Consider the following 55451-nt stretch of genomic DNA (forward strand, 5'->3'; position numbering starts at 1 on the left):
ATCCTGCTCGTGCGCGACCCGCTCGACGCCGATCCGCTGAACGTCGAGACCATCCGCAGCGGGCTGGTCAACGCCGGCTTCACCGAAATCCAGATCGTCGACGCCGACCTGCGGCTGCCCGACGTGATCACCGCCAGCCAGCCCGACATGCTGATCATCGCGTCCGAGTCCGCCGCGCGCGACACCATCGAGCACGTGTGCGTCTCGACCCAGCACGCACCGCGCCCTATCGTGCTGTTCACCGACAACGACGACAGCCAGCGCATCAAGGCCGCCCTGAGCGCGGGCATTACCGCCTATATCGTCGACGGGCTGCGCGCCGAGCGCGTCAAGACCGTGCTCGACGTCGCCTATGCGCGCTTCGAGCTGGACCAGCAGCTGCGCGCCGAACTCGACGCCACGCGGCTGAAGCTGGCCGAGCGCAAGGTGGTGGAGCGCGCCAAGGGCCTGCTGATGCAGGCGCGCGGGCTGAGCGAGGAAGACGCCTACAAGCGCCTGCGCAGCATGGCGATGGAACGCGGACTGAAGCTGGTCGATGCCGCGCAGCGCGTGATCGACGTGATGGGCTGAGCGCCCCGGGCTTGCCGCCGCGGTGCAACGCCGCACGCGGCTGGTGCGCTGCACGCTCGTGGCGCTTTCCCCGTATCCCCTGCATCCCCCGCCGCGCCGATCCCATTACCGCAGGACTGCGGCGATCGTGTCCGGACTGCGCCACCTGCGCACCGACCTCGCCCATTTCGCCCCGTTCCGGCACAACGTTCCCCGAAATGCTGCACCGCACGATGCTGGCATACGCCTTGCGTCATGCAGGCATCGGCCAACGGCGGCCGATGACAACTCAGGCGGACATGGCCATCGCGGGCCGCGTCACGCTACGGACAACGGCGTCCCCGCAGCGCACCGGTCTTCTGGCGAAGCCGGCCGCGCCAGGGGACGTTTTTTCTTGGAGCCATGCAATGCCCTCTCGCCTCAGCCATGCCAGGCCGCTGCACGCAGCCGTCCAGATCCCCGGCGCCGCTGCCGACGCGGTACCGGCCAGCAGCGGCCGGCGCCGTGCGCTGGCCACCATCGCCGGTGCCAGCGTGATGACGCTGGTCGATCCGCTGGTGCGCGCCGGCGCCTGGGCGGCGGGCTCCGACGCGCCGGAGAAGACCGAGGTGCGCATCGGCTTTATCCCGCTGACCGACTGCGCCTCGGTGGTCATGGCATCCACGCTCGGGCTCGACAAGAAGTACGGCATCAAGATCACGCCGACCAAGGAAGCCTCATGGGCCGGCGTGCGCGACAAGCTGGTCAACGGCGAACTGGACGCGGCCCACGTGCTTTACGGGCTGGTCTATGGCGTGCAGCTCGGCATCGGCGGGCCGAAGAAGGACATGGCCGTGCTGATGAGCCTGAACCACAACGGCCAGGCCATCACGCTGTCGTCCAAGCTGGCCGACAAGGGCGTCCGCGACGGCGCCAGCCTGAAAGCGCTGATGACGAAGGAAAAGCGCGACTACACCTTCGCCCAGACCTTCCCGACCGGCACGCACGCGATGTGGCTGTACTACTGGCTGGCGGCCAACGGCATCGATCCGATGCAGGACGCCAAGGCCATCACGGTGCCGCCGCCGCAGATGGTGGCCAACATGCGCGTGGGCAATATGGATGGCTTCTGCGTGGGCGAGCCGTGGGGCGCGCGCGCGATCGCCGACAAGATCGGCTTCACCGCCGAGACCACGCAGGCAATCTGGAAGAACCATCCGGAAAAGACGCTGGGCACCACCGCCGAGTTCGTGCAGAAGCATCCGAACACGGCGCGCGCGATGGTGGCGGCGGTGCTGGAGGCGTCGAAGTTCATCGACGCATCGGCCTCCAACCGCCGCAAGACCGCGGAAACCATCGCCGCCAAGTCCTATGTCAACACCGACATGGACATCATCCTCGACCGCATGCTGGGCCGCTACACCAACGGGCTTGGCAAGACCTGGGACGACCCCGACGCGATGAAGTTCTACCAGGATGGCAACGCGAACTTCCCGTTCCTGTCCGACGGCATGTGGTTCCTGACGCAGCACAAGCGCTGGGGCCTGCTCAAGGCCCACCCGGATTACCTCGCCGTGGCCAGGCAGGTCAATCGCATCGACATCTACAAGCAGGCCGCCACCGCCGCGCAGGTGCCGCTGCCCAAGAGCGACATGCGCAGCTCGAAGCTCATCGACGGCGTGGTCTGGGACGGCAAGGACCCGAAAGCCTACGCCGACGGTTTCAAGATCAAGGCGGCAAGCACGCCGTCCGCCTGATCCGCAGTGCCCCTGACGAAAGGAGCCCGACGTGAATGCCATTGCCCCCACCACGCCCGATGCCGCAGCCGATCCCGACACCAAGGAGCGGGCGCGCCGGCGCGAGCAGGAAATCGCCGCGCAGGCCCGGCGCGCGGCACGCCGCGAGGCCGCCGCCGCGCTGGTGCTCAAGGCCGTGCCGCCGCTGCTGGGCTTCGCCCTGTTCGTGCTGGCCTGGCACGGCATCGCCACCATGATCCCGGCCATCCCCACACCGGGCGCGACCTGGAACGCCGCGGTGCCGCTGTTCGCCGACCCGTTCTACCGCAACGGGCCCAATGACCAGGGCATCGGCTGGAACGTGCTGGCGTCGCTGACGCGCGTGGCGGCGGGCTTCGGCCTGGCCGCGCTGGTCGGCATCCCGGCCGGCTTCGTGATCGGGCGCTTCGCCTTCCTGAACGCGATGGCCGCGCCGGTGATCAGCCTGCTGCGGCCGGTCTCGCCGCTGGCATGGCTGCCGATCGGGCTGCTGCTGTTCAAGGCGGCCAATCCCGCCGCGATCTGGGCGATCTTCATCTGCTCGATCTGGCCGATGGTGATCAACACCGCGGTGGGTGTCACGCGCGTGCCGCAGGACTACCTGAACGTGGCGCGCGTGCTCGACCTGTCCGAGTGGAAGGTGTTCACGCGCGTGCTGTTGCCCGCGGTGCTGCCCTACATGCTGACCGGCGTGCGGCTGTCGATCGGCACGGCCTGGCTGGTGATCGTCGCGGCCGAGATGCTGACCGGCGGCACCGGCATCGGCTTCTGGCTGTGGGACGAGTGGAACAACCTGAAGGTCGAGCACATCGTGATCGCGATCTTCGTGATCGGCCTGATCGGCCTGCTGCTGGAGCATGCGCTGCTGGCGCTGGCCCGGCGCTTCAGCTACGGCACGCATTGACTGCGCGGGAGAAACGCCATGGACAAGTTCGTCAGCATTGAAAGCGTCGGCCAGACCTTCAAGACCCGCAAGGGCCCGTTCGTCGCGCTGCGCGACATCCACCTGCACATCGCCGAGGGCGAGTTCATCACGCTGATCGGCCACTCCGGCTGCGGCAAGTCCACGCTGCTGAACCTGCTGGCGGGACTGGCCACGCCCACCGCCGGCGCGCTGATCTGCGCCGGGCGCGAAATCGACGGCCCCGGCCCGGAGCGCGCGGTGGTGTTCCAGAACCATTCGCTGCTGCCGTGGCTGACCTGTTTCGAGAACGTCTACCTGGGCGTGGAAGGGGTCTTTGCAGCCAGCGAGGACAAGGCGCAGCTCCGGGCGCGCACGCACGACACGCTGGCGCTGGTGGGCCTGAGCCACGCCGAGGGCAAATATCCGCACGAGATCTCCGGCGGCATGAAGCAGCGCGTGGGCATTGCCCGCGCGCTGGCGATGGCGCCCAAGGTGCTGCTGATGGACGAGCCCTTCGGCGCGCTGGATGCGCTCACGCGGGCGCACCTGCAGGACGAGCTGATCAAGATCGTCGCGCGCACGCGCAGCACGGTGGTGATGGTGACGCACGATGTCGACGAGGCGGTGCTGCTGGCGGACCGCATCGTGATGATGACCAACGGCCCGGCGGCCACCATCGGCGACATCCTCAAGGTCGACCTGCCGCGCCCGCGCGACCGCGTGGCGCTGGCGGACGACCCGTCCTACCATCGCTGCCGCACCGCGGTGCTGGACTTCCTCTATCGCAAGCAGCGCAACCCCGCTCTGCAGCAAGCGGCCTAGCCGCATGGCGGGAGCGCCGGGCGGCCATGGGCGAGGCCGCCGCGCTCCGCTATCATGAACCCAGCACACACTCCCCCACGCCGCCATGACCACCACCGCAGCCCCATTTCCCGCCGCCCGCTATATCAAGGAGATCGGCCGCGGCGTCAACGGCGCGCGCGCGCTGCCGCGCGAGGACGCGCAGGCGTTGTTCGACGCCATGCTGGCGGGCCGCGTGTCCGACCTGGAGCTGGGCGCCATCCTGATGGCCTATCGCATCAAGGGCGAGGCCCCGCACGAGCTGGCCGGCATGCTGGAGGCCGCGCATGCGCACTGCGAGCCGCTGCCGGCGCCGCCGGACCGGCAGGTGGTGGTGATTCCCAGCTACAACGGCGCACGCAAGCAGCCCAACCTGGTGCCGCTGCTGGCACTGCTGCTGGCGCGCGAAGGCATCCCCGTGCTGGTGCATGGCACGCGCGTGTTCGAGGGGCGCGTGACCAGCATGGCGCTGTTCGAGGCGCTGGGCGTGCCCTTGTGCGCGAGCACCGCCGAAGCCTCGGCAAGGCTGCGCGATGGCCATGGCGACGCCAATGGCCCGCTGGCGGTGTTGCCGGTGGACGTGCTGTCGCCCGGGCTGTCACGGCTGCTGGAGCGGCGCACCGTGATCGGCCTGCGCAATTCGTCGCATACGGTGGCCAAGATGCTGCAGCCGGTGGGCGAGCATTCGCCCGCCGAAGGCCTGCGGCTGTACAGCTACACCCACCCCGAATACCGCGAGACGCTGACCGACTACTTCTCGCACGAACCCGCCAACGTGCTGCTGGCACGCGGCACCGAGGGCGAGGTGGTGGCCGATGCCCGCCGCACCGGCCGCATCGACTGGCTGCATGAAGGCCACCAGCAGACGCTGGTGGGCCAGGCCGGGGGCTCGATCGGTGACGTGCCGGAGCTGCCGCCGGGCAGCGATGCCGGGCTGACCGTGGCCTGGATCCGGCGCGTGCTGGACGGCGCGGTGCCGGTGCCGGCGCCCATCACCATCCAGGTCGAGGCCATCCGCGAATGCCTGCGCCAGGGCACGCGCGTCACCTGGGCGAGCCCGGTCTGAGCCGGCCCCGGGATACCCCTCAGGGCTTGCGCGGAGGCAGCGGAATGCGCTCGGTCTCGCCGGGCACGTGCGGGAACTGATCGTCCTCCCAGCGCTGGGCCGCAGCCTCGATCGCCACCTTGCTGCTGGCAACGAAGTTCCAGTAGATAAAGCGGTGCCCGTCGGTCGGGTCGCCGCCCAGCAGCATCACTCGCGACGGCGCCGTGGCCGTCAGCGTCGCCGGCTGGCCCGGCGTCAGCACCACCATGTGCTCGGCCGGCAGCGGCTCGCCGTCGAGCGCGACCGCGCCGTCGACCGGATAGATGCCGCGCTCGGCGTGCTCGGCGGGGATCTCCACGCTGGCGCCCGCGTCCAGCTCGATCGCCACGTACAGGGTGCGGCTGAAGACCTTGACCGGCGAGGTCAGGCCAAAGGCATCGCCGGCGATCACCACCATGCGCAGCCCCGGCCGCTCGATGCGCGGCAGCGTGGCGGCGGGGTGGTGGAAAAACGATGGTTCGGCGCCCTCATGCTGCTGCGGCAGCGCCACCCAAGTCTGGATGCCATGCAGGCGCGCGCCCTCTGGGCGCACATGCGCGGGCGAACGCTCCGAGTGCACGATACCGTGGCCGGCAGTCATCCAGTTGACGTCGCCCGGACGGATCGCCTGGTCGCTGCCCAGGCTGTCGCGATGGATGATCTCGCCCTCGAACAGATACGTCACCGTGGCCAGCCCGATATGGGGATGCGGCCGCACATCGGCGCCCTGCCCCGGCGGCAGCTGCACCGGTCCCATATGGTCGAAGAAGATAAACGGCCCGACGGTCTGGGTCGCCGCGGCCGGCAGCAGCCGGCGCACGGTGAAATCGCCCAGGTCGCGCACATGCGGCTTGAGCAAGTGTTCGATAGCAGACATAACTCCTCCGATCCGATAAGAGAGGCTCGCAAGCATGCCACTGCGCCGCCCGCCGGTCGAGTGTAGCCGGTGCTGGAACAGAGCATTGCAGCGGCGGGCAGAACCCCGATGCCATGCTTCGCTCTAATTACCAGTGCGCGGTGACAGGGGTATCGTTGCCGTCTCTTTATGATCCTCCTGGCTATCCGATCAGGCGGAGCAATACCCGGGAACTATCGGAGCCACCGGAACTCCAATTAGCACTCACCCGGCCAGAGTGCTAAGATGTGTTGCAGTGCCGCCGATCCCCAAGGGAGCCGCGGCGCACCGGCAACCAAACCGCCGGACCCGAAAGGAGCCATTGAGTGAACGCAGTCTTGTCTGCCGACCAAACCCTGACGAACAACCGTCTGCCGACGGTGCCCCGGAACACGGGCAGCTTTGCGCTGGCCTTTCCGGCGACCGTGGGCAACCTCGACAGCTATATCCAGGCTGTCCACCGTATTCCGCTGCTGACCGCGGAGGAAGAACAACGCCTCGCCCGCGAGCTGCGCGACCATGATTCCGTCGACGCCGCCCGCCGCCTGGTGATGTCGCACCTGCGCCTGGTCGTGTCGATCGCCCGCCAGTACCTGGGCTACGGCCTGCCCCATGCCGACCTGATCCAGGAAGGCAATATCGGCCTGATGAAGGCAGTGAAGCGCTTCGATCCGGACCAGGGCGTGCGGCTGGTGTCGTATGCGATGCACTGGATCAAGGCCGAAATCCATGAATACGTGCTGAAGAACTGGCGCATGGTCAAGGTGGCCACCACCAAGGCCCAGCGCAAGCTGTTCTTCAACCTGCGCAGCCACAAGCAGGGCGGCCACACCTTCACGCCGGAGCAAGTCGAGGCCGTGGCGCGCGAGCTGAACGTCAAGCCCGAAGAAGTGATGGAGATGGAAACCCGCCTGTCGGGCGGCGATCTGGCGCTCGAGGGCCAGGTCGACGACGGCGAAGAGGAATTCGCCCCCATCGCCTACCTGGCCGACAACCACAACGAGCCGACGCGCGTCATGGAAGCCAAGCGCCACGACCGCATGCAGGTCGAGGGGCTGGAAGAAGCGCTGGGCAAGCTCGACGAACGCAGCCGCCGCATCATCGAGGCGCGCTGGCTCAACGTCGAGGACGACGGCTCGGGCGGCGCCACGCTGCATGAGCTGGCCGACGAGTTCGGCGTGTCGGCCGAGCGCATCCGCCAGATCGAGGCGGCGGCGATGAAGAAGATGAAAGGCGCGCTGCAGGCATTCGCCTGATCCTCGCCGCAACCATGCAAAAGGCCGGTCCATGGACCGGCCTTTTTTGTTGCCCGCGAAGCGTTGGTGCGACGCGTTTGTGCGACGTTATGCCGCACCCTTTTGCCCCGCCTGCGTCAGGACAACAGCTGTTTCAGGTCGTGGGCGATGGGTTCCGGACCCTGGCCATGCCGGATGAACAGCCGCAGCTTGCCCTGCGGATCGAACACATAGCTGCCGGCCGAGTGATCCACGGTGTAGTTGTTGGGCGAGCTGCCCGGCACCTTGGCGTAGAACACCTTGAAGTCCTTGGCCAGCTTCTGCAGCGCGGCCTCGTCGGCCGGGCGCAGCCCGACGAAGCGCGGATCGAAGGCGGGCACGTACTGCGCCAGCAGCGCCTGTGTATCGCGTTCCGGATCGACCGTGACGAACAGCACCTGGACGCGATCGGCATCCGGCCCCAGCTTTTCCATCACCGCCTTCAGTTCGGCCATGGTGGTGGGGCACACATCCGGGCAGTGGGTGTAGCCGAAGAACATCACCACGGCCTTGCCCTTGTAGTCGGCCAGGGTGCGCACCTTGCCGGTGTGGTCGGTCAGCGAGAAGTCCTTGCCGAAGTCGGCGGCGCCGGTGATGTCGACATTGCGGAACGACGCCTTCTGCTGCCCGCAGGCGGCGACGGCCAGCGCGAGCGCGGCCAGCAGGGAAAAGCGACGGAAGGCGGCGAACAGGCTGGAGGCGGTGCTGAGGCGTGGCATGCGGGGCACGGGTCAGGAATGGGAAGGAAACAGCATGCAGTATCGCCGATCATGCCGCTGCGTTCGCGCCGGCGCGGCAAGATGCCGCAGCCGGGGCGCCGCCGGGCAGGTCAGACCTGCGGCACGAACTTGAAGTAGTGGTCGACCAGCAGCGCGGCGAACAGCAGCGACAGGTACAGGATCGAGAAGCGGAAAGTGCGCTGCGCCAGTTCGTCCGAATAGTTGCGGTACAGCTTCCAGGCGTAAGCCAGGAAACCCGCGCCCAGCGCCAGCGCCGCCGCCAGGTAGATGTAGCCGCTCATGCCGTAGACAAAGGGCAGCAGCGTCGCCGCAATCATGATCAGCGTGTACAGCAGGATATGCAGCAGCGTGTAGCGCTCGCCGTGCGTGACCGGCAGCATCGGCAGGCCGGACTTGGCATAGTCGGCGCGGCGGTACAGCGCCAGCGCCCAGAAGTGCGGCGGGGTCCAGGTGAAGATGATCAGCACCAGGAACCAGGCCTCGGCCGGCACTTCGCCCGCGACCGCGGCCCAGCCCAGCGCCGGCGGCATCGCGCCGGACAGGCCGCCGATGACGATATTCTGCGGCGTCGCCGGCTTGAGCAGGATGGTGTAGACCACCGCATAGCCCAGGAACGTGGCAAAGGTCAGCCACATGGTCAGGTCGTTGGCGTAGACGTGCAGCAGCCACATGCCCGCGCCGCCCAGGATGGCGGAGAACACCAGCGTCTGGCGCGTGGTGATCTCGCCGGTGGCCGACGGGCGCCAGGCGGTGCGGCGCATCAGCGCATCGATCTTCTGCTCGACCAGGCAATTGATGGCAAAGGCCGCGCCGGCCAGCAGCCAGATGCCGGCGGCGCCGCCGATCAGCACCGGCCACGGCACCATGCCGGGCGTGGCCAGGAACATGCCGATGATGGCGCAGAACACGGCCAGCTGCGTCACGCGCGGCTTGGTCAGGGCAGCATATTGCCGGGCTAGGTGCCGCATGCGGCTCAACTTGCCCAGGGAATGGGGGTGGGTAGCGGTAACCACGGAAGGGGTCTTGTCTTTCATGTGGCGCGGGCGGCAGTCGGCACGGCAGCGGGGGCGCCGGCGGCCCGGGTCGTCAGCCCGATATTGTAGTGGAGACGGACCAGCAGCAGCAGCAGCACCGCGGCGCCGCCGTTATGCGCGACCGCCGCCACCAGCGGCCAGTCGAACACGATATTGGACAGCCCGGTGGCCAGTTGCAGCACCAGCGTCGCCAGCAGCCAGCCGGCGGCGCGGCTAAGCCCTTCGAGCCGGCGCGCGCGCAGGCCGAACCACGCGAGGTAGCCCAGCACGATCACGGCGAAGCCGCGATGCACCCAGTGGATCGCCACCAGCGCCGCATGCGGGATGTAGTCGCCGTCCGCGGTCATGCCCAGCTGGCGCCACAGCGTGAAGCCATGGCGGAAGTCCATCTCCGGCACCAGTTGGCCGTTGCACAGCGGGAAGTCGGTGCAGGCCAGCACCGCGTAATTGGTGCTGACCCAGCCGCCCAGGAAGATCTGGATCACCAGCAGCAGCAGGCCGATGCGCACCGGCCAGCGCAGCCGCGCCGCCTGCGGCGCGACCGGGTGTGGCGGGTCGTTGCGCGAGCCCAGCTGGATCAGCACCGCCAGCAGCGCCATGCCCAGCATCAGGTGCGTGACGACGATGATCGGCTGCAGCTTCAGGGTCACGGTGAAGGCGCCGAAGGCGCCCTGCACGCACACCAGCAGCAGCACGCCGGTGGCGAACCACGGCGACTGCTTCAGCTCGCGCCGCTTGACCCACGCCAGCACCATCAGCGTGATGATCAGCACGCCGACGGCCATGGCAAAGTAGCGGTGGATCATCTCGATCCACGCCTTGGCCAGCGTCACCGGCCCGCTGGGCATCGCGGTCTCGGCCGCGCGGATCGGCTCCAGCGCCGCATGCGGGTTGGAATGCCCGTAGCAGCCGGGCCAGTCGGGGCAGCCCAGCCCGGAGTCGGTCAGCCGCGTGAAGCTGCCGAACATGATCAGGTCCAGCGTCAGGAACGCCGTGATCCAGGCAAGCTTGCGGTACTTGTTGCGGTCGCCCTTCACCATCACGTAGGACAGCGGGAACAGCGCGATCAGGATGCCGATGATGGCCAGTTGCAGCAGCATGGCGTCCTCTCAACCGATGCGCGAGACCTTGAGCAGCTTCTTCAGGTCGCCGCTCATCTTCTTCGGGTCCGGGTCCTGCGGGAAGCGCATCATCAGGTTGCCCAGCGGATCGACCAGGAACAGCGTGTCCTCGGCGCGCTTGCCCGGCTCGGCCGGCAGCCACTGCTGCGCGGCCTGGCGGTCGATGCGCAGGAAGCGCACGCCGGCGTAGGGCTCGTTGTAGGCGGCGGCCAGGCGCTCGTCGATCTTGCCGTCGTCGGTGACCAGCCACACCGGCACGATGCGCAGGCGATCCTGCCCCTGCCCGGCGCGGATCTGGCGGATGGTGAACAGCTTCTTCGCGCAGGCCTCGTCACAGGCGGACGGATCGGCGCTGACCAGCAGCCACTTGCCACGGAACTGCTCCAGCGGCACCGCCTGGCCCTGCTCGTCGGTGACGCGCACCGGCGGCATCGGCCGCTGCGGGTCGACCAGCGTGCCGTAGTTGGTGGCACCCCCGCGCGGCTTGATCACGTAGTAGGTGAAGTAGGAGGCGATCACCGGCGACGCGCACACCAGCAGCAGCATCAGCATCTGCAGGCGGCCACGGCGCGTGCGCGCGTCGATGCGGGGGTCGCGCGGCGAGGCCGCGGCGGCCGGAGCGGAGTCTTGCTGTGCCATGGAATACGTCTGTCCTTTGTCTTCGGCAAGCCCATGCACCGGTATGCGGCACATGGGCAGTCAATTCATTCGATCAGGGTGCGGCCAGCCGGCGCGCGCGGCGCCAGCCCAGCACGACCACCAGCACCACAGTCAGCGCCGCCAGCCCGAACCACTGGAAGGCATAGCCATAGTGCCGGTCGGCGCCCGCGTCGGCAGGCGCCCAGTCGCGCGCCAGCCCATCACCGGTATCGTTGCGCTGCTCGATCACCAGTGGATGCAGGGCCAGCCCGGTTTCGGCCGCGTAGGGCGCGATCTCGAGGTTCTGGCGGATCCGGCTGCCGGCGGCATCCTGGCCAAGGCTGTAGACCCTCGGCACGCCGGCCAGTGCCGTGCCGGTGATGGTCACCTCGCCCGCGGGCGTCGGAAACGGCGCGATCCGGGTGCGGTCCTGGGCATCGCGCGGCAGCCAGCCGCGCAGCACCAGCACGGCGCGCATGGCGCCGGCCTCGCCCGGCGCGGCGCCGATCAGCAGCGGCGTCACCACCAGGAAGCCCGCGCGGCTGTCGCCGCTGCGGCCGCCGGTGCCGTGGGGGCGATTATCCAGCAATACGGTGCGCGATGCGTCGAAGCGCCCGGTCACGCGCACCGCCCGGTCGGTCACAACTTGTGACAGCGGGGCCGTGCCCAGTACAACCGCAGGCTGCGCGGCAAGTGCCTGCAGCCGTGCCGCGCGTGCTTCCTTCTCATGCGCGCGATCGAGCTGCCAGTTGCCCAGCGCGCAGGTCACCGCGATCACCAGCAGCGCGGCGGCCACCGGCAACGGGCTGGCGAAGCGGCGCCAGTTCATCGCCCCGGCACTGCGCAGCGCGGCCCGGTGCGATAATGGGCCTGTGCGCCGCACGTCGCGCCGCCCCTGCCCCCAAACCGCCCCGCCATGCGCTTTGTCATCATCATTGCCTTCATCCTGATCATCGCCAGCCTGGCCTCGGCCTTGTTCTTCATGATGCGCGACCGCGGCAAGACGCCCAACATGATGCGCTCGCTGATGCTGCGCGTGGGCTTCTCGGTGGCGCTGTTCCTGTTCATCCTGTTCTCGAGTTGGATGGGCTGGATCCACAGCACCGGCATCCGTATGGCGCCCTGAACCGGCGCACCGCGGCGGCCCCGCCCGGGGGCCCGCAAAAGACAAACGCCGCAGGCTGGCCAGGCCCCTGCGGCGTTTCTCTCTTGCGTTGGCGCCGGCGGTCCCGGTCAGTCCCGGGGCCGCCGGCCGGTACGGCAGCCGGATTTACAGCCAGTACACCACGACGTAGAGGAACAGCCACACCACGTCAACGAAGTGCCAGTACCAGGCCGCGCCTTCGAAGGCGAAGTGGTGCTCGGGAGTGAAGTGGCCCTTCAGCACGCGGATCAGCACCACCGCCAGCATGATCGCGCCCATGGTCACGTGGAAACCGTGGAAGCCGGTCAGCAGGAAGAATGTCGAGCCGTAGATGCCCGAGCTGAGCTTCAGGTTCAGGTCCGAGTAGGCGTGCATGTACTCGTACACCTGGAAGCCCATGAAGATCGCGCCCAGCAGGATGGTCAGCGCCAGGCCCTGGATCAGCTGGCTGCGCTTGCCGGCCAGCAGCGCGTGGTGCGCCCAGGTCAGCGTCACGCCCGACATCAGCAGCAGCGCGGTGTTGATGGTCGGGATCGGCCACGGGCCCATGGTCTGGAAGGTTTCCACCACGCCGGCCGGGCCGGTGTTGGGCCATACCGCGGCAAAGTCGGGCCACAGGATCTTGTTGTTCAGGTCGCCCAGCCACGGCATGGCGATGGCACGGGCATAGAACAGTGCGCCGAAGAACGCGGCGAAGAACATCACCTCGGAGAAGATGAACCAGCCCATCGACCAGCGGAACGACAGGTCGATGTTCTTGCCGTACATGCCGCCTTCGGACTCGCTGATGGCGTCGCCAAACCAGCTCTTGAGCACGAACAGGAACCACAGCAGGCCGAAGCCGCACAGGTACGGCGCCCAGGGCTGCCCGTTTACCCAACCGGCGGCGCCGGCGCCCGTCATCAGCAGGCCGAAGCTTGCGGTGATGGGGTGGCGCGACGGGCCCGGTACGAAGTAGTACGGAGCGTTTGCGCGATTCGCACTCATTCTTTTATCTCCAGCTCAGAGTCTTTGATTCAGTATTCGTTGTCCCGCCTTGGCACTGCAGGCCGCCCGCCTCCTGTGGGCCGGCCCCGCCGCCGCGGTTGCTTTTGTTCTGCGACTGCTTTTGTTGTCTACCCTTCCTGCCCTGCTACGCCGCCGCCTGGCTGACCACCAGGCGCACGATCACGACCAGGATCGCGATGAACACCGCCGCCGCGATCAGCCCGGCGATCACCACATGCACCGGGTTCAGCCGGGCCATGTCGCGTTCGTGCTCCGCGCCCTTGCGCAAGCCGATGAACGACCACAACACCGCGCGCATGGTCTGCGCAAACGACAGCTTGCGCTTGACCGCGTCCTTCATCTCATCCATCGCCCGTCCTCCGCTTGACCGGCTTTCAGCCGGGCTCCCGCCGGCGGTCCGCTTCAGCTGCCCTTGCCGGCCGGCGCGGGCTGCGGCGCCAGCTGGCCGTCGGGGGCCTGCGCCACCGGCGTGCCCACCTCGAAGAAGGTGTACGACAGCGTAATGCTCTTCACGTCCTTGGGCAGCGCGGGATCGATCACGAACACCACCGGCATCTCGCGCGCCTCGTTGGCCTTGAGCGTCTGCTGCTTGAAGCAGAAGCACTCCAGCTTCATGAAATACTGGGTTGCCTGCTTGGGCGCGTAGCTCGGGATGGCCTGCGCCGAGATATCGCGCGGCTGCCCGTTGGCCACCTCATAGACGATCGTCGCCATCTCGCCGGGATGCACTTCCATGCTGTTCTTCACCGGCCGGAAGGCAAACGGGCCGCGCGCGTTGGAGTCGAACTCCACCGTGATGGTGCGGCTCTTGTCGATCTGCGTGTTCTTCACCGCGCCATGCAGCTCGCGCGTGGTGATCACGTTGAGGCCGGTGATTTCGCAGATCTTCTTGTACAGCGGCACCAGCGCATAGCCGAAGCCGAACATCACGGCAACGATCACGACCAGCCGCAGCATCATGCCGCGGTTGAACCGCTTGTCCGCTTCCCTGCCCGACTGCTGCTCGATGCTCATGTCGCTACCCTGCCGCCTCAGCCAAGGAACTTCATCTTGGCGAAGAACCCCAGAAAGAAAACCACCACGATCGACAACAGGATCAGGCCAAGGCGCCGGTTGGCGGCCTTGTGGTCCGGGCGTGACGGGCTTTTGTCTGGAGACTGCATAACGGTCTTGATACCTGCCGGCGCGGGGAGCGGACGCTGCCGCCCCCCGCGGCCTGGTTACGCGGGTGCCGCCTCAGCGGACCTGCGGGGGAACTTCAAAGGTGTGGAACGGCGCCGGCGACGGCACGGTCCACTCCAGGCCCTCGGCGCCATCCCAGGGCTTGTCGGCGGCCTGCTGGCCGCCGCGGTACGACGGCAGCACCACGAAGAAGAAGAAATACACCTGCATCAGGCCGAAGCCGAGCGCACCGATCGACGCGATCGCGTTGAAGTCGGCGAACTGGGTCGGGTAGTCGGCATAGCGGCGCGGCATGCCGGCCAGGCCCAGGAAGTGCATCGGGAAGAAGGTCACGTTGAAGAAGATCAGCGAACCCCAGAAGTGGATCTGGCCGCGCGCTTCGTTGTACATGAAGCCGCTCCACTTCGGACCCCAGTAGTAGAAGCCCGCGAACAGCGCGAACAGCGAGCCGGCCACCAGCACATAGTGGAAGTGCGCCACGATGAAGTAGGTGTCCTGCAGCTGGATGTCGATCGGCGCCACGGCCGGCATCAGGCCGGTGAAGCCGCCGATGGTGAACACGAAGATAAAGCCGATCGCGAACAGCATCGGGGTCTCGAAGGTCATCGAGCCACGCCACATGGTGGCGATCCAGTTGAAGATCTTCACCGCGGTCGGCACCGCGATCAGCATGGTCGCGTACATGAAGAACAGCTGGCCGGTCACCGGCATGCCGGTCGTGAACATGTGGTGGGCCCACACGATGAACGACAGGATGGCGATCGAGGCGGTGGCGTACACCATCGAGCTGTAGCCGAACAGGCGCTTGCGCGCGAACGCCGGCACCACGTGCGAGATGATCCCGAATGCCGGCAGGATCATGATGTAGACCTCGGGGTGCCCGAAGAACCAGAAGATATGCTGGTACATCACCGGGTCGCCGCCGCCGGCGGCCGAGAAGAAGCTGGTGCCGAAGTGGCGGTCGGTCAGCACCATGGTGATGGCGCCGGCCAGCACGGGCATCACGGCGATCAGCAGGTAGGCGGTGATCAGCCAGGTCCAGCAGAACATCGGCATCTTCATCAGCGTCATGCCGGGGGCGCGCATGTTGAGGATGGTCACGATGATGTTGATCGAGCCCATGATCGACGACGCGCCCATGATGTGCATGGCGAAGATGGCCATGTCCATGCCCGGGCCCATCTGCACCGACAGCGGCGCGTACAGGGTCCAGCCCGCGGCGGTGGCGCCGCCCGGCACGAAGAACGAGCCGGCCAGCAGCAGCGCGGCCGGCGGCATCAGCCAGAAGCTGAAGTTGTTCATGCGCGCGAACGCCATGTCGGACGCGCCGATCTGCAGCGGGATCATCCAGTTGGCGAAGCCGACGAAGGCCGGCATGATCGCGCCGAACACCATCACCAGGCCGTGCATGGTGGTGAACTGGTTGAACAGCTCGGGGCGGAAGAACTGCAGGCCCGGCTCGAACAGCTCCAGCCGGATCAGCAGCGCCAGCACGCCGCCCGACAGCAGCATGATGAACGAGAACAGCAGGTACAGCGTACCGATGTCCTTGTGGTTGGTGGCGAACAGCCAGCGGCGCCAGCCATGCGGGTGATCGTGCGCGTGGTCGTCATGCGCATGATCGTGCGGATGGGCGAGTGCGTCCGGGGTAGCAGTACTCATCGCAAATGCTCCTCTAATCCTGTTCTGTCTTCAGCGGGTCAGCCCGCGACGCGGTCGCCCGCGAGACTGGCCTGCTTGTCAGCCTTGTCAGCGGGGCTGGCGTCGGCCTTCGGCGCTGCGCCGCCTGCCGCGCCGCCGCCTTCGGGGAAGTTGCCCGCGCGGGCACCCACGAATTCGCTCGGCTGGATCACTTCGCCCGTCTTGTTGCTCCAGGCGTTGCGCGTATAGGTCATGACCGTGGCCAGCTCGGTGTCCGACAGCTGCTTCCACGACGGCATCCCACCCTTGCCTTCCAGCAGCATGTGCATCTGGCCGGCCTTGGGGCCATTCACGATCTTGGAGCCATCCAGCGCCGGGAACGCGCCGCCGCCCTTGCCGTTGGGCTGGTGGCAGACCGCGCAGTTGGCCGCGTAGATCTTCTCGCCGCGCACCTTGGCCTCATCCAGGGTCCAGGTCTTGTTGGGATCGTCGGCCTTGGCCGCCAGCTCCTTCTTCTTGCCGTCGACCCACTTGGTGTAGTCGGCGTCGGACACCACGCGCACCACGATCGGCATGAAGGCGTGTTCCTTGCCGCACAGCTCGGCGCACTGGCCGCGGTACACGCCGATCTTCTCGGCCTTGAACCAGGTGTCGCGCACGAAGCCCGGGATCGCATCCTGCTTGACGCCGAAGGCCGGGATCATCCAGGCGTGGATCACGTCGTTGGCGGTGGTGACGATGCGGATCTTCTTGTTGACCGGCACTACCAGCTCGTTGTCCACCTCCATCAGGTAGGTGTTCGACTTGGCCTGCTCGTTGTTGATCTGCTCGCGCGGAGTGGTCAGGGTCGACACGAACGAGATGCCCTCGCCTTCGCCCTTCAGGTAGTCATAGCCCCACTTCCACTGGTAGCCGGTGGCCTTGATGGTGATGTCGGAGTTGGTGGTGTCCTTCATCGCGACCACGGTCTTGGTGGCCGGCAGCGCCATCGCGATCACGATCAGAAACGGGACGATGGTCCACACCACCTCGACGGTGATGCTCTCGTGGAAGGAAGCCGGCTTGGCGCCCTTGGCCTTGCGGTGCGTGAAGATGGAATAGAACATCACGCTGAACACCGCGATGAAGATCACCGTGCAGATGATCAGCATCATCCAGTTCAGCCAGTGAATCTGTTCGGCGATCTTGGTAACCGGCTCGGTCAGGTTGAGCTGGCGCACGGCGGGGCCGCCCGGCATGTCGCTGACCGCGGACGCCGCCTGGCTGGCAAGCAGGGACGCGCCGGCCAGACAAACTGCGGATGCCTTCTTCCACATTTTCATTTGTTATCTACCCAATTTACAGATTCAAATCTGTCCCCGCCGCCGCTCCCGCCGCCTCTCAGAGGCGGCGCAAGGCCGCTGCGAGCTCCTGCGCGAACTTGCGTCGCCGGTACGGGTCCACGTAACACCCCACCTGTACCGCACGCCTGCCCGAGCGCAGCGTCACCAGCGCGCGGAACGATTCACCCAGTTCGATCCGCACCCAGCACGGATTGAATTCCTGGCGCGTCACCCGTCCGGCGCTGGCTGTCTCCACGACCAGCGTGCCGTCGGTGATGCTGACGCGCTCATAGTCCGTCGCATGGCGCGCATACACAAGCAGGGCGATGCCCAGCCCGACCAGCTCGATGCTGGCAAACGGCAGCACGAGCCACGACCCTTGCCAGGCGAAAAACAACGCGATGGCAAGCGAAACCGTGAGGATCGAGAGGTAAAACCAGCCGACCTGGCGAGGACTCAGCGAGCAATTGCGCTTCATCAGCCAGTCGTGGGGCGAGGAGGGAGGTCCGTCGAGATTTCCGCCGGAGTCACCACCTGCCGTCTGGAATGCGATACCCAAGTCTTGCATCGCCAACCACTCTGCATCGGATGCACACCCGGGACGATGGCGTCCGGACCGCACAGTGCGTGCAAACCAGGACGTTCTTGTGCCAGGGGACCACTGCGACAAACTGGCGCATTATAGGGCGCTTCCCATACACGGACAAGGGCGCGCCTTGACCACAAGGCTTGCACGCCGCCTGATTCTGTGCATGGGCCGAGCCTCTGCCATCGCCCTGCCCGCCGCGCCGGCACTATGTTTGCGGCAATCCGCCACCGGCGCAAGTTAACTCAGTTTTAACCTGCGCGACGCGGTTTTGCACGGCCGATCTGGTCCAGCGGCACCACCGCGCGGCCCTCGCCGTCGCGCGCCTGCGCGCCGCGCGGGGCCAGTTTCCAGGCATGGCCGTAGACGATCTCGAAACTCAGCGGGATCACGCCGTCGGCGTTGCGGCGCCGCTCCAGCGCCTGCGTCAGCGCCTGGTACCAGCCGCGGCCGCGCAGGCCCTGCGGCGGCGCGCCGGCCGGCGCGCGCAGGCCGCCGAAAGCCTGCACCTCGCGCAGCAGCGTGGCGGGCGACTCGTAGGTCACGGTCAGGGTTTCCATGTCCATCACCGGCGTCGACCAGCCGCTGTGCACCAGCATGTCGCCGATGTCATGCATGTCGACAAAGCGCAAGGTATGGGGCGCGTCGTCGACCTCGGCGAAGGCCGCGCGCAGCTCCTTCAGCGTGTCCGGGCCGAACAGCGAGAACAGCACCAGCCCTTCGTCGCGCGCCACCCGGTGCCACTCGGGGAACACGCGGTGCGGCTCCGGGTGCCAGTGCAGGGCCAGGTTGGACCACAGCAGGTCGAAGCTCGCGGGCGCAAAAGGCAGTGTGGCAAGATCGCCCTGGACCAGGTCGAACAGCGGCCGCTTGCCCAGCATGCGGCCGAGCCAGCCGGGCCGGCGCTGCGGGTCGCGCTGGCCGGCCTCGGCCAGCATCGCGCCGGAGATGTCCAGCCCGGCGATCTGTGCGTCCGGAAAGCGCGCGCGCAGCCCGGCCAGGCCCTGGCCGTGGCCGCAGCCGATATCCAGCGCGCGCTGCGGCGCCAGGCGGATCACCTCCATGCGCTCCTGCATGCGGCGCCCGATCTCGCCCAGCAGGAAGTCGAGCTGGCCGAAGCCGCGGCTGCGCCGGTCGAAGGCGAGCCGGGTCAGGCGCGCGGGCGGCAGGAAGGCATCGGGAGCATCGGGAGAACCGGCGGCATGCAGGGACACGGGCAGACAGGGCAGCAAGGAAACCAGGAAACGGCGCGCGGGCAGGCACTGCCCCGGGCACCGGACGGACACGGCCGCCGCGCCCGATGGGCCGCGGCCGGACGGCAAGTATACGCGTGCGCCGCGCGGGCTGCCGGCCCCGCCGCCCGCGCGCTGTCCAGTGCGCGCGAGCAGCTGCTGCCGAGCACCTGCGCGCTGTGCGGCGCGGTGCAGCGGCAGGTGGTGTGCGCGCCCTGCGCCGCCGACCTGCTGCGCCCGGTGCGGCGCTGCCCGGTCTGCGCGCTGGCGTTGGGGCGGCATCTCCATTGCCCGGCCTGCGGCGCATCGCCGCGCGCCTTCGACCACGCCTATACGCTCGGCGACTACGCCGCGCCACAGGACCAGCTGGTGCTGGCGCTCAAGTTCGGCCACGCCTTGCCGCTGGCGGCCTGGCTCGCCGCCAGGCTGGCCGATGGCTTGCCCGCGGCATGGGCCCGCACCGGCCACGGCGCGCCGGACCTGATCGCCCCCGTGCCGCTGTCGCCGCAACGCCTGGCGGCGCGCGGCTTCAACCAAGCTTGGGAAATCGCGCGGCCGCTGGCGCGCCGCCTGGGCCTGCGCGCCGACCCGGTGCTGCTGCAGCGCCAGCGCGACACCGGCAGCCAGCGCGCGCTGGACCTGGCCGCGCGGCAGGTCAACCTGCGCGGCGCGTTTGCGCCCGCGCGCGCCATCCGGCTGGACGGCCTGCACGTGGCGCTGGTGGACGATGTGATGACCTCCGGCGCGACCCTGCACGAGGCCGCCGCCGCGCTCAAGGCCCTGGGCGCAGCACGGGTCGGCGTGATCGTCGCGCTGCGCACGCCGTAGTAGGCGCAAAACAGGGGCGCAAGACAGAGACGCAACAACAGGGGCGGGATGACACGGGCGGAGGCGCGCGGTAAGCTGCGCACCGTTCTGACGAAGGGCGCCCGAGCGCCCGCCATCGCCCCGCATCATGTTCAACGTCGTCCTGGTCGAACCGGAAATCCCGCCCAATACCGGCAATGTGATCCGCCTGTGTGCCAACACCGGCGCGCAGCTGCACCTGGTCAAACCCCTGGGATTTCCGCTGGAAGACGCACGCATGCGCCGCGCGGGGCTGGATTACCACGAGTACGCCACCATGCGCGTGCACGACAGCTGGGACGCCCTGATGGCCAGCGAACAACCCGACCCGACGCGCATGTTCGCCCTGACCACGCGCGGCTCCACGCCGTTCGGCCAGGTGGCATTCCGGCCGGGCGACTGGTTCGTGTTCGGCTCCGAGACGCGTGGACTGTCGCCCGAGCGCCGCGAGTGGTTCCCGCCCGCGCAGCGCATCCGGCTGCCGATGCGGCCGGACAACCGCAGCCTGAACCTGTCCAACACGGTCGCCGTGGTGGTATTCGAAGCCTGGCGGCAGAACGGCTTCGAGGGCGGCAGCTGAAACCTGCCGCCGCGGCTTACTCCGGCTGCACGCCGGCTGCCCGGATCACCTTGTCCCAGCGCGCCTTCTCGCTCGCCATGGTTTGCCGCAGCGACGCCGGCGCGGTCCCGGCCGGCACGAAATACTGCGCGCGCATCTTGTCGCGCACGTCGGCGCTACCGATGATCGCCACCAGTTCGCGGTAGAGCCGGTCGATCATCGCCTGCGGCGTGCCCGCGGGCGCCAGCACGGCCTGCCAGGAAATCGCCTCGAAGCCGGGGTAGCCCGCTTCCGCCACCGTCGGCACCGACGGCAGCACCGCGGTGCGCCCGGTGGTGGTCACGGCCAGCACGCGCAGCTTGCCGGCATTGACCTGCGGCATCGCGATCGCCGGCACCATGAAGGCCGCCTGCACCTGCCCGCCGACCATCGCCGTGGTGACCTGCGGGAAGCCGGGATACGGCACGTGCTGCAGGTCGACGCCCGCCATCGCCTTCAGCTGCTCCATCGCCAGGTGCGAGGCGCTGCCGTTGCCGGGCGAGCCATAGTTCAGTTGTAAGCGCTCAATTGACGACGTCTGGTATTGAAGGCTGAACGTTGGCAGGCTTGCGTCCGCAAAGACTTTGCGGACGCAAACATGATCCAAGACGAGATTGACCTATTTCCGCTGCAGGCGGTGCGAGTCCGCTCCAATGGGAAGCGCGACTACGAGCCAGCGGCCAAGCGGCGTCTGATTGAGTTCTGCCTTCAATCGGGAGCATCGGTTTCGGGCACGGCTCTCAAGGCTGGCATCAACGCTAATCAGTTGCGCAAATGGATTCGGGAGTACCGAGATTCAGCGCAGGCGCGAGGTGCATTGCCGGCATTCGTGCCGGTTGTCCAGGAGGTTCTGGATTCGCGGCCGATCGAGACACCTGCAAAGGTCGTGGTGCCTCGCCGCGAAGCGGCCTCAGCGACTGCCGATTCGCCACCGCAGCGAGCGCTACCGCTGGCACTCTTGAGCGCGAAGCTACCCAACGGGGTATCACTCGAGCTCGAATGCGACGAGCGACACGTGGCGCTCGTAAGGGCAATGATCGAAGCCCTGAATGGAGGCCATTGATGTTCCGCCTCGACGCTGGGCTGCGGGTGTACCTGCATCGCGACGCTGTGGACTTCCGTAAGAACATCAACGGCCTGGCACTGCTGGTCGAGCAGGCGCTCGGGCTGGATCCGTTTGCATCTGCTGTATTTGTGTTCCGCAACCAGCGGGCCGATCGCATCAAGATTCTCGGCTGGGATCGCAACGGCTTCTGGCTACTGTTGAAGCGATTGGAGGCGGACCGGTTTGCTTGGCCACGCGAGGCGTCGGTGGCCACGCTGACGGTCGAACAGTTGCACTGGCTGCTCGAGGGAATCGACATCGAGGCGATGCGCCGGCACCCGCACCGAGAATACCATCGCGCTGCGTGAACGCTGCTTGGCGGCAGCGGTCTAACCCGCCATGCCATCCACGCCCGTCACCGTTACCGCCGCCGAGCTGCAACTGTTGCGAGACGCCGAGCGCGAGCTCAAGGCAATACTCGCGGAACGCGAGGCAATCAAGGGCGAGCTGCGTGTGATGACGGTCCAGCGAGACCTGCTCTTGGAACAGCTCAAGGCGTTCCAGCGTAAGCTGTTCGCCGCCAAGAGCGAGGCGCGAGGCTCGGAGCAGAAGGACTTGTTCCTCAATGAGGCCGAAGCCATGGCGGCAGCGGCCGCGCAGCCGGCGCAGGAAGAAGAAGGTACGCCCGAGACCGAAGTGGCCGGGCACACACGCAAGAAGCGTGGCCGTAAGCCGCTCGACCCGGCGCTGCCCCGTGTCGAGGTTCGTCACGAACTACCCGAATCGGAACGCGTCTGCCCCCTCGATGGCCAGACTCTGGTCGAGATTGCCGTTGAGGTCAGCGAACAGCTCGACATCGTGCCGCAACAGGTCCGCGTGATCCAGCACCAGCGGGTCAAGTACGCCTGCCCATGCTGCGACGGCGGCATCAAGACGACGCCGGCACCGGCACGCATTATTCCCAAGGGACTCCTTACCGAATCGGCGCTGGCCTGGTGCATCACCTCGAAGTATCAGGATGGCCTGCCGCTGTACCGCCAGGCAGCGCTGCTGCATCGCTTCGGCGGGGACCTCTCTCGCGGCACCCTGGCCGCAAGCATAGTGCGAGTAGGCCAAGCGGTGCAGCCAATCATCAACCTGCTGCGTGACCATCTGCTGGAAGCAGACGTCGTGTACGGTGATGAGACAACGGTACAGGTGCTCAAGGAGTCCGGCAGGCCTGCCCAGAGAAAGAGCTTCCTATGGGCGCAGATGAATGGCACGGGCCCGCCGGTACGGTTGTTTGCCTATAGCCCCACACGCGAGACAAAGCAGGCTACGGCTCTCTATGCCGGCATCAAGCCTGGGTCGGTGTTGATGACCGACGGCTATGCACCATACGACGACGTCGCAAACACCTATCAGTTGGTGCACCTCGGATGCTGGGCGCACGCGCGGCGCTACCTGGTCGAGGCGGAGCAAGCCTTGCCCAAGGACAAGCGCGCCGACCACACGGTCACCGGATTCCTGCAGCGCATCGGCAAGCTGTTTGCCATCGAACGCCACACGCTCGAGATGAGGCCGGAACAACGGCAGCAAGTTCGCGCCGAACAAAGCCAGCCGCTGCTGGCCGAGATCGAAACGATGCTGCTGCAACACCTGCATACCGTACTGCCGCAAAGCCTGTTCGGCAAGGCGCTGCACTACCTGCATGGGCAGTGGCCAAAGCTCGTGCGCTACATCGAGAACGGAACTTGGCCGATCTCGAACAATCCCTGCGAGAACGCGATTAGGCCATTCGTGATCGGACGGAGAAACTTCCTCTTCTGCGACACCGTGGCCGGTGCCAACGCCAGCGCAAGTCTTTACTCACTGGTGGAAACCTGCAAGGCCAACGACGTCGATCCGTATCAGTATCTCGTTGCCTTGTTCAAGGCGTTGCCACACGCACAGACCGCCGACGACTACGAGGCTCTGCTGCCCTGGACGCTCAAGTCCTCAGACGCCTAGCGGATACCGCCGGCGGCCGCAAGGGACGCCCTCAAAAGACCGCTTACGTTCAGTTCCCCCGGCCGAGCCCGCGCCAGCGCGACGAACTCGCGCAGGTTGTGCGCCGGCAGCCGCGCATCGACCACCAGCACGTTGGGCGAGGTCGCCACCAGCGTGACCGGTGCCAGCTGGCGGAACGGGTCATAGTTGAGGTTGCGCGACAGCGTCGGCGCGGTCACCAGCGGGCCGTTGATGGTGAACAGCAGCGTGTAGCCGTCCGGCGCGGCACGCGCGACCATGCCGGTGCCGATGTTGCCGCCGGCGCCGGGGCGGTTTTCCACCACCACCGGCTGGCCCAGCGCGGCGGCCAGCTTTTCGGTCAGGATGCGCGCGATCAGGTCGGGCGACGAGCCCGGCGGGAACGGCACCACCATGCGCAGCGGCCGCGCCGGCCACGGTTGGGCGAAAGCGCTGGTGGAAGCGCTGGCGGTAGCGCCGGCGGCGCAGGCGGCAGCGAGCGCGATCAGCGCTTGGCGTCGTGTGGACATGCGAGGCGAAGGCTCAGGAATATGGGGAAATCGCGGTCGGTCATTCGTCGCGCGCGTCGCGCTGCAGCAGCTGCGCCACCGCGTCGGCGGCGCTGAGTCCGTCGAACAGCACCGCACAGACGGCGCGCGCGATCGGCATCTCGATGCCATACGTGGCGGCCAGCTCGGCTACCGCCCGCGCGCAGCGCACGCCTTCGGCGACGTGCCCCAGCCCGGCCAGGACCTGCTCCAGGTTCTGCCCCGCCGCCAGTTGCTGGCCGACCTTGCGGTTGCGCGACAGGTCGCCGGTAGCGGTCAGGATCAGGTCGCCGACGCCGGCCAGGCCCATGAAGGTCTCGGCCCGGCCGCCCAGTGCCAGCCCCAGCCGCGTCATCTCGGCCAGCCCGCGCGTCACCAGCGCGGCGCGGGCGTTCAGCCCCAGGCCCAGCCCGTCGCTGGCGCCGGTGGCGATCGCCAGCACATTCTTGACCGCCCCGCCGACTTCCACGCCGGTCAGGTCGTCGCTGCCATAGATGCGCATGGCGTGGTGGTGGAAAGCCGCCTGCGCGCGGTCCGCCAGCGAGGGCTCGGTGCCCGCCACGGTCAGCGCGCACGGCAGCCCCATGGCCACCTCGCGGGCAAAGCTGGGGCCGGTCAGCACGCCATAGGCAAAGCCCCCGGTGCGCCCGGCGGCGTCCAGCTCGGCGCGCACCATCTGGTGCGGCAGCAGGTGGGTGCCGGCCTCGAAGCCCTTGCACAGCCACAGCATCGACACCGGCTTGGCGCCGCGCGCGGCCAGCCGGCGCGTCATCTCGCGCAGGCCCGCCACCGGCGTCGCCACCACCACGATGCCGTCCGCATCGTCGGCAGCGTGCGCCACCGCCCGATCGAAATCCGCCTGCACCGCCAGCCGCTCGGACAGCGCCACGCCGGGCAGGTAGGCGGCGTTCTCGTGCGTGGCGGCGATCGCCGCGAGCTGCGCCGGATCGCGTCCCCACAACACCACGTCATTGGTGGCCGCGGCATGGCTGGCAAGGGCAGTGCCCCACGCCCCGGCACCCAGGAAGGTCAGTTTCATGGCAGCTCGAACAGTGGTTGGCGCAAGCGCTTGGGCCGCTTGCGCCAACGATGGTAGCCCAAAGGCAAAACGGGGCCGCAGCCCCGTTTCAGTGGATGGCGCAGGACGCCGGGATCAGTGGCGAGCCTGGCTGCCGTCGGGCATCACGATGCCGCTGTTGCCGCCTTCGGCACCCTGGGCTTCTTCCATCGCGGCCTGCAGGCGTTGCTCATACAGCGCCTGGAAGTTGATTTCCGACAGGTGGATGGCCTGGAAGCCGGCGCGCGTGATCACGTCGGCGATATTGCCGCGCAGGTACGGGTAGAGGATGGTGGGGCAGGCAATGCCCAGCAGCGGATCCAGCTGCTCGACCGGCACATTGCGGATATCGAAGATACCGGCCTGGTGCGCTTCGACCAGGAAGGCAACCTTGTCCTGCACCTTGGTCGTCACGGTACCGGTCACCACCACTTCGAAGATGCCTTCCTGCAGCTGCGAAGCGCCGACGTTGACCTGCACTTCCACCGACGGGGCTTCCGATTCCAGGAAGATGGCCGGCGAGTTGGGCTGCTCCAGCGACATGTCCTTCAGGTAGACGCGCTGGATATTGAAGAAAGGTTGATCGTCCTGCTGGGTGTTTTGCTGGTCGCTCATGAAAGGCTTCCGGGAGGATGGGCTGGATGCGTGTCGGGTACGGCGGCGGCAGCGCCTGCATGGCGCAGGGCCGGCCGGTGCCCGGTTGGAAAACGCATATGGTACATGACGCGGGTGGCGAATTCACCCGCGCCGGGAGGGTGCCGGGACCAGCCCGCGCGAAATCAGACGATTCTGCGCAAGGGCCGTCCCGATGCGCCGGCTCAGGCGGCCAGCAGCGGCACCAGGCCGCCCTGGCGGTCGAGCGCCGAGAGGTCGTCGAAGCCGCCCACGTGGGTGTCGTCGATGTAGATCTGCGGCACGGTGCGGCGGCCGGTGCGGCTCATCATCTCTTCACGCTTGCCCGGTTCGCGGTCGATCAGGATCTTCTCGATCGTTTCCACGCCGCGGGACTTGAGCAGGCGTTCAGCCATCTGGCAATACGGGCACACCACGGTGCTGTACATGACGACGCGGGCCATGCGGGGTCTCCTTGAATGCAATGGGCGCGCCCCGGCCTGGCCGGGACACGCCGTGACGGATGCGACGGGTTGCCGCGCTTACTTCACCAGCGGCAGGCCTGCCTGCTGCCAGGCGGCAATGCCGCCCTCGAGCGCGTAGATCTCACTGTAACCGGCTTCTTTCAGCGCTGCCTGGGCCTTGCCCGAGCGCTGGCCGGTCTGGCATACCACGATGATGGGGGCAGCCTTGTCCTTTGCAAGCCCGGCCGCGCGCGAGGCCAGCTCGGCCAGCGGCGCGCTCTTGGCTTGCGGCAGGTGGCCCTTGGCATACTCCGCGGGCTCGCGGATGTCGACCACGACGGCGCCGCGCTTGTTGATCAGCTGGGTCGCGGTGGCCGTATTGACCGACTTGCCGCCCGCGCTGCGCGAGATCGCGGGCCAGGCCAGCAGGCCGCCCGACACCACGGCAAGGGCGATCAGGGCGAGGTTGTTGTAGTCGGCAAAGAAATTCACGTTGGCTTTCCGGTAGGTTGGGTCGGCGGCATTATAAAATACGCGGTTTGGCGTCCAGGCCCTGCCGTTGCACGGCCATCCCGCCATTGTCGCCTGTCTGAGACATTGGGGCCACGCGTGCGTCCCCATCAACCTGCTCCAGGTGACGGCGCGGACGCATGCAGGTTACCTACTCTCTGGAAGCAGCAGCATGTACAAGCTCGTCCTCATCCGCCACGGCGAATCCACGTGGAACCTCGAAAACCGCTTTACCGGCTGGGTCGACGTCGACCTGACAGAAACCGGCGCCGAGCAGGCGCGCCAGGCCGGCAAGCTGCTCAAGGAGGCTGGCATGGGCTTCGACGTGGCCTACACCTCGGTGCTCAAGCGCGCCATCCGCACGCTGTGGCACGTGCAGGATGAAATGGACCTGATGTGGATTCCGGTGCGCAACGAATGGCGCCTGAACGAGCGCCACTACGGCGCCCTGGCCGGCCTGAACAAGGCCGAGACCGCGGCCAAGTTCGGCGACGAGCAGGTGCTGGTATGGCGCCGCAGCTACGACACGCCGCCGCCGGCGCTGGAGCCGACCGATCCGCGCGCCTCGTACGACGATCCGCGCTACGCCAACGTGCCGCGCAACGAGATCCCGCTGACCGAGTGCCTGAAGGACACCGTGGCCCGCGTGATGCCGCTGTGGAACGAATCCATCGCCCCCGACATCCAATCCGGCAAGCGCGTGGTCATTGCCGCCCACGGCAACAGCATCCGCGCGCTGGTGAAATACCTGGACCAGATTTCGGATGACGACATCGTCGGCCTCAATATTCCCAACGGCACCCCGCTCGTCTACGAGCTGGACGCCGACCTGCGCCCCCTGCGCCACTACTACCTGGGTGACCAGGAAGCCATCGCCGCCTCGCTGGCGGCCGTGGCCAGCCAGGGCAAGGCACGCTGACAGGCGCCCCGGCGGCCGCGCAGCGATGTGCGGCCGCCCACCCTGAGCCGGGACGGGACCGGCCCGATTCTCCACTCGCACTTATACTGTCGGACAAACCGCCCGGCGCCGGGCGGCCGCAGCCGGCATAATCCCCATACCGTACACCCGTACTTCGCGTACAAGTTCAGGCAGCCCTCATGCGCAAGACGCTCAAGAACATCAGCCTAGTTTCGGTCGGCCTCGTCGCCGGCGTGCTCGCCACGCTGCAGATTTCGGCGACTGCGCAGAATTCATCGGGACCCCTGCCGCTGGACCAGTTGCGGCTGATGGCCGATATCTTCGGGCAGATCAAGCGCGAGTACGTGGAGCCGGTCGATGACAAGAAGCTGCTGACCGAAGCCATCAAGGGCATGGTCGCCAGCCTCGACCCGCATTCGTCCTACCTCGACGAGAAGGATTTCAAGGAACTGCAGGAAGGCACGCGCGGGCGCTTCGCCGGCCTGGGCATCGAGATCTCGCAGGAAGAAGGCCTGGTCAAGGTGATCAACCCGATCGAGGACACTCCCGCCTTCCGCGCCGGCATCCAGCCCGGCGACCTGATCACCCGTATCGACGACAAGCCCGTGCGCGGCCTGCCGCTGGAGCAGGCGGTCAAGCGCATGCGCGGCGAGCCGGGCACCAAGGTCACGCTGACGATCTACCGCAAGAGCGAGGAACGCACCTTCCCGGTCTCGATCACGCGCGCCGAAATCCGCGTGCAGTCGGTCAAGGCCAAGATGCTGGACAACAATATCGGCTGGATCCGCCTGACCAGCTTCCAGGAACGCACCATTTCCGACCTGGCGCGCAAGCTGACCGAACTGGCGCAGAAGAACCCCAACATGAAGGGCCTGGTGCTGGACCTGCGCAACAACGGCGGCGGCGTGCTGCAGGGCGCGGTCGGCGTGGCCGCGGCCTTCCTGCCGGAAGACGCGACGGTGGTGTCGACCAACGGCCAGGTGCCCGACGCCAAGCGCGTGTACAAGGCTTCGTACAACAACTACCGCCTGTCGTCGCTGGAAGAGGATCCGCTCAAGGACCTGCCGGCGCTCTACAAGAAGATCCCGATGGTGGTGCTGACCAACGCCTACTCGGCCTCGGCCTCCGAGATCGTGGCCGGCGCGCTGCAGGACCACCACCGCGCCCAGATCATGGGCAAGACCACCTTTGGCAAGGGCTCGGTGCAGACCGTGCGCCCGCTCACCAACGACACCGGCATCAAGCTGACCATCGCGTACTACTACACGCCGAGCGGCAAGTCGATCCAGGCCAAGGGCATCCGCCCGGATATCCCGGTCGACCAGAACCCCGAAGGCGATCCGGACGACGCGCTGATCACGCGCGAGATCGACACCGAGCGCCACCTGCACAACAAGCAGGAATCGGAAGAACCGGAAATGACCGAGCGCGAGCAGCGCCGCGTCGAGGAACTGCGCCGCCTGGAAGAAGAGAACGCGAAAAAGACCCCGGAAGAGCGCGAAAAAGAGCGCCGCAAGAAGCCGGTGGAATTCGGCTCGGCCGACGACTTCATGCTGCAGCAGGCCATCGCCCAGCTCAACGGGCAGCCGGTCAAGCGCTCCAAGTCCAAGCTCGAAGCGAATCCGCCTGCCGACAACGGCAAGGCGGCGAAGCCGTCGGGCAAGAGCGGCGCCAAGGGCGCCAGCGCACCGGCCGCCAAGCCGGCGGCACCGGCCCCCGGCAAGCAGCCGCCGGCCAGCGCGCCGATCGGCGAGCCGCTGGGTACGCCGACCGGCAAGGCGCCTTGAGACGCTTGCAGCTTTAGACAGGCCGCCTGTTTGCTCCCCTCTCCCGCGTGCGGGAGAGGGGCAGGGGGTGAGGGCAGGCGCGTCAAAGGCTGACGCCAGTGGGGCTAAAACCGTTGGCCCTGCTTGATGGGGCTCCTCGCTAAACCACCCCTCACCCCGGCCCTCTCCCCATGAGGGGAGAGGGAGAACACCTTGCTTAGGCTAGTTCGGGCGGCTTTGGAGCCCCCCCAAACCATCCTCCTCTTCGCACTCGCGGAAGGATCCCATCATGAGTGACGACGGCCTCGACGACGAACAACTGCTGCGCTATTCGCGCCACATCCTGCTCGACGAGCTGGGCATCGAAGGCCAGCGGCGCCTGCTGGCCGGCCATGCCGTGGTGATCGGCGCCGGCGGCCTCGGCGCAGCGGCCCTGCCCTTCCTGGCCTCGGCCGGCGTCGGCCGCATCACCGTGGTCGACAACGACGAGGTCGACCTGACCAACCTGCAGCGCCAGATCATCCACACCACCGCCAACGTGGGCAGGCCCAAGGTCGAATCCGCCCGCGAAGGCATGCTGCGCATCAACCCCGGCCTGGACATCGTCACGGTGCCGGCGCGCGTCGGCGATGCCGAACTGGACCAGCTGGTAGTGTCGGCCAGCGTGGTACTGGACTGCTGCGACAACTTCGCCACGCGCCAGGCCGTCAACCGCGCCTGCGTGCGCCACAAGGTTCCGCTGGTATCCGGCGCCGCGCTGCGCTTCGACGGCCAGATCAGCGTATTCGACCGCCGCCAGCCCGACGCGCCCTGCTACGCCTGCCTGTTCCCGCCGGCCGAACCCGCACCGGAAGTCGCCTGCGCCACCATGGGCGTATTCGCGCCGCTGGTCGGCATGGTCGGCACCGTGCAGGCAGCCGAGGCCCTCAAGCTGCTCGCCGGCGTGGGCGACAGCCTCGCCGGCCGGCTGCTGATGGTCAATGCGCTGTCGATGGAATGGACCACGATGCGGCTGGCGCGTACGCCGGACTGCCCGGTTTGCGGCGGGCACTGAGCCCGGCAATTCCCCGCTGAACCTTGCGGCCGGCGCTGACAGGCGCCGGCATGGCCGCGACAACTCTCCCGCTTCGCCTCCCCACCTCTCCCATATCCCCTTGCCCGCAAGATCCTCGTGACTCGGGCAGGCGCGGCCGATGCATGCGCAGAATTTTCCGCTGCCCGGCATTAACGCACGGCTCTAGAATATGGCAGATATTTTTTGACATATTTGTCACTTGTTGTACGGGGACGATGGTTGGCTCCCCTGCGAAAATCATGACGCACCGCCTTCTTGCCATCACGTTGGCCGCATGCATGGCCGCGGCATTTTTCGACACCGGCCACGCAAAAACGCCAGGAAATATCCTGATGGGTAAATCAGGATGGAAGACGCACTGCTTCGGGCGCTACCTGCTCGACTTGCCGCCCAATGCAAAAGTCAGTGCCACTTACCAGCTGTGGGGCGCCGAAATCGAGCGCTTACCAGATGTCAATGCCACATCGCTGCAAGGCAAAGTGGAGAAACGAGCCATTGCATTGCAGTCAGAGCGCCATGACACGGCAGGGAGCATGCTGGTGCGCCGTATCGATCATGGAAATAGCTCGACAAGCCTGCTTTCATGGAGCAGCCCACGGCGGACCATTCTGATGTATGAGGAAGCCTATCTGGCAACTACCAACCCATGGCAAGCGTTCAAGTACAGCGGGGATATTTCGGCGAGCAAGCAAGCCATGGCGGTCGCCTTCCTGGACACGCTCGCCACCAACATCCGCTCCCGCGCCGACAACGAAATCCCCACCGGCCCCGGCTTCTGCATCGACAAAGGCTTTATCGCCGGCAACGATTACCGTTCCGAAAGCGTGCAGGTCGGCATCACGCTGCCGCAGCACCCCAATGCCTTCATCAGTTTCGATGCCAGTACCGGCGCTGAGGAGGACCGGCTGCTTGAACGCGTGGACAAGTTTTTTGCGGCAGCCGTCGCCGGCCCGTTCGCCGGCCTGAAGGTATTGCGCAAGCGCGAACGCGATGTCGGCGCCATTCCAGCCCAAGAGTATGCGACCGCGGCGACGGGCAATGGCCAGCGTGTTTATGTTTTCGCCTGGGAGTCCCAGGGAAAGAACAAATCCTTGACCGAGCAAAATGTATCGGCGGGCCTGCGCGTGCTCGAACAATCGGTGGTCAGTCCGCAGACGCCGTATCAGCCGGCATTCCAGTCAGATGATGAGGCGCTGCAGCTGTGGGATGCCATCATCGAGTCCATTCGGCTACGACCCGGCGCAGTGTAGGGCCCTTCCAAGCGAAACCGCGGCCAGTCCCAATGATTCTCCGCCATCTAACCAGGTACTGGGGTATTGCAGCAGCAGCCGTTTTCACGCTTGTGTTACCTGTCTCAATAGCTGACGCACAAACCGCAGCGATACATCCCATCATCAGCAAGGAAGGTTGGAGCACTCATTGTTTTGGTCGTTACCTAGTGGACCTTCCTCCGCAAGCCGTCGTACGCACATCCTACAAAATCTGGGGCGACGAAATCGCGCCGATGCCAGGACAAACTCCAGGCGCCCTTCGGTCAATGATCGACCGTAGAGAGAAGGAACTGAGGGCAGCGCGTCACGAGACGCAGGGCTCCATGCTGGTTAGTAGAACGACGGTCGGCGACGGCTCGGAAGTCCTATTGTCATGGTCATTGCCGTACAGCAAAGTCATGCTGCGCAACGATACGTACCTCGTTGCAGCGGATCCGTGGCGCGCTTTTCAATATGGAGGCGATGTCTCCCCGGGTAGAGAACAGATAGCCCTTCGACACTCGAAAACCTTGGCCACCAACATCCGCTCCCGCGCCGACAACGAAATCCCCACCGGCCCCGGCTTCTGTATCGACAAAGGCTTTATCGCCGGCAACGATTACCGTTCCGAAAGCGTGCAGGTCGGCATCACGCTGCCGCAGCACCCCAATGCCCACATCAGTTTTGACGCCAGTACCGGCGCTGAAGAAGACCGGTTGCTTGAACGCGTCGACAAGTTTCTTGCTACAGCCGTCGCGGGCCCGTTCGCCGGCCTGAAGCCGTTGCGCAAGCGCGAACGCAATGTCGGGGCCATTCCAGCCGAAGAGTATGCGACCGCCGCGACGGGCGATGGTCAGCGCGTTTATGTATTCGCCTGGGAATCCCAGGGGAAAAACAAGTCCTTGTCCGAGCAAAACGTGTCCGCTGGCCTGCGCGTGCTCGGGCAGCCGGTAGTCAGTCCGCAGACACCGTATCAGCCGGCATTCCAGTCAGATGATGAAGCGCTGCAGCTATGGGATGCCATCATCGAGTCCATTCGGCTCCGACCCGGCGCGGTCTAGCGCCGACCCGCTATTCCTCTTGCCGCGCCGTGTGCGCCAGCAGCCAGTCCGTCACGGCATCGCGGTCGCCGCGGAAGACGATGCGCGCGGCGCGCTGGCCGCGCTGGAAGTCATACATGGGGTCGTAGTAGTCGCGCAGCAGCACTTCGATCCAGCCGCGGTGCAGCGCTACCTCGCCGCATTCCGCCTGGCGCCCCAGCGCCTGGTCCAGCAGCGCCGCCAGCTTGCCGTAGCGTGCGCCGCCGAGCCGGGGCGCGATCGCGGCCATCGCTTCGCGCAGGCGGGTGGCGTAGGCGTCGAAGCCTTCGGCGCTGCCCCTGGAGTCGATGAATTCCGCCGCCAGGCCCTGCACGTAGTCGCGCAGCACGCGCTCGACGCGGGCGTCGAACGGCGCTTCCAGCCAGACCAGCGGGCTGGCCTGCATGCGCTGCGACAGGGCCTGCGGCACGTCGCGGCTGCCGATGAAACGGCCCTCGTCTTCCACCACCAGTGCACGCCAGCCGGCGTCGAGATGCCGCAGCACGTCGATGGCGAGGGCGTTTTCGAAATCGATCTGCGGCGGCTGCGGCAGCGCGCGGCGGCCGAATGCCGAGCCGCGGTGGCGGGCATGGCCTTCCAGGTCGATCGACGCGGGCACGTCGGCCAGCACATCGGTCTTGCCGCTGCCGGTCAGCCCGCCCACCACGAACCATGGCTGCGTTGCCGCCGCGGTATCGATGGTTTCGATCAGGTAGCCGCGCATGGCCTTGTAGCCGCCGGTCACGCGCGGATAGTCGACACCGGCATCGCGCAGCCACTGCTGCACCAGCTGCGAACGCAAGCCGCCGCGGAAGCAATACAGGTAGCCGTCCGGATGCGCGCGCGCAAACTCCGCCCAGGCCGCAATGCGCGCCGCCTTGCGCTCGCCGGACACCAGCTGGTGGCCGAGTTCGATCGCCGCCTGCTGGCCCTTCTGCGCATAGCACAGGCCGACCTCGTGGCGCTCGGCGTCGTCCATCAGCGGCAGGTTGACCGCACCGGGGAAGGCCCCGCGCGCGAACTCCAGCGGCGCGCGCACGTCCAGCATGGCGACGCCACTCAGAAATAGTTTGCGGAAGTCGGCGGTATCGGCGCGCATCAGCGGATCTCTACGGCCAGCGCGGCGCGGGCCACCATTTCGCCGATCGGCGACAAGGCCAGTCCCAGGCGCTGGCATTCGGCAAGGAACGCGGCTTCGCCGGCAGGCTCCACCGCTACCAGCAGGCCGCCGCTGGTCTGCGGATCGCACAGCAGCGCGCGTTGCGCCTCGGTGAGCGGTGCGATGCGGTGCCCGTAGCTGTCGAAGTTGCGCTGGGTGCCGCCCGGCACGCAGCCCTGGTCGATGTAGTCGATCACGTCATCCAGCACCGGCACCGCGGCATGGTCGATGCGCGCGGTCAGGCCGCTGCCGTCGGCCATTTCAACCAGGTGGCCTAGCAATCCGAAACCGGTGACATCCGTCATCGCGCGCACGCCGGGCAAGCGCCCGAAGGCGCTGCCGGGCTTGTTGAGCACGCACATCCAGTCGCGTGCCAGATGGCGGTTGTCGGCGCGCAGCAAGCCCTTCTTCTCGGCCGTGGTCAGCACGCCGATGCCTAGCGGCTTGGTCAGGTAAAGCCGGCAGCCGGGCGTGGCGGTGTCGTTGCGCTTCATGTGTGCGCGCTCGACCAGGCCCGTCACCGCCAGGCCGAAGATGGGCTCGGGCGCGTCGATCGAATGGCCGCCCGCCAGCGGAATGCCGGCGTCGTCACAGGCGCGGCGCCCGCCCGCCACCACTTCGCGCGCCACCTCGGGCGGCAGCACGTTCACCGGCCAGCCCAGGATGGCGATGGCCATCAGCGGGTCACCGCCCATGGCGTAGATGTCGCTGATCGCGTTGGTCGCGGCAATGCGCCCGAAGTCGAATGGATCGTCGACGATGGGCATGAAGAAATCGGTGGTGGAAACCACCCCGCGCTGGCCCTCGGCGCCATCCAGCGCATACACCGCGGCGTCGTCGCGCGAGGCATTGCCGACCCACAGGCGCGGGTCCAGGTGCTGCGCGCCGCTGCCGGCCAGGATCACGTCGAGCACCTTGGGCGAAATCTTGCAGCCGCAGCCGGCACCGTGGCTGTATTGGGTCAGGCGGATCGGAGGGGTCATGAGAGCGGGCTCCGCGCGGCGCGCCGGCGGGTCAGGAGCCTTGGCCCCGCCGGCGACGCCTGGATGAAGAGAGGAATTGGAATGAGAAGGGTTACTGCCTGCAGGCGAGCAACCAGGCGGTGCCGATCGGCACCGCGCGCTGGGGCGGGCCGCCCATCGGAGCGGCCTCGCCGAAGGCGGCGGCTTATTGCTCGCCCGGCTCCATCTGCGACTGCAGGTAATTCTGCAGCCCGACCTTATCGATCAGGTCCAGCTGCGTTTCCAGGTATTCGATATGTTCCTCGGTATCGGTGAGGATATCGACCAGAATTTCGCGGCTGACGTAATCGCCGACCGATTCGCAGTAGGCAATGCCTTCCTTGACGGTGGTGTGCGCGGTCTGTTCCAGCTTCAGGTCGCACTTGAGCATCTCGGGCGTGTCTTCGCCGAGCAGCAGCTTGTGCAGGTCCTGCAGGTTGGGCAGGCCGTCCAGCATCAGGATGCGCTCGATCAGGCGGTCGGCGTGCTTCATCTCGCCGATCGATTCCTTGTACTCCACATCGCCGAGCTTCTTCAGGCCCCAGTGGCGATACATGCGGGCGTGCAGGAAATACTGGTTGATCGCGGTCAGCTCGTTCTTGAGCTGGGCGTTCAGATGCTGGATGACCTTCTTGTCACCTTTCATTGGCGGCTCCTGTTGCATCGGGCCCGCGCAAAAATACGAAACGGCGCCAATGGCGCCGTGCAGTCAGAAATAAGGAATGCGCAAAAACGCGCCGTGAACTGAAGCTTCAGTTCATGGGCGCGTTCAGGCCACCAGCGCCTTGCGCTGGTCGTTCGCGACTGCCGGGTCCCGAGTGTCCATTATGGTACATGGGCCCGAAGCGGAACAGGAAGAAATCTCCACAACCTGGATGCTGGCGAGGGTCGCCACCGTGACATTGCGTACCGCTGCGACACCTTCCTGCAACACCTGCTGAGCGCACTCGCGGCAACGGCCGCAGCACGTGCCGACGCCGAGCGTTTCAGCCAGTTCGTCGAGGGTTTCGACGCCCAGGTGCGCGGCACCGTGAATCTCACGATCGGTGATCTGGTTGCAGATGCAGACGTACACAAGTCCCTCCGTTGGGGCGCGGGACACCGGCATGTCCCTGCGAATGAACGTCAGAATATCAGAGATCAATAATGATAACAATTCCCATTAAGCCACATCGAGACAGGTCGGCAACACGTCACTGGACGCAAAAAGAAGGCGGCTGGCGCAGCACATTTCCGCTTCGGGAAGTGCCGCGCCAGCCGCCTTTTTGCCTCGGAAAACCCTGATGTTGTCAGGGTCGTGCGATCTGCCGCAGGACTGCGGCCTGTTCCTCGGGATCGTAGGCCTGCAGCAGCTGGTCGACCAGCGGTTCCAGCCGTTCGCAGTTGGCGTGCAGGATTTCCTGCTTGACCCGCAGCAGCTGCGCCGGATGCATGGAGAATTCGCGCAGGCCCATGCCCAGCAGCAGCCGGGTCATCGACGGATCGCCCGCCATCTCGCCGCACACCGCCACCGGCACCCCGGCACGGTTGGCTTCGCGGATGGTGCGCGCCACCAGTTGCAGCACCGCCGGGTGCAGCGGGTCGAACAGGTGGGCGACGGCGTTGTCGGCGCGGTCGATCGCCAGCGTGTACTGGATCAGGTCGTTGGTGCCGATGGACAGGAAATCCATCTTGCGCAGGAACAGCGGCAGCAGCAGCACCGCTGCCGGGATCTCGATCATGGCCCCGACCTTCATGCCGGGATCGTAGGGCTCGCCGCGTTCGTCCAGCTGGCGCTTGGCCTTGGCGATCAGCGCCAGGGTCTGGTCGATCTCGCTGGCATGCGCCAGCATCGGCACCAGCAGCCGCACCGGGCCGAAGGCCGAGGCGCGCAGCAGCGCGCGCAGCTGGGTCAGGAACATGCCGGGCTCCGACAGCGACCAGCGGATCGCGCGCAGGCCCAGCGCCGGGTTCAGCGCGGTCTCGAAGTCATCGGCACGGCCGTCGCCGCGGGTGTCGAGCGGCTTGTCGGCGCCGATATCGATGGTGCGGATGGTCACCGGCAGCCCGTGCATGGCGTCGACCGCGCCGCGGTAGGCCTGGAACTGCTCTTCCTCGCCCGGCAGCTCGTCGCGCCGGTTCATGAACAGGAACTCGGAGCGGAACAGGCCGACACCGACCGCGCCGGCGGCCAGCGCGGCGCCCGCGTCCTCGGCCATCTCGATATTGGCCAGCAGCTCGATCTCGATCCCGTCCAGCGTCACCGCCGGCGTATGGCGCAGGCGCTGCAGGCGCTTTTTCTCCAGCACGCGCTCGCTCTGGCGGTGGCGGTATTCCTCGAGAATGATGGCGGTGGGGTCGACGATCACCAGCCCGGCGTCGCCGTCGATGATGATCCAGTCATCCTGGCGGATCAGCTCGCTCGCGCTCTGCACGCCGACCGCGGCCGGGATGTCGAGGCTGCGCGCGACGATGGCGGTATGCGAGGTGCGCCCGCCCAGGTCGGTGACGAAGCCGTGGAACACGGTGTGGCGGAACTGCAGCATGTCGGCCGGGGCGATATCGTGGGCTACCACGATCACGCCGGGCGCGGGCTCGCCGTCGGCGGCCAGTGCGGGCACCGGCGCGGGCACCAGCACCGGGGCGCCGGCCAGCGCCTTCAGGATGCGTTCGACCACCTGCTGGATATCGGCCTTGCGCTCGCGCAGGTATTCGTCCTCGATTTCGTCGAACTGGCGCATCAGCTCTTCGAGGCGCGTCGTCAGGGCCCACTCGGCGTTGTAGCGCCGGCCCCGGATCAGCGCCTCGGGCTCGCGCGCCAGCGCCTCGTCGTCGAGGATCATCGCGTGCACGTCGAGGAAGGCGCCCATCTCCTCGGGCGCGTCGCGCGGCAGGTCGCGCTTGAGCGCGGCCAGTTCGGCGCGCACCGCGGCGCGCGCGGCGCGCAGCCGTTCGACCTCGGCATCGAGCTGCGCTTCATCGACCAGGTAGTGCGACACGTCCAGCGCCGCGGGCGCAAGCAGGTGCGCGCGCCCGATGGCGACGCCGCGCGAGACCGGGATGCCGTGCAGGGCGAAAGGCATGTACCGCTCCGTCAGGAACGTTGATCAATTCGGGTCGAGGCCGCCGGCCTCACTCCCCTTCACCAAAGCGGTTGGCGATCAGTGCCAGCAGCGCGTCCATCGCCTCCTGCTCGTCCGGACCCTCGGTCTCGATCGTGATGGTCGAGCCGATCCCGGCGGCCAGCATCATCACGCCCATGATGCTCTTGGCATCGACCTGGCGTCCGTTGCGGGACATCTTGACCTGGCTGACGAAGCTGCCGGCGAGCTGGGTCAGCTTGGCGGACGCGCGTGCGTGCAGTCCGAGTTTATTGATGATGGTGGTGTCCCTCTGCAGCATATTTGTCGGGATGATTGGCGGTTTGATTCTGGACGGTGGTGGTGCCGACCTGCAGCACGCCCTGCGAGCCGCCGGCCAGTGCCTTGGTGGCGAGCTGGTCCAGCTTCTCGGCCCGGTAGCAGATGGCGCGGACCAGCATGGGAAGGTTGACGCCGGCCAGCACGCGCACGCGGCCCGGCTCGGCCAGGCGCGCGGCGATATTGGCGGGGGTGGCGCCGAAGATGTCGGTCAGGACCAGCGCGCCGTTGTCTTCGCAGATGGTATCGAGCCGGCGCCTGGCCTCGGCCAGCACGGCGGCGGGATCGGCATCGGGAAGGACGTCGATGGCTTCCAGCCGCTGCGGCTGGCCACAGTAGACGTGGGCGGCGCAATCGCGCAGGGCTGACGCCAGCGGGGTGTGCGCGATGATCAGGATGCCTGCCATGATGGTGATCCGTTGGATTGCCCCGATTGTAGCAGGCGCCCCCCCGCGCTCCCGCTGCCGGACCGGGCCGGTGGCGCCTAGCTGCCGGCAGCGCCGACGGCGTGCTCCAGCGCGTCGATGAACATCGCCGCGACATGGAAGCCGGTCTGCTGGGTGATCTCCTGGAAGCAGGTCGGGCTCGTCACATTGACCTCGGTCAGGTAGTCGCCGATAACGTCCAGGCCGACCAGCAGCAGGCCCTGCTCCCACAGCCCCGGCGCCAGCGCCTCGGCGATCTCGCGGTCGCGCCGGCTCAGCTCCTGGGCGCGGCCGGTGCCGCCCGCGGCGAGGTTGCCGCGCACTTCGCCGGCCATCGGCACGCGCGCCAGCGAATACGGCACCGGCACGCCGCCGATCAGCAGCACGCGCTTGTCGCCGTCCTTGATCGCCGGGATATAGCGCTGCACCATCAGCGAGCGGGCGCCGTCCTGGCCCAGCGTCTCGACGATGGCAGCGAGGTTCATGCCGTCGGCGCCGACCCGGAACACGCCCATGCCGCCCATGCCGTCGAGCGGCTTGACGATGATGTCGCGATGCTCGGCGTGGAAATCGCGGATCCGCGCCAGGTCGCGCGTGACCAGCGTCGGCGTGATGAACTCCGGATACTGGGCGATCGCCAGCTTCTCGGAATGGTCGCGGATCGCGCGCGGCTTGTTGAAGACGCGCGCGCCCTGCGCCTCGGCCAGCTCCAGCAGCCAGGTGCTGGTCACGTATTCCATGTCGAACGGCGGGTCCTTGCGCATCAGCACCGCGTCGAAGTCGGACAGCGGCTCGAGCGCGCTGTTGCCTTCGCGGTACCACGCGCCGGGTTCTGCGCCATCGTCGCCGGTCAGGTGCAGGCGCGTGGCCACGGTCTCGACGGTGCGGCCGGACAGCGCCAGCTGCGGCTGCAGGCACCAGTACAGCTCGTGGCCGCGCGCGGCGGCCTCGGCCATCATGGCGTAGGTGGAGTCCTTGTAGGTCTTGAAGGTCTCCAGCGGATCGGTGATGAAGAGGATGCGCATGGTGGCGTTCAGAGGATCGGGTTGGGGTCGGTCTTCTCGAGCTCCAGCGACGCCGCCAGCAAGGCCAGCCGCGCCACCACGCCGTACATGTAGAAGCGGTTCGGCACCGCCGCGCCAGGCTTGGCGTGGCTGTCCGGGATGCCGTTGGGCGCGAACGCCAGCGGCACGAAGTGCATGCCGGGGGCGTTCAGGTTCTCGTCGTTGCCGCGGCCGGTGTGCACGCGGTAGAAGCCGCCCACCACGTAGCGGTCGATCATGTACACCACCGGCTCGGCCACCGCCTCGTTGACCTTCTCGAAGGTGTGCACACCCTCCTGGATGATGACGTCGCTGACCTCCAGGCCCTCCTTGACCACGCTCATCTTGTTGCGCTCTTTGCGGTTCAGGCCCTTGATCTCGGACGGGTCGCGCACGGTCATGATGCCCATGCCATAGGTCCCGGCATCGGCCTTGACCACCACGTACGGCGTTTCCTTGATGCCGTACTCGCGGTACTTCTTGGCGATCTTCTTCAGCACGCCTTCGACCGCGTCGGCCAGTTCCTCCTCGCCCACGCGCTCGTGGAAATTCACGCCGGTGGTACGGGCAAAGTACGGGTTGACCATCCACGGATCGATGTCGATCAGCTTGGCGAACTTCTTCGCCACCTCGTCGTAGGCGGAAAAGTGGCTGCTCTTGCGGCGCGTGGACCAGCCGGCGTGCAGCGGCGGCAGCAGGTATTGCTCGTTGATGTTTTCCAGGATCGGCGGAATGCCGGCCGACAGGTCGTTGTTGAGCAGGATCGAGCAGGGATCGAAGTCCTTCAGCCCCAGCCGGCGGCCCTTGGTGCCCAGGCGCGCCAGCGGCTCGACCACCAGGGTCTGGCCGTCGGGCAGCTCGATCGGGGTCGGTTCGGTGATTTCCTCGGAAAGCGAGCCCAGGCGCACGTTCAGCCCGGCCTGGCGCATGATCAGCGACAGCCGCGCCACGTTCTGCAGGTAGAACATATTGCGGGTGTGGCGCTCCGGGATCAGCAGCAGATTCTTGGCGTCGGGGCAGATCTTCTCGATCGCCGCCATCGCCGCCTGCACCGCCAGCGGCAGCATCTCGGGAGCCAGGTTGTTGAAGCCGCCCGGGAACAGGTTGGTATCGACCGGCGCCAGCTTGAAGCCGGCGTTGCGCAGGTCCACCGAGCAATAGAACGGGGGCGTATGCTCCTGCCATTCCAGCCTGAACCAGCGCTCGATGGACGGGGTGGCGTCCAGGATCTTCTTTTCCAGTTCGAGCAGCGGACCGTTCAGCGCGGTGATGAGATGCGGGACCATATCCATCCTATAGATCGTCTTAATCGTTCGCCCCGATTGTAGAGGAACGGCCAACCAGGCGCTGGCACACCCTTTATAAGGATATGCAGCGCCTGGCATAAGGGATAACCATATGGGGATGGGCGGCGTGAAATAAAGAGGCCGCGCCGGCGCCGGCGGCGGGGGCAAAAAAAAAGCGCGGCGATGCCGCGCTTTTAAATGGCCTGACAGATACGGGGAGCGTTCTGCAGGTGGAGGAAACTGCCTCAATGGCAATGTATGTGCGCCGCACATTAAAGACAATTGAAGCTTTTTAAGATCGGAGTTAAGCACTTTGCGAAAAGCCCGCGCCCGGCGCGCGGGATTGCCGGCTTGCCCGCGCCGGCATTGGGCTCGCCGGTTTCGCTGGGGCGCTGCATGGGCGCCGCGTAGTCCTTGTCCGCGTCAGCTGAGCCTGATGGCCGCGGTCTCAATGTCTGCAACCCCGGTCAACGCGACAAAGAAAAAAGCCCGGCACGCAGCCGGGCAAAACTCCTGAGAGCAGATTCCCAATCAGCCCTCCAGCACAACACTTTTGCGATCAGCCTTCGTACGCGGTCTCGCCGTGCGAGGTGATATCCAGGCCTTCGCGCTCTTCGTCTTCCGGCACGCGCAGCCCGATCAGCATGTCCACCAGCTTGAAGGCGACGAAGGCCACCACGCCGGACCACACCACGGTGGTCAGCACGCCTTCGAACTGGACCCACAGCTGGCCCGCGATCGAATAATCGTCGGCAACCTTGTTGGCCACGTAGTCGTAGATGCCGGTGCCGCCCAGGCTGGGCGCGGCGAACACGCCGGTCAGCAGCGCCCCGACGATGCCGCCGACGCCGTGCACGCCGAACACGTCCAGCGAGTCGTCCATGCCCAGCATGCGCTTCAGTCCGGTCACGCCCCACAGGCACAGCAGGCCGGCCACCAGGCCCATCACGATCGAGCCCATCGGGCCGACGAAGCCCGCGGCCGGGGTGATCGCCACCAGGCCGGCCACCGCGCCCGAGGCGCCGCCCAGCATCGACGGCTTGCCCTTGCCGATCCACTCGCCGAAGGTCCACGACAGCACCGCGGCGCAGGTCGCCAGCAGCGTGTTGACGAAGGCCAGCGCGGCCGAGCCGTTGGCTTCCAGCGCCGAACCGGCGTTGAAGCCGAACCAGCCGAACCACAGCAGCGAGGCACCCACCATGGTGAAGGTCAGGCTGTGCGGACGGATCGCCTCGCGGCCGAAGCCGATGCGCTTGCCGAACATGAAGGCCCCGACCAGCCCGGCCACCGCGGCATTGATATGGACCACGGTGCCGCCGGCAAAGTCCAGCGCGCCCTTCTGGAACAGCCAGCCGGCCTTGGCCGTGGCGGCGGTGCCGGCAGCGGCGTCGGTGTAGGCATCAGGGCCCGGCCAGAACCACACCATGTGCGCCACCGGGATGTAGGCGAAGGTGAACCACAGCACCACGAACACCAGCACCGCCGAAAAGCGCGCGCGCTCGGCGAAGGCGCCGATGATCAGGCCGCAGGTGATGCAGGCGAAAGCGCACTGGAAGGCGAAGTAGCCCAGTTCCGGCAGCACCACGCCCTTGCTGAAGGTGGCGGCCACGGCGTCGACCGTCAGCCCCTTCATGAACAGCCGGTCGGTGCCGCCGAAGAAGGCATTGCCCTCGGTGAAGGCAAAGCTGTAGCCGTAGATGGCCCACAGCAGCGCCACCAGCGAGAAGATCACCAGGCACTGCATCAGCACCGACAACATGTTCTTGGAGCGCACCAGGCCGCCATAGAACAGCGCCAGGCCAGGCAGCGTCATCAGGATCACGAACGCGGTCGAGACCAGCAGCCAGGCGGTGTCGCCCTTGTTGGGCACGGGCGCGGCCGGCGCGGCGGCAGCTTCAGCCGGTGCGGCCGCGGGTGCCGCAGCTGCTGCCGGGGCGGTTGCAGCGGGTGCAGCGGCTGCAGCGGGTGAGGCGGCCGGCGCGGAAGTGGCGGCGGCCGAAGCCTCGGCTGCCGGCTTGTCCTGCGCGGCGGCCGGGGTCGACATGCCCACGCCGGCCGTGCCCACGGCCAGCGCCATCGCGCCCGCCGCCAGGAATCGCTTGATCCAGGTTTTCATGGAATTCACCTTTGTCTCTATGCTGTCTTGGGTCACAGGGCATCGCCGCCGGTCTCGCCGGTGCGGATGCGGATGACCTGCTCGATCGGGGCCACGAAGATCTTGCCGTCGCCGATCTTGCCGGTGCGGGCGGACTTCTCGACCGCCTCGATGGCGCGCTCGACCACGTCGTCAGGCACCGCCACCTCGATCTTCACCTTGGGCAGGAAGTCGACGATGTATTCGGCGCCGCGGTACAGCTCGGTATGGCCCTTCTGGCGGCCGAAGCCTTTCACTTCGGTCACGGTGATGCCGGACACGCCCACGTCCGACAGCGCTTCGCGCACCTCGTCGAGCTTGAACGGCTTGATGACTGCGATGATGAGTTTCATCAGGATTCTCCTGGGAGCGGACCGGCATCAGCCCGCCCGGGCTGCGTCAGAGTTAGAAAGTCTTGGTGATCGAGGCCCAGGCCGCGGCCTTGCCCAGGTAGCGGCCGCGGTTGGCGCTGGTGTAGGCCACTTCCTTGGCGTTGGTGTCGACATAGGCCACCGCCAGCGCGAAGCCCTTGCCCAGGTCCTTGGTCAGGCCGATCTTCCAGTCGGTGTACGAGGCGTCGCTGTTGTGCTTGACGCCCTGGTAGCCGACGTGCGCGTTCAGCGTCAGGTCCCAGAAGTTCAGCGGCACGTTGGCGGTCAGGTCGACGTAGTAGCTGTTCTTGCTGTCGGCCCAGCCAAACAGGTTGGTGACCGAATGCGAGTACTTCAGCATGACCGGGCCCCAGCCGATGCCCGCATACAGCTCGGTGGTATACGGCCGCGGATTGTTGTAGCCGCCCGGGTAGTAGTACTCGAGCACGCCCAGGTCATAGGCGAACTCGGTGCCGGCCACCTTGAAGGTGTTCTTGAAGCCGCCGTAGAAGTCCATCTCGACCGGTGCCGACACCGCCGGGTTGGCATCCTCGAGCCAGCTGATGCTGGAGTTCCAGTTGCCCAGATAGAAGCCGCTTTCGTGCGCGTAGTCGAAACCGCCCTGGATCGCCGGGCGCAGGTTGGTCTGGCTGATGCCGCGATAGCGGTAGTCCGTGACCAGCGACACGTTGGCCGTGAACGTATGCGGCGAGGCCGGCTCGGCAGCCGGGGCCGCGGCGTCGGTGCTCTGTGCCAGGGCGCCGCCCGCGGCACTGGCCAGGAACACCGCGCTGACTGCAAGGGCCAACTTCTTCATGGGTTTTTTCTCCTTTTCCTGATGGCTCGGATTTCGTCTAGTTGGATTCCGGAAAAGCTTTGAGGCAGCTCGGCAGCACTACTGCAACTGCCGTGCCACCCCAAGGAATGCCGCGGTGGGCGCGACCTCCTGGCGGCCGGGCAACAGCCCCGGGCGGGCATGAATACGGCTCGCAGCGACGCCAGATGGGGTTAAATGGTGTGAACGGCGCGGCGCCAGTGCTTTCGCCCGCGTGCCGCTGGGGCGATAATCGAGTCTTGACGGGAGCGGCGTACGGCCCGCGCACCACGGATCGCCCGCATTCAGGGCGCCCAAATCCTGTGCGAAAGCGCGCCATACGCCAGATTCCCGCCCGCATTGGCACCACTCAGGTGCGCAAAGGAGAAACCATGAAACCGACCGACCTCTTCAACGACCTGCAGAACAAGGTCAGCGAGGCGCTGCGCAATTCGCCGGCAAGGGACATCGAAAAAAACGTGCGCAGCATGATGACCCAGGGCTTTGCCCGGCTGGACCTGGTCACGCGCGAGGAGTTCGACGTCCAGTCACAGGTGCTGGCACGCACCCGCGCCCGCCTGGAGGAACTGGAAAGCCGCGTGGCCGAGCTCGAGCGCCGCGCCGGCATCCCGCCCGGCGCGGGCTCGGTGGACTCGACCGGGGGCGCGTGAGCACGCCGGTCGCGCCGCCAACTTCCAGCCTGTCCGAAGGCCGCCAGTTCTGGCGGCCTTTTTCGTTAACAGTTTCGTGCGGTTCGATGCCATGAGCCTTGCCGTCCTACGCAGCCGGGCCCTGACCGGCATCGCCGCGCCGCCGGTGCGGGTCGAGACCCACCTGGCCAACGGCCTGCCCGCCTTCACCATCGTCGGCCTGGCCGACACCGGCGTGCGCGAAAGCCGCGAGCGCGTGCGCGCCGCCATCCTCAACAGCGGCTACGAGTTTCCCAACCGCCGCATTACCGTCAACCTGGCCCCGGCCGACCTGCCCAAGGAGTCCGGCCGTTTCGACCTGGCCATCGCGCTCGGCATCCTGGCCGCCAGCGGCCAGATTCCGGCCGATGCGCTCGACGCGCATGAATTTGCCGCCGAACTGTCCTTGTCCGGCGAGTTGCGTCCGGTGCGCGGCGCGCTGGCCATGGCGATGGGGCTGGCGCGCGACAACGCTGCCCGCGCCGCCGCCGGCGAAGCGCCGCGCGCCTTCCTGGTCGCCGCCGGCAACGGCGCCGAAGCCGCGCTGATCGAAGACCTGGCCGTGCACGCCGCCGCCACGCTGCGCCAGGCCTGCGACCACCTCGGCCCAGTCGCCGAAGCACGCCTGCCCCGCGCCATGCCGCCCTTGCTGCCCGCCGCCACCGGCCGCGGTCCCGACATGTGCGAGGTGCGCGGCCAGGCGCAGGCGCGCCGGGCCATGGAGGTGGCCGCCGCGGGCCAGCACTCGGTGCTGCTGGTGGGCCCGCCCGGCACCGGCAAGTCGATGCTGGCGCAGCGCCTGCCCGGCCTGCTGCCGCCGATGTCGCTGCAGCAGGCGCTCGAAGCCGCCGCCGTGATGAGCCTGACGCCGGGCGGTTTCCGCGCCGAGGCCTGGGGCCTGCGCCCGTGCCGCGCGCCGCACCACACCGCGTCGGGCCCGGCCATGGTCGGCGGCGGCGGCAACCCGCGCCCGGGCGAGATCTCGCTCGCGCACCACGGCGTGCTGTTCCTGGACGAGCTGCCCGAGTTCGACCGCCGCGTGCTCGAAGTCCTGCGCGAGCCGCTGGAATCGGGCCGCATCACCATCGCCCGCGCCAACGGCCACGCCGACTTCCCCGCCTGCTTCCAGTTCGTGGCGGCGATGAACCCGTGCCCGTGCGGCTACCTGGGCCACCCCGACCGGCCGTGCCGCTGCACGCCCGACCAGGTGCGGCGCTACCAGTCGCGCATCTCCGGGCCCATGCTCGACCGCATCGACCTGCAGGTCGAAGTGCCCGCGCAGGACTAGGGCGAAATGCTCGACGGCCCGCCCGGCGAAGCCAGCGCCGCGGTGCGCGCGCGCGTGCTGGCCGCGCGCGAACGGCAACTGGCGCGGCAGGGCAAGCCCAACAGTGAACTGGGCGGGCGCGAGATCGAAGAGCACTGCGTCATGGACGCGCAGGCGCAGGCCCTGCTGCGCGGCGCGATGACGCGGCTGGCGTGGTCGGCGCGCTCGTACTTCCGCGTGCTGAAGGTGGCGCGCACGATTGCCGACCTGGCCGGCGCCGAGGTGCTGAACGCCGCGCACGTGGGCGAGGCGATCCAGTACCGGCGCGCGCTGCGGATGGCCGGCAGCTGACGACCGCGTCTCAGCGTGGCACGACCCGCCAGCGCAACCGGTCCGGCCGGCGGCTCAGGCCTCTTCGGACCATTGCACGCCCTCGCGCGCCATGAACGCCGACGAGGCCGCCGGCCCCCACGTGCCAGCCGTATAAGGCCGCGGGCCCTCGTCCTGCGCGCGCCACGCCTCCAGGATCGGATCAACCCAGGTCCATGCGGCCTGCAGTTCGTCGCGCCGCACGAACAGCGCCAGCCGTCCGCGGATGACATCGAGCAGCAGGCGCTCATAGGCCTCGGCGCGGCGCGTGGTGAAGGCCGAGTCCAGGTTCAGCGCCAGGCTCAGCGGCTTGAGCTTCATGCCTTCGCCCGGCTGCTTCACCATCAGCGTCAGCCGCACCGACTCTTCCGGCTGCAGCCGGATCACCATGCGGTTGGGCTGCAGCGTGCTGCCCGGGTCGAAGATCGAATGGGGGACCTCGGCAAAGTGGACCACCACCTCGGTCACGCGCTCCTGCATGCGCTTGCCGGTGCGCAGGTAGAACGGCACCTGGTTCCAGCGCCAGGTGCCAAGCTCGGCCCGCATCGCGACAAAGGTTTCGGTGCGGCTGTCGGGCGGAATCCCCTCTTCCTGCAGGTAGCCGCGCACCAGCTCGCCGCCGATGGCGCCGGCGGTGTACTGGCCACGCACGGTGTTGCGGCGCACGTCCTCGGGCAACATCGGCCGCAACGAGCGCAGCACCTTGAGCTTTTCATCGCGCACCGCGTCGGAGTTGAGCGACGCCGGCGGTTCCATCGCCAGGATGCTGACCAGCTGCAGCAGGTGGTTCTGCACCATGTCGCGCATCGCGCCGGCCTCGTCGTAGAAGCCGCCGCGCGTGCCCACGCCCACGGTCTCGGCCACCGTGATCTGCACGCTGCGCACGAACGGCGTGCGCCACAGCGGCTCGAAGATCGAATTGCCGAAGCGCAGCGCCATCAGGTTCTGCACCGTCTCCTTGCCGAGGTAGTGGTCGATCCGGTAGGTGCGGTCCTCGCTGAAATAGCGGCTGACCACCTCGCCGATATCGATCGCCGAGGCCAGGTCCACGCCCAGCGGTTTTTCCAGCACCAGCCGGGTGTCGTCGGCAATCAGCCCATGGCTGGCGAGGTTGTCGCAGGTGGTGGCGAACAGCCCCGGCGGCATCGCCATGTAGTAGATCCGCAGCGCGTCGTTGCGCAGTTGCGCGGCCAGCGCCGGGTAGTCTGCGGCCTGCGCGGCATCGAGATGCACGAACTCCAGCCGCTGCAGGAATGTCTGCCATTTGGCGGTCTCGATATAACGCGCATCGACAAACGGTTGGGCGCTTTCGTCGGCAAAATTGACAAAGGCCTCGCGGTCCCAGCGGTGCCGGCCCACGCCGATGATGCGGGTGCCGTCGGGCAGGTTGCCGTCGCGGTGGCACATGTAGAGCGAGGGCAGCAGCTTGCGCGCCGACAGGTCGCCGGCGCCGCCGAAGATGACGAGGTCGAGCGGCCGGGCGTCGGCAGTGCCGAAGGCAGAGACGGTGCGGGTGGTTGGCATGACGGGCTCCTTGCGTGCCGATGGGGCGTGGATGTTGGCCGGTCGCGGGGCAAGCCGGTCCGGGACAGTCATTGGCGGCAGTCTGCGGGATCAGCGGGTCTCGGTCACCTTGCGCAGGTATTGCGGCTGGTCGGGATTGCGCCCGCGCGCGCGGGCCAGCGCGGGCGCGGCGACATAGAAGCTCTGGATCGCGCAGAGCGGATCCAGCAGCGGCTGGCCCGCCGGCACCAGCGGCAACTCCACCGGACCACCCGCATCATTCGTGCCAGCCGGTGCGGCCAGCAGCACCCGCGCGCCGCGCGCGCGCATCTCGGCGGCCAGCGCCAGCAGCCCGGCCTGCTCCGGCCCGCGCGGCGCGAATACCAGCAACGGGTAGCCGGCGCCGATGATCTCCATCGGGCCGTGCCGCACTTCGGCGCCGGAAAATGCCTCGGCCTGGATGCCGGCGGTTTCCTTGAGCTTGAGCGCCGCCTCCTGCGCGATCGCCAGGCCAGCGCCGCGACCCAGCACCATCATGCGCTGCGCGCCGCGCAGCGCCGGCACCAGCGCCGACCAGTCCTGCGCCGCGGCCGCGCGCAGCACCTCGGGCAAACCGTTGCAGGCATCGAGCAAGGCACGCTCGCCGCCGCGCGCCGCCTCGAGCTGCCCGACCATCAGCGCCGACATCGACAGCATGGCGATATAGCTCTTGGTCGCGGCCACGCTTTGCTCGGTTCCGGCGCGCAGCGGCAAGGCATGCGCGCACGCCTGCGCCAGCGGTGAAGCGGGCGCGTTGACCAGCGCCACCGTGGCGGCGCCGCCGGCGCGCAGCGCCTGCATGGTCTCGACCAGGTCCGGGCTGCGGCCCGACTGCGAGAATGCGACCGCCAGCTGCCCGGCCACGCGCAGCGCGCTGTCGTGCAGCGTCACCGTCGACATCGGCAGCGAGGCCACCGGCACGCCCAGCCGGCGCGTCACCAGCGCCGCGAAATAGCTGGCGGCGTGGTCCGAGCTGCCGCGCGCCACGGTCAGCACCGCGGGCCAGTCGTGCGCGGCCAGTTGCGCGGCCAGCGCCGCCACGCGTTGCGTGTCGGCCAGTTGCGCGGCGACCACGGCGGGCGCGCTCAGGGCTTCTTCAAGCATCAGCGACACAGCACTCTCCTTCGACATACACGCTGCGCACCGACAGCGCGCGGTCGAGCACCACCACGTCGGCCCAGCAGCCCTCGGCCAGCATGCCGCGCTCGGCGATGCCGAGGTACTGCGCGGGGTACAGCGACACGCGCCGCGACGCATCGGCCAGGTCCAGCCCGATCGACACGAAGTTGCGCAGCGCCTGGTCCATGGTCAGCACGCTGCCGGCCAGCGTGCCGTCGGCCAGCCGCACGCTGCCATTGGCCTTGTAGACGGCCTGGCAGCCGAGGTGGTACGCGCCGTCTGGCATGCCCGCGGCAGCGGTGGCGTCGGTGACGGCGTACAGGCGGGGGATCGCGCGCAGCGCGGCGCGGATGGCGCCGGGATGCACGTGCAGCAGGTCCGGGATCAGCTCGGCGAACTCGGCATGCGCGAGCGCGGCACCGACCACGCCGGGCGCGCGGTGCCGCAGCGGCGTCATCGCATTGAACAGGTGGGTGAAGCCGCTGGCGCCGGCATCCAGCGCGGCCAGCGCGTCTTCATAGGAGCCGAGGGTATGGCCCAGCTGCACGCGCACGCCGCGCGCGGCGAGCTGGCGAATGATGTCCAGGTGCCCGGGCAGCTCGGGCGCCAGCGTCACCACCTTCAGCGGCGCGGCGTCGAGGTATTGCGCCAGTTGCTCAGGCGTGGCGATGACGGAGGTGTCCGGCTGCGCGCCCAGCTTGCCCGGGTTGATGTACGGTCCTTCCAGGTGCACGCCTAGCAGCCGCGCGGCGCGCGCCGGGCGAGCGGCACAGGCGCGGCCAAGCGCCTGCAGCGCGGGCAGCAGCGCAGCGTGCGGCGCGGTCATGGTGGTGCCCAGCAGGCTGGTGGTGCCGAAGCGCACATGCGCGCGCAGGATCACCGGCACCGCATCCTCGCCGTCCATGAAGTCCTTGCCGCCGCCGCCGTGGTTGAGCAGGTCGACAAACCCCGGCAGCACGTAGGGGGCATCGTTGCCGGCGGGCGCGACCGGCACGCCCTCGATGCGCGCGATGCGGCCGTCCGCGCCGGCATGGATCTCGCCGAAGACCCAGCCCGCCGGCGTCAGGATGTTTCCCTTCATGGCAATGCTCTCCAGATCATCGGCTGCCGCGCCCGGCCACGGTCAGAACAGATGGATGATGCCGGCATAGGCCCCCTGCTGGTTTGCCCCCGCGCGCGGCATGGTGTCCGGCGAGGCCTCGACCGAAAACGTGGCGTTGCGCGAGTTGAACACCGAGGCGACGGTGCCATACAGCGCGGTGCGCTTCGACAAGTCATACTTTGCTCCCACTGTGACAAGCGTGCCATGCCCGCCGCCCCGGTTCAGGGTAGCGTAGTAGACACCCGACAGCAGCGTCAGTGCCGGCAGCACGCGGTAGTTCGCGCCCACCCACGCCATCTGGCTGCGCGTGGCGGCATACGGGTTCTCCGGCGTGGCCACGGTGCCGGCCCACGACACGGTCAGGTTGTAGCCGGCAAACAGGCGCAGGTCATTGACCGCATAGCTGCCGCCGAGCGTGTACTGGCGCGAGCTGGCGTACAGGTTGTCCATGCGGCCCCGGCCATCGCGCAGTTCTTCGTAGATGCCGGTCAGGCTGAGGTTGCCCTGCGCGTACTTGATGGCCGCGCTCAGTTGCCTGCCGCTGCGCAGGCTGCCCGCGACGCCGTCGCTGCCCGCCTGCGCACGCACGCTCAGCCCGCGCCACGCGGGCGAGTTGTAGGTCACGGCATTGGGGCGCGAGCCCCAGTTGCGGCCATAGACCAGCGTGGCGATCGAACTGGCCTGCAGCCCCATCGGATCGATCGCGCCGCTCTCGTCGTCGCTCAGGCTCATGGCCCGGCCCAGCAGCAGCGTGCCCCAGTCGGTGCCGGCCAGGCCCACCTGCGCGCGGCGTCCGAACAACGGATCGGAACGGCCGGTGCCCGAGGTGACCATGCCCTCGAGGTTGAACACGCCGCGCAGGCCGCCGCCGAGGTCCTCGCTGCCGCGCAGGCCCCAGAAGCTGACGCCGTACTGGTTGCTGCCGAAGCGCAGGGTGTCGGCGTCGCCGCCGCGGCGGGCGATGCCGTTGACATAGTCAAGGCCGGCCACCGCGCGGCCGTACAGGGTGATGCCGGTGCCGGCGGCCTGCGCGCAGGCGCTGCCGGCCGACGCCGCGAGCAGCGTCGTCAATGCAATGCGTTTCACGATCCATGGCTCCTGGATAGGCAATCGGTAGCCACCGGCGCGGCGGTCATGGCTGCCGCCGTCGCGTTCTGGCCGGTGGGGAATCGACCGCAGCGGCACGGCTGCGGCGGCGGGGTTCAGTCAGGCCGGGCCTGCAGGGCATGCCGGAGCGCGGCGGCGTAGCCGTCTGCCGCATGGCCGAAGGCGATATGCGCGATGTCGTCGCCGGTCCACATCAGCGGGCTGCCTGCGAGGCGCCCCGCATGCACCCGGGCGCGCTCGCGCACCACCACGCGCAGCCGCGTCAGCGCCACCACGCTGACCGCGGCGATATTGGCGGCGCCGCCGAGCGCTTCGATCCACCAGCCGGGATCGAAGCCATCGGCTCCTGCCCCGGCGGCGGGCGCGGCCTGCTCCAGCACCGCGCGGATGTCGCCCGCGACCTGCTCGGCCTGCGGGCCGATCACCACCTGCACCACGTTGGGGGCGCGCTTGAGCACGCCGCGCACGCCCAGAGCCCTGAGCCGCGGCTCGGACACCGCGCCGATATCGGCCACGTTCAGCCGCAGGCGTGTGGTGCAGGCATCGACCACGACCAGGTTGGCGGCCCCGCCCAGCGCCTCGACATAGCGTTGCGCCACGCTACCCGCGGCCGGCTGCGGCGCGTCGCCGGCGGGCGCCACGGGCGCGGCCTCGTCGCGGCCCGGCGTCGGCAGGTTGAAGCGGCGGATGAAGAAGCGGAACAGGCCGTAGTAGACCAGCGCATAAGCCAGCCCCAGCGGCAGCGCCAGCCAGCCGCGGCTGGACAGGCCGTAGGCCAGCACGTAGTCGATCGCGCCCGCCGAGAAGGTGAAGCCCAGCCGGATGTCGAGCAGGTGGCACAGCGCCATCGACAGGCCGGTCATCATCGCGTGCAGGCCGTACAGCAGCGGCGCCAGGAACATGAAGCTGAACTCGATCGGCTCGGTGATGCCGGTCAGGAACGAGGTCAGCGCCATCGAGAACAGCATGCCGCCCACCAGCGCACGCCGCTGTGGCGGGGTCTCGTGGTACATCGCCAGGCAGGCCGCGGGCAGGCCGAACATCATCACCGGGAAGAAGCCGGTCATGAACACGCCCGCGCCGGGATCGCCGGCAAAATAGCGGTGCAGGTCGCCGGCCACCGCCGCGCCGGTGGCCGGGTCGGCATAGTTGCCGAACACGAACCACGCCAGCGTATTGATCAGGTGGTGCAGCCCGGTCACCAGCAGCAGCCGGTTCAGCAGCCCGAACACGAACGCGCCGGCCGGGCCCGCGGTGGTCAGCCAGGCGCCGGCGACGTTGATGGCTGTCTGCACCGGCGCCCAGGCGTGGGCCAGTACGATGCCGAGCAGCAGGCAGGCCAGTGCGGTGACGATGGGCACGAAGCGCTTGCCGGCAAAGAAGCCCAGGTAGGGCGGCAGCGCGACGCCGCGGTAGCGGTTGTAGAGGCCGCCTGCGAGCGCGCCGGCGACGATGCCGGCCAGCACGCCCATGTCGAGCGACTTGTCGACGGTCTTCATCACCGTGGTCAGCACCAGGTAGCCGATGGCGCCGGCCAGCGCCGCGGCGCCATTGTGGTCGCGCGCAAAGCCCACCGCCACGCCGATGGCGAACAGCAGCGCCAGGTTGGCGAAGACGGCGTTGCCGGCCTCGGCCATCACCGTGATGCCGAACACATCGGGCTGGCCCAGGCGCAGCAGCAGGCCCGCCACCGGCAGCACGGCGATCGGCAGCATCAGCGTGGCGCCCAGGCGTTGCATCCTGGGCAACAGGTCGATCTTCATTGGCGTTCTCCTCGAAGATGGTGCGCGCACAGCGCGCGTGGGTCGGGCGCGGCGTTCAGGCCGGCCAGTAGCGCCGGCACGCCGCGCGCACCGCCGCGGCCGAAGGCAGCCGCAGCAGTCCGGGCGCGCGCTGGCGGCAGTCGGCATGCGCAAGCGCGCGCACCCGCGCCTTGGTGGCGGGCACCAGCGCGGCGTCGACCGACAGCTCGGTCACGCCCAGCCCCAGCAGTACCGGCACCGCCTGCGGATCGCCGGCGAGCGCGCCGCACACCCCGACCCTGCGCCCGTGGCGCGCGGCGCCCTCGACAGTGGCGGCAACCATGCGCAGCACCGCGGGATGCAGCGCGTCCATGCGCGCCGCCAGTTCCGGCTGGCAGCGGTCCATGGCCAGCGTGTACTGGCTCAGGTCGTTGGTGCCGATCGAGAAAAAATCGGCGTGCTCGGCCAGCTGGTCGGCCAGCAGCGCAGCGGCCGGCACTTCGATCATCACGCCCACCTCGATGCCGGCATCGGCACCAGCTTCAGCCGCCAGCGCGCGGATGCGCGCGCGCCAGTGCAGCAGCTCGCCGACCTCGCAGACCATCGGCAGCAGGATGCGCAGCGGCGCCCGCGCGCGCACCGCCAGCAGCCCGCGCAGCTGGTCGTCAAGCAGTTGCGGGCAGACCTGCGCCACACGCACGCCGCGCAAGCCCAGCGCGGGGTTGTCCTCGGCCGGCAGGCGCAGCCAGGGGGCGTCCTTGTCGCCGCCGAGATCCAGCGTGCGCACGGTCACGCTGCGGCCATCCAGCGCGTCGGCGATGGCCTGGCAGCGGGCGGTGTGGTCGGCGGCGCTGGGCGCGGCGGCGCCATGCAGGAACAGCAGCTCGGTGCGCAGCAGGCCGACCGCGTCGGCGCCCTGCGCGACCGCATGGCGGGCGTCGTCGACGCTGCCGATGTTGGCCGCGACCTCAACGCGCACGCCGTCGCGCGTGCTGGCCGCCGCGTGCGCGGCGCGCAGCTCGGCCTGGCGCTGCCGCGCGCGCAGGCTGATCGTGCCGGCGGCGGCGGCCAGCCGGTCGGCATCGGGGCTGGCGTGCAGGCGCGCGTGGTCGCCGTCGGCAATGACCTGCGTGCCATCGGGCAGCCGCTCCAGCGCGCTGCCAAGCGCCACCAGGCACGGAATGCCGAGCTGGCGCGCCATGATGGCGGCGTGCGAGGTGGGACCACCCCGCACCATCACCAGCGCGGCCACGCGCTTGCGGTCCAGCCCGGCCAGGTCCGATGGCGTGAATTCATCGGCGGCGAGCACCACCGGTTGCGCGCCTTGCACCAGGGCCGCGTCGGCAGCCTGCTCCACGCGCGCCAGCGCACGCAGCACGCGCTTGCCCACGTCGAGCAGGTCGGCGGCCCGGTCGGCGGCGCGGCGGTCGCTCACGGCGGACAACGCCGCGGCTTCGGCGCGGGTGGCCTCGCGCCATGCGAAGCCCGCGCTTTTGCCGCGGTCGATCAGGGCGTCGGCGGCCGCGAGCAGCGCCGGATCTGCCAGCAGCGCACGGTGCATGGCAAAGACGCCGGCCTCCGCGCTGGCGCCGCATTCGCCGGCGACTGCGCTGTCGTGCGCCAGGCGGGCGTCGGCCGCTGCCAGTGCCGCACGCAGCGCGGCGCGCTCGGCGGCCGCGCCCTGGCCGCGCTCGTCCGGCTCCGGCGCCGCCTCGCGCCACCAGTGCAGCGGGCCGATGGCGACGCCGGCCGCGGCGGCCACGCCGGCGATGCAGCCGGGCGGAAGCTCGCCCGGCGCAGCCGGTGCCGGTGCCGGTGGCGCACCGACGGGGAACACCGCGTGTTCTTCGCCGGCATCGGTGCGCTGCAGCTCGCGCGCCACCGCTTCCAGCGCGGCGCCGGCGTCGCGCCCGCTGGCGGCCAGTTCCACCGTGGCGCCTTCGTCGGCGGCCAGCGCCAGCAGCGCCACCAGGCTTGCCAGGCTGGCCTGGCGGCCACCGTAGTGCAGCGTCACCGTGGCCTCCAGCCCTTGCAGGGCGGCGCGGGCGCGCGCGGCCGGACGGGCATGCAGGCCGCCGGCACAGGTCAGCGTGACCGTGCGCCGCATCGTGGCCGCGTCGTCGCTGTCGGCATGGTGGGCACGGTCGGCACGGTCGGCAATATCAGCGGATGGCGCTGG

At 68.0% G+C, this 55451-nt stretch carries 54 protein-coding genes and 4 pseudogenes (2 of these 58 cut by a window edge); 20 read left to right on the top strand and 38 right to left on the bottom strand.

Annotated features, from left to right (window positions below):
• From LIN44_RS16035 to ybiB, 5 genes are all read left to right on the top strand, one after another.
• Positions 1-570 carry the 3' portion of an ANTAR domain-containing response regulator gene (locus LIN44_RS16035; protein WP_227312921.1) on the top strand. It extends 72 nt beyond the left edge of the window, so the window shows 570 of its 642 coding nt (coding positions 73-642); the start codon falls outside the window, past its left edge; the stop codon is at positions 568-570.
• 386 nt (positions 571-956) lie between these two features.
• A complete protein-coding gene (locus LIN44_RS16040) occupies positions 957-2285 on the top strand; it encodes a CmpA/NrtA family ABC transporter substrate-binding protein (protein WP_227312922.1) in 1329 nt (442 codons plus the stop codon).
• Between the two features lie 31 nt (positions 2286-2316).
• Positions 2317-3207, top strand: a complete 891-nt coding sequence (gene ntrB / locus LIN44_RS16045) for a nitrate ABC transporter permease (RefSeq protein WP_227312923.1) — start codon at positions 2317-2319, stop codon at positions 3205-3207.
• 18 nt (positions 3208-3225) lie between these two features.
• Positions 3226-4029, top strand: a complete 804-nt coding sequence (locus tag LIN44_RS16050) for an ABC transporter ATP-binding protein (protein WP_227312924.1) — start codon at positions 3226-3228, stop codon at positions 4027-4029.
• Between the two features lie 85 nt (positions 4030-4114).
• Positions 4115-5113 (top strand): DNA-binding protein YbiB, encoded by a 999-nt coding sequence (gene ybiB / locus LIN44_RS16055; protein ID WP_227312925.1) that lies wholly within the window; start codon positions 4115-4117, stop codon positions 5111-5113.
• 19 nt (positions 5114-5132) lie between these two features.
• On the opposite strand, the gene LIN44_RS16060 is transcribed toward ybiB, so the two are convergent.
• The gene (locus tag LIN44_RS16060; RefSeq protein ID WP_227312926.1) at positions 5133-6008 is read right to left on the bottom strand and encodes a pirin family protein; all 876 of its coding nucleotides are present in this window, start codon (positions 6006-6008) and stop codon (positions 5133-5135) included.
• 344 nt (positions 6009-6352) lie between these two features.
• Between LIN44_RS16060 and rpoH the strand changes: the two genes are divergently transcribed.
• On the top strand, positions 6353-7282 hold the full coding sequence (rpoH, locus tag LIN44_RS16065; protein WP_227312927.1) for an RNA polymerase sigma factor RpoH: 930 nt from the start codon (positions 6353-6355) through the stop codon (positions 7280-7282).
• Between the two features lie 116 nt (positions 7283-7398).
• Here rpoH and LIN44_RS16070 read toward each other — a convergent pair whose 3' ends face one another.
• From LIN44_RS16070 to LIN44_RS16090, 5 genes are all read right to left on the bottom strand, one after another.
• Positions 7399-8019, bottom strand: a complete 621-nt coding sequence (locus tag LIN44_RS16070) for an SCO family protein (protein WP_227312928.1) — start codon at positions 8017-8019, stop codon at positions 7399-7401.
• Between the two features lie 110 nt (positions 8020-8129).
• Positions 8130-9074, bottom strand: coding sequence for a heme o synthase (gene cyoE / locus LIN44_RS16075; RefSeq protein ID WP_115663125.1), 945 nt, complete (start codon positions 9072-9074; stop codon positions 8130-8132).
• Positions 9071-10174 (bottom strand): heme A synthase, encoded by a 1104-nt coding sequence (locus LIN44_RS16080; RefSeq protein WP_112773848.1) that lies wholly within the window; start codon positions 10172-10174, stop codon positions 9071-9073. The genes cyoE and LIN44_RS16080 overlap by 4 nt, the downstream gene beginning before the upstream one ends.
• 9 nt (positions 10175-10183) lie before the next feature.
• The gene (locus tag LIN44_RS16085; protein ID WP_227312929.1) at positions 10184-10834 is read right to left on the bottom strand and encodes a cytochrome C oxidase subunit I; all 651 of its coding nucleotides are present in this window, start codon (positions 10832-10834) and stop codon (positions 10184-10186) included.
• A gap of 73 nt (positions 10835-10907) precedes the next feature.
• Positions 10908-11663 (bottom strand): SURF1 family protein, encoded by a 756-nt coding sequence (locus LIN44_RS16090; RefSeq protein ID WP_227312930.1) that lies wholly within the window; start codon positions 11661-11663, stop codon positions 10908-10910.
• A gap of 87 nt (positions 11664-11750) precedes the next feature.
• Here LIN44_RS16090 and LIN44_RS16095 point away from each other — a divergent pair, with 87 nt between their 5' ends.
• Positions 11751-11960: a twin transmembrane helix small protein gene (locus LIN44_RS16095; RefSeq protein WP_012351630.1), complete on the top strand. Its 210-nt coding sequence runs from the start codon at positions 11751-11753 to the stop codon at positions 11958-11960.
• Between the two features lie 144 nt (positions 11961-12104).
• On the opposite strand, the gene LIN44_RS16100 is transcribed toward LIN44_RS16095, so the two are convergent.
• From LIN44_RS16100 to LIN44_RS16135, 8 genes are all read right to left on the bottom strand, one after another.
• Positions 12105-12965: a cytochrome c oxidase subunit 3 gene (locus LIN44_RS16100; protein WP_227312931.1), complete on the bottom strand. Its 861-nt coding sequence runs from the start codon at positions 12963-12965 to the stop codon at positions 12105-12107.
• A 145-nt stretch (positions 12966-13110) separates the two neighbouring features.
• Positions 13111-13335: a DUF2970 domain-containing protein gene (locus tag LIN44_RS16105; protein WP_012351628.1), complete on the bottom strand. Its 225-nt coding sequence runs from the start codon at positions 13333-13335 to the stop codon at positions 13111-13113.
• Positions 13336-13388: 53 nt separating this feature from the next.
• Positions 13389-14000, bottom strand: a complete 612-nt coding sequence (locus LIN44_RS16110) for a cytochrome c oxidase assembly protein (protein WP_227312932.1) — start codon at positions 13998-14000, stop codon at positions 13389-13391.
• Between the two features lie 17 nt (positions 14001-14017).
• Complete coding sequence (locus LIN44_RS16115) at positions 14018-14149, bottom strand: cytochrome oxidase small assembly protein (protein WP_217449847.1); 132 nt, start codon at positions 14147-14149, stop codon at positions 14018-14020.
• Between the two features lie 73 nt (positions 14150-14222).
• Positions 14223-15830 carry a cytochrome c oxidase subunit I gene (gene ctaD / locus LIN44_RS16120; RefSeq protein WP_116355503.1) on the bottom strand — a complete coding sequence of 536 codons (1608 nt, stop codon included), beginning with the start codon at positions 15828-15830 and terminating at the stop codon, positions 14223-14225.
• Between the two features lie 38 nt (positions 15831-15868).
• A complete protein-coding gene (gene coxB, locus LIN44_RS16125; RefSeq protein WP_227312933.1) occupies positions 15869-17131 on the bottom strand; it encodes a cytochrome c oxidase subunit II in 1263 nt (420 codons plus the stop codon).
• A gap of 58 nt (positions 17132-17189) precedes the next feature.
• Positions 17190-17699 carry a DUF2244 domain-containing protein gene (locus LIN44_RS16130; RefSeq protein WP_227314418.1) on the bottom strand — a complete coding sequence of 170 codons (510 nt, stop codon included), beginning with the start codon at positions 17697-17699 and terminating at the stop codon, positions 17190-17192.
• A gap of 269 nt (positions 17700-17968) precedes the next feature.
• Complete coding sequence (locus LIN44_RS16135) at positions 17969-18931, bottom strand: methyltransferase domain-containing protein (RefSeq protein WP_227312934.1); 963 nt, start codon at positions 18929-18931, stop codon at positions 17969-17971.
• On the opposite strand from LIN44_RS16135, the gene LIN44_RS16140 reads away from it, so the two are divergent.
• Complete coding sequence (locus LIN44_RS16140; protein WP_227312935.1) at positions 18920-19777, top strand: ComF family protein; 858 nt, start codon at positions 18920-18922, stop codon at positions 19775-19777. The two genes, LIN44_RS16135 and LIN44_RS16140, sit on opposite strands and share 12 nt — an antisense overlap.
• A 127-nt stretch (positions 19778-19904) precedes the next feature.
• The gene (trmL, locus tag LIN44_RS16145; protein WP_092307467.1) at positions 19905-20375 is read left to right on the top strand and encodes a tRNA (uridine(34)/cytosine(34)/5-carboxymethylaminomethyluridine(34)-2'-O)-methyltransferase TrmL; all 471 of its coding nucleotides are present in this window, start codon (positions 19905-19907) and stop codon (positions 20373-20375) included.
• Between the two features lie 16 nt (positions 20376-20391).
• Here trmL and LIN44_RS16150 read toward each other — a convergent pair.
• Positions 20392-20967 (bottom strand): annotated as a pseudogene (locus LIN44_RS16150) (Bug family tripartite tricarboxylate transporter substrate binding protein); the annotation flags it as partial.
• Between the two features lie 24 nt (positions 20968-20991).
• Here LIN44_RS16150 and LIN44_RS16155 point away from each other — a divergent pair.
• The 3 genes from LIN44_RS16155 to LIN44_RS16165 are packed head-to-tail and all read left to right on the top strand — an operon-like array spanning position 20992 to position 23427.
• On the top strand, positions 20992-21456 hold the full coding sequence (locus LIN44_RS16155; RefSeq protein WP_017514071.1) for a transposase: 465 nt from the start codon (positions 20992-20994) through the stop codon (positions 21454-21456).
• Positions 21456-21806, top strand: a complete 351-nt coding sequence (gene tnpB / locus LIN44_RS16160) for an IS66 family insertion sequence element accessory protein TnpB (RefSeq protein WP_017514072.1) — start codon at positions 21456-21458, stop codon at positions 21804-21806. The genes LIN44_RS16155 and tnpB overlap by 1 nt, the downstream gene beginning before the upstream one ends.
• A gap of 31 nt (positions 21807-21837) precedes the next feature.
• Positions 21838-23427, top strand: coding sequence for an IS66 family transposase (locus tag LIN44_RS16165; RefSeq protein WP_034021473.1), 1590 nt, complete (start codon positions 21838-21840; stop codon positions 23425-23427).
• Positions 23428-23474: 47 nt separating this feature from the next.
• On the opposite strand, the pseudogene LIN44_RS16170 reads toward LIN44_RS16165, so the two are convergent.
• The 5 genes and pseudogenes from LIN44_RS16170 to LIN44_RS16190 form a co-directional block, all read right to left on the bottom strand.
• Positions 23475-23954: pseudogene (locus tag LIN44_RS16170) on the bottom strand (Bug family tripartite tricarboxylate transporter substrate binding protein); the annotation flags it as partial.
• Between the two features lie 40 nt (positions 23955-23994).
• Complete coding sequence (locus tag LIN44_RS16175) at positions 23995-25011, bottom strand: NAD(P)H-dependent glycerol-3-phosphate dehydrogenase (RefSeq protein ID WP_227312936.1); 1017 nt, start codon at positions 25009-25011, stop codon at positions 23995-23997.
• 114 nt (positions 25012-25125) lie between these two features.
• Positions 25126-25644, bottom strand: coding sequence for a protein-export chaperone SecB (secB, locus tag LIN44_RS16180; RefSeq protein WP_012351616.1), 519 nt, complete (start codon positions 25642-25644; stop codon positions 25126-25128).
• A gap of 203 nt (positions 25645-25847) precedes the next feature.
• Entirely contained in the window at positions 25848-26105 is a 258-nt protein-coding gene (grxC, locus tag LIN44_RS16185) for a glutaredoxin 3 (RefSeq protein WP_092307461.1), read from the bottom strand.
• 78 nt (positions 26106-26183) lie between these two features.
• The gene (locus tag LIN44_RS16190) at positions 26184-26597 is read right to left on the bottom strand and encodes a rhodanese-like domain-containing protein (RefSeq protein ID WP_227312937.1); all 414 of its coding nucleotides are present in this window, start codon (positions 26595-26597) and stop codon (positions 26184-26186) included.
• A gap of 190 nt (positions 26598-26787) precedes the next feature.
• Here LIN44_RS16190 and gpmA point away from each other — a divergent pair, with 190 nt between their 5' ends.
• The 6 genes and pseudogenes from gpmA to LIN44_RS27570 all read left to right on the top strand — a co-directional run bounded on the left by gpmA (position 26788) and on the right by LIN44_RS27570 (position 32686).
• Positions 26788-27534, top strand: coding sequence for a 2,3-diphosphoglycerate-dependent phosphoglycerate mutase (gpmA, locus tag LIN44_RS16195; RefSeq protein WP_227312938.1), 747 nt, complete (start codon positions 26788-26790; stop codon positions 27532-27534).
• Between the two features lie 179 nt (positions 27535-27713).
• Positions 27714-29321: a S41 family peptidase gene (locus tag LIN44_RS16200; protein ID WP_227312939.1), complete on the top strand. Its 1608-nt coding sequence runs from the start codon at positions 27714-27716 to the stop codon at positions 29319-29321.
• 268 nt (positions 29322-29589) lie between these two features.
• Positions 29590-30354 carry a molybdopterin-synthase adenylyltransferase MoeB gene (locus tag LIN44_RS16205; protein ID WP_227312940.1) on the top strand — a complete coding sequence of 255 codons (765 nt, stop codon included), beginning with the start codon at positions 29590-29592 and terminating at the stop codon, positions 30352-30354.
• Positions 30355-30614: 260 nt separating this feature from the next.
• Positions 30615-31625, top strand: a complete 1011-nt coding sequence (locus LIN44_RS16210; RefSeq protein ID WP_227312941.1) for a T6SS immunity protein Tli4 family protein — start codon at positions 30615-30617, stop codon at positions 31623-31625.
• A gap of 32 nt (positions 31626-31657) precedes the next feature.
• Positions 31658-31930, top strand: a pseudogene (locus LIN44_RS27565) (hypothetical protein); the annotation flags it as partial.
• A 114-nt stretch (positions 31931-32044) separates the two neighbouring features.
• Positions 32045-32686 (top strand): T6SS immunity protein Tli4 family protein, encoded by a 642-nt coding sequence (locus LIN44_RS27570; protein ID WP_255638348.1) that lies wholly within the window; start codon positions 32045-32047, stop codon positions 32684-32686.
• A gap of 10 nt (positions 32687-32696) precedes the next feature.
• Here the strand turns inward: LIN44_RS27570 and mnmH are convergent, their stop codons facing one another.
• The 12 genes from mnmH to LIN44_RS16275 all read right to left on the bottom strand — a co-directional run bounded on the left by mnmH (position 32697) and on the right by LIN44_RS16275 (position 44338).
• Positions 32697-33803: a tRNA 2-selenouridine(34) synthase MnmH gene (mnmH, locus tag LIN44_RS16220; RefSeq protein WP_227312943.1), complete on the bottom strand. Its 1107-nt coding sequence runs from the start codon at positions 33801-33803 to the stop codon at positions 32697-32699.
• Positions 33803-34846, bottom strand: coding sequence for a selenide, water dikinase SelD (gene selD, locus LIN44_RS16225; protein WP_227312944.1), 1044 nt, complete (start codon positions 34844-34846; stop codon positions 33803-33805). Before selD ends, mnmH begins: the two co-directional genes overlap by 1 nt.
• A 184-nt stretch (positions 34847-35030) precedes the next feature.
• On the bottom strand, positions 35031-35510 hold the full coding sequence (gene bfr / locus LIN44_RS16230; RefSeq protein ID WP_078195143.1) for a bacterioferritin: 480 nt from the start codon (positions 35508-35510) through the stop codon (positions 35031-35033).
• Between the two features lie 123 nt (positions 35511-35633).
• On the bottom strand, positions 35634-35939 hold the full coding sequence (locus tag LIN44_RS16235) for a bacterioferritin-associated ferredoxin (protein WP_026164535.1): 306 nt from the start codon (positions 35937-35939) through the stop codon (positions 35634-35636).
• A gap of 214 nt (positions 35940-36153) precedes the next feature.
• On the bottom strand, positions 36154-37926 hold the full coding sequence (ptsP, locus tag LIN44_RS16240; protein ID WP_227312945.1) for a phosphoenolpyruvate--protein phosphotransferase: 1773 nt from the start codon (positions 37924-37926) through the stop codon (positions 36154-36156).
• A gap of 49 nt (positions 37927-37975) precedes the next feature.
• Complete coding sequence (locus tag LIN44_RS16245) at positions 37976-38245, bottom strand: HPr family phosphocarrier protein (RefSeq protein ID WP_018008656.1); 270 nt, start codon at positions 38243-38245, stop codon at positions 37976-37978.
• Positions 38214-38669, bottom strand: a complete 456-nt coding sequence (locus LIN44_RS16250) for a PTS sugar transporter subunit IIA (protein WP_227312946.1) — start codon at positions 38667-38669, stop codon at positions 38214-38216. The genes LIN44_RS16245 and LIN44_RS16250 overlap by 32 nt, the downstream gene beginning before the upstream one ends.
• A gap of 77 nt (positions 38670-38746) precedes the next feature.
• The gene (gene gshB, locus LIN44_RS16255; protein ID WP_227312947.1) at positions 38747-39712 is read right to left on the bottom strand and encodes a glutathione synthase; all 966 of its coding nucleotides are present in this window, start codon (positions 39710-39712) and stop codon (positions 38747-38749) included.
• 8 nt (positions 39713-39720) lie between these two features.
• Complete coding sequence (gene gshA, locus LIN44_RS16260) at positions 39721-41016, bottom strand: glutamate--cysteine ligase (RefSeq protein WP_116294497.1); 1296 nt, start codon at positions 41014-41016, stop codon at positions 39721-39723.
• A 559-nt stretch (positions 41017-41575) separates the two neighbouring features.
• Positions 41576-43132 (bottom strand): ammonium transporter, encoded by a 1557-nt coding sequence (gene amt, locus LIN44_RS16265; protein ID WP_227312948.1) that lies wholly within the window; start codon positions 43130-43132, stop codon positions 41576-41578.
• Between the two features lie 32 nt (positions 43133-43164).
• Positions 43165-43503: a P-II family nitrogen regulator gene (locus LIN44_RS16270; RefSeq protein WP_010814843.1), complete on the bottom strand. Its 339-nt coding sequence runs from the start codon at positions 43501-43503 to the stop codon at positions 43165-43167.
• A 52-nt stretch (positions 43504-43555) separates the two neighbouring features.
• Positions 43556-44338 carry a TorF family putative porin gene (locus LIN44_RS16275; protein ID WP_227312949.1) on the bottom strand — a complete coding sequence of 261 codons (783 nt, stop codon included), beginning with the start codon at positions 44336-44338 and terminating at the stop codon, positions 43556-43558.
• 389 nt (positions 44339-44727) lie between these two features.
• Between LIN44_RS16275 and LIN44_RS16280 the strand changes: the two genes are divergently transcribed.
• Entirely contained in the window at positions 44728-45006 is a 279-nt protein-coding gene (locus tag LIN44_RS16280) for an accessory factor UbiK family protein (protein WP_012351595.1), read from the top strand.
• A 91-nt stretch (positions 45007-45097) separates the two neighbouring features.
• Positions 45098-46642: pseudogene (locus LIN44_RS16285) on the top strand (YifB family Mg chelatase-like AAA ATPase).
• Between the two features lie 54 nt (positions 46643-46696).
• On the opposite strand, the gene zwf reads toward LIN44_RS16285, so the two are convergent.
• From zwf to ptsP (LIN44_RS16315), 6 genes are all read right to left on the bottom strand, one after another.
• Positions 46697-48184, bottom strand: coding sequence for a glucose-6-phosphate dehydrogenase (zwf, locus tag LIN44_RS16290; protein ID WP_227312950.1), 1488 nt, complete (start codon positions 48182-48184; stop codon positions 46697-46699).
• Positions 48185-48274: 90 nt separating this feature from the next.
• Positions 48275-49306, bottom strand: a complete 1032-nt coding sequence (locus LIN44_RS16295) for an SIS domain-containing protein (protein ID WP_227314419.1) — start codon at positions 49304-49306, stop codon at positions 48275-48277.
• A complete protein-coding gene (nagA, locus tag LIN44_RS16300; protein ID WP_227312951.1) occupies positions 49299-50402 on the bottom strand; it encodes an N-acetylglucosamine-6-phosphate deacetylase in 1104 nt (367 codons plus the stop codon). The genes LIN44_RS16295 and nagA overlap by 8 nt, the downstream gene beginning before the upstream one ends.
• 42 nt (positions 50403-50444) lie before the next feature.
• Positions 50445-51509: a porin gene (locus LIN44_RS16305; protein WP_227312952.1), complete on the bottom strand. Its 1065-nt coding sequence runs from the start codon at positions 51507-51509 to the stop codon at positions 50445-50447.
• A gap of 116 nt (positions 51510-51625) precedes the next feature.
• On the bottom strand, positions 51626-53293 hold the full coding sequence (gene nagE / locus LIN44_RS16310) for an N-acetylglucosamine-specific PTS transporter subunit IIBC (protein WP_227312953.1): 1668 nt from the start codon (positions 53291-53293) through the stop codon (positions 51626-51628).
• 55 nt (positions 53294-53348) lie between these two features.
• Positions 53349-55451, bottom strand: the 3' portion of a protein-coding gene (gene ptsP, locus LIN44_RS16315; RefSeq protein WP_227312954.1) for a phosphoenolpyruvate--protein phosphotransferase. The gene runs 495 nt beyond the window's last position; the window shows 2103 of its 2598 coding nt (coding positions 496-2598); its start codon lies off the right edge, out of view — the gene reads right to left on this strand; it ends in the stop codon at positions 53349-53351.

Source organism: Cupriavidus sp. MP-37 (assembly GCF_020618415.1).
Taxonomy (GTDB): Bacteria; Pseudomonadota; Gammaproteobacteria; order Burkholderiales; family Burkholderiaceae; genus Cupriavidus.

Excerpts from the sequence above, each read along its gene's own strand:
- LIN44_RS16040 (WP_227312922.1), top strand. The coding sequence starts at position 957 with ATGCCCTCTCGCCTCAGCCATGCCAGGCCGCTGCACGCAGCCGTCCAG.
- LIN44_RS16050 (WP_227312924.1), top strand. The coding sequence starts at position 3,226 with ATGGACAAGTTCGTCAGCATTGAAAGCGTCGGCCAGACCTTCAAGACC.
- ybiB (WP_227312925.1), top strand. The coding sequence starts at position 4,115 with ATGACCACCACCGCAGCCCCATTTCCCGCCGCCCGCTATATCAAGGAG.
- LIN44_RS16060 (WP_227312926.1), bottom strand. The coding sequence starts at position 6,008 with ATGTCTGCTATCGAACACTTGCTCAAGCCGCATGTGCGCGACCTGGGC.
- LIN44_RS16070 (WP_227312928.1), bottom strand. The coding sequence starts at position 8,019 with ATGCCACGCCTCAGCACCGCCTCCAGCCTGTTCGCCGCCTTCCGTCGC.
- cyoE (WP_115663125.1), bottom strand. The coding sequence starts at position 9,074 with ATGAAAGACAAGACCCCTTCCGTGGTTACCGCTACCCACCCCCATTCC.
- LIN44_RS16080 (WP_112773848.1), bottom strand. The coding sequence starts at position 10,174 with ATGCTGCTGCAACTGGCCATCATCGGCATCCTGATCGCGCTGTTCCCG.
- LIN44_RS16085 (WP_227312929.1), bottom strand. The coding sequence starts at position 10,834 with ATGGCACAGCAAGACTCCGCTCCGGCCGCCGCGGCCTCGCCGCGCGAC.
- LIN44_RS16090 (WP_227312930.1), bottom strand. The coding sequence starts at position 11,663 with ATGAACTGGCGCCGCTTCGCCAGCCCGTTGCCGGTGGCCGCCGCGCTG.
- LIN44_RS16095 (WP_012351630.1), top strand. The coding sequence starts at position 11,751 with ATGCGCTTTGTCATCATCATTGCCTTCATCCTGATCATCGCCAGCCTG.
- LIN44_RS16100 (WP_227312931.1), bottom strand. The coding sequence starts at position 12,965 with ATGAGTGCGAATCGCGCAAACGCTCCGTACTACTTCGTACCGGGCCCG.
- LIN44_RS16105 (WP_012351628.1), bottom strand. The coding sequence starts at position 13,335 with ATGGATGAGATGAAGGACGCGGTCAAGCGCAAGCTGTCGTTTGCGCAG.
- LIN44_RS16110 (WP_227312932.1), bottom strand. The coding sequence starts at position 14,000 with ATGAGCATCGAGCAGCAGTCGGGCAGGGAAGCGGACAAGCGGTTCAAC.
- LIN44_RS16115 (WP_217449847.1), bottom strand. The coding sequence starts at position 14,149 with ATGCAGTCTCCAGACAAAAGCCCGTCACGCCCGGACCACAAGGCCGCC.
- ctaD (WP_116355503.1), bottom strand. The coding sequence starts at position 15,830 with ATGAGTACTGCTACCCCGGACGCACTCGCCCATCCGCACGATCATGCG.
- coxB (WP_227312933.1), bottom strand. The coding sequence starts at position 17,131 with ATGAAAATGTGGAAGAAGGCATCCGCAGTTTGTCTGGCCGGCGCGTCC.
- LIN44_RS16130 (WP_227314418.1), bottom strand. The coding sequence starts at position 17,699 with ATGCAAGACTTGGGTATCGCATTCCAGACGGCAGGTGGTGACTCCGGC.
- LIN44_RS16140 (WP_227312935.1), top strand. The coding sequence starts at position 18,920 with ATGCAGGGACACGGGCAGACAGGGCAGCAAGGAAACCAGGAAACGGCG.
- trmL (WP_092307467.1), top strand. The coding sequence starts at position 19,905 with ATGTTCAACGTCGTCCTGGTCGAACCGGAAATCCCGCCCAATACCGGC.
- LIN44_RS16155 (WP_017514071.1), top strand. The coding sequence starts at position 20,992 with ATGATCCAAGACGAGATTGACCTATTTCCGCTGCAGGCGGTGCGAGTC.
- tnpB (WP_017514072.1), top strand. The coding sequence starts at position 21,456 with ATGTTCCGCCTCGACGCTGGGCTGCGGGTGTACCTGCATCGCGACGCT.
- LIN44_RS16165 (WP_034021473.1), top strand. The coding sequence starts at position 21,838 with ATGCCATCCACGCCCGTCACCGTTACCGCCGCCGAGCTGCAACTGTTG.
- LIN44_RS16175 (WP_227312936.1), bottom strand. The coding sequence starts at position 25,011 with ATGAAACTGACCTTCCTGGGTGCCGGGGCGTGGGGCACTGCCCTTGCC.
- secB (WP_012351616.1), bottom strand. The coding sequence starts at position 25,644 with ATGAGCGACCAGCAAAACACCCAGCAGGACGATCAACCTTTCTTCAAT.
- grxC (WP_092307461.1), bottom strand. The coding sequence starts at position 26,105 with ATGGCCCGCGTCGTCATGTACAGCACCGTGGTGTGCCCGTATTGCCAG.
- gpmA (WP_227312938.1), top strand. The coding sequence starts at position 26,788 with ATGTACAAGCTCGTCCTCATCCGCCACGGCGAATCCACGTGGAACCTC.
- LIN44_RS16200 (WP_227312939.1), top strand. The coding sequence starts at position 27,714 with ATGCGCAAGACGCTCAAGAACATCAGCCTAGTTTCGGTCGGCCTCGTC.
- LIN44_RS16205 (WP_227312940.1), top strand. The coding sequence starts at position 29,590 with ATGAGTGACGACGGCCTCGACGACGAACAACTGCTGCGCTATTCGCGC.
- LIN44_RS16210 (WP_227312941.1), top strand. The coding sequence starts at position 30,615 with ATGACGCACCGCCTTCTTGCCATCACGTTGGCCGCATGCATGGCCGCG.
- LIN44_RS27570 (WP_255638348.1), top strand. The coding sequence starts at position 32,045 with ATGCTGCGCAACGATACGTACCTCGTTGCAGCGGATCCGTGGCGCGCT.
- mnmH (WP_227312943.1), bottom strand. The coding sequence starts at position 33,803 with ATGCGCGCCGATACCGCCGACTTCCGCAAACTATTTCTGAGTGGCGTC.
- selD (WP_227312944.1), bottom strand. The coding sequence starts at position 34,846 with ATGACCCCTCCGATCCGCCTGACCCAATACAGCCACGGTGCCGGCTGC.
- bfr (WP_078195143.1), bottom strand. The coding sequence starts at position 35,510 with ATGAAAGGTGACAAGAAGGTCATCCAGCATCTGAACGCCCAGCTCAAG.
- ptsP (WP_227312945.1), bottom strand. The coding sequence starts at position 37,926 with ATGCCTTTCGCCCTGCACGGCATCCCGGTCTCGCGCGGCGTCGCCATC.
- LIN44_RS16245 (WP_018008656.1), bottom strand. The coding sequence starts at position 38,245 with ATGCTGCAGAGGGACACCACCATCATCAATAAACTCGGACTGCACGCA.
- LIN44_RS16250 (WP_227312946.1), bottom strand. The coding sequence starts at position 38,669 with ATGGCAGGCATCCTGATCATCGCGCACACCCCGCTGGCGTCAGCCCTG.
- gshB (WP_227312947.1), bottom strand. The coding sequence starts at position 39,712 with ATGCGCATCCTCTTCATCACCGATCCGCTGGAGACCTTCAAGACCTAC.
- gshA (WP_116294497.1), bottom strand. The coding sequence starts at position 41,016 with ATGGTCCCGCATCTCATCACCGCGCTGAACGGTCCGCTGCTCGAACTG.
- amt (WP_227312948.1), bottom strand. The coding sequence starts at position 43,132 with ATGAAAACCTGGATCAAGCGATTCCTGGCGGCGGGCGCGATGGCGCTG.
- LIN44_RS16270 (WP_010814843.1), bottom strand. The coding sequence starts at position 43,503 with ATGAAACTCATCATCGCAGTCATCAAGCCGTTCAAGCTCGACGAGGTG.
- LIN44_RS16275 (WP_227312949.1), bottom strand. The coding sequence starts at position 44,338 with ATGAAGAAGTTGGCCCTTGCAGTCAGCGCGGTGTTCCTGGCCAGTGCC.
- LIN44_RS16280 (WP_012351595.1), top strand. The coding sequence starts at position 44,728 with ATGAAACCGACCGACCTCTTCAACGACCTGCAGAACAAGGTCAGCGAG.
- zwf (WP_227312950.1), bottom strand. The coding sequence starts at position 48,184 with ATGCCAACCACCCGCACCGTCTCTGCCTTCGGCACTGCCGACGCCCGG.
- LIN44_RS16295 (WP_227314419.1), bottom strand. The coding sequence starts at position 49,306 with ATGCTTGAAGAAGCCCTGAGCGCGCCCGCCGTGGTCGCCGCGCAACTG.
- nagA (WP_227312951.1), bottom strand. The coding sequence starts at position 50,402 with ATGAAGGGAAACATCCTGACGCCGGCGGGCTGGGTCTTCGGCGAGATC.
- nagE (WP_227312953.1), bottom strand. The coding sequence starts at position 53,293 with ATGAAGATCGACCTGTTGCCCAGGATGCAACGCCTGGGCGCCACGCTG.